A 57,671-nucleotide genomic window follows, 5' to 3' on the forward strand; every position below is an offset into this window, starting at 1 on the left:
CTGCGCCGCGCCCAGGGGCAGGCGGCCACGCTGCGCGAGATGCGCTACGTGGACGCCGACCGGCTGGCGGACCTCGACCACCGGATGGGCGAGGAGATCGCCGCGGCGGGCCGCCGGACGGTGGCCTTCCTCGAACAGGACGACGCGTTCGCCGGATACCACTCCGAGGTCGACCGGCTGGTGGCGGACGCCGAGGCGATCGACGCGGTCACGGCCGCGACGGCCGTCGGCGAGCGCATCGCCGAGCAGACCGAGGGCCTGCAGGTGGTCACCGAGGTCATCGGGTCGCTCGACATCGGCGACGCCCAGGTGCGCACGCGCATCCTGGAGCGGATCAGCGAGGTGATGGGCGGGATCAACCGGGCCCGCGCCACGCTGGAGTCGCGGCGCAAGGAGCTGCTGGCCCTGGAGGGCCGGGCCGAGTTCGCCGCCGAGTTCTCCCTGCTCGGGCAGGCCATCACGGGGGCGCTGGCCGCCGCCGACTCCCCGGACCGGTGCGACGAGCAGCTCGGCCGGATCATGCTCCAGCTGGAGAACCTGGAGTCGCGCTTCGCCGAGTTCGACGACTTCCTCGGGGAGCTGTCGGACAAGCGGGAGGACGTCTACGAGGCGTTCTCCACCCGCAAGCAGTCGCTGGTCGACGAGCGGTCCCGGCGGGCCGACCGGCTGGCGTCGTCGGCCGCGCGGGTGCTGGAGGGCGTGCACCGGCGGGTGTCGACGCTGTCGACGCTGGAGGACATCAACACCTACTTCGCCTCCGACGCGATGGTCACCCGGCTGCGCCGCACCGTCGAGGAGATGCGCGCGCTCGGCGACACCGTGCGCGCCGAGGAGCTGGACGGGCAGATCCTGGCCGCCCGGCAGGAGGCGGGCCGGGCGCTGCGGGACCGCGCCGACCTGTTCGAGGGCGGTGCGGGCGGGGAGACCATCCGCCTCGGTCGGCACCGGTTCGCGGTCAACACCCAGCCCGTCGACCTCACGCTCACCCCGCACCAGGGGGAGATGTCGGTGGCCGTCACCGGCACCGACTTCCGGGCGCCGGTCACCGACGAGGCGTTCCAGGAGACCCGGTACCTGTGGGACCGGATGCTGGTGTCGGAGAGCGAGCGGGTGTACCGGGCCGAGTACCTGGCCACCTCGATCCTGGCCGCCGCCGAGGAGGGCGCGGACGGTTCGAGCCTGCGGGCGCTGGTCGAGGCGGACGTGCAGTCCGAGAACGGGTCGCTCCTGGACATCGTGCGCGGGGTCGCCGAGACCCGGTACGACGAGGGCTACGAGCGGGGCGTGCACGACCACGACGCCGCCCGGATCCTGTCCGCGCTGCTGCGGCTGCGGACCGGTGCCGGACTGCTGCGCTATCCCGGGCCCGTGCGCGCGGTGGCCCAGCTGTTCTGGGCCTACGGGACCGACGAGGACCAGCGGGCGGCCTGGCGCACCCGCGCCGGGTCGCTGGCCCGCGCGCGTGAGGTGTTCGGGGCGCGCCGGTCGGCGGCCATCGACGGCCTGCGCGGGGAGCTGGCCCGGGGCGTGGACGCGTTCCTCACCGAGACCGGGCTGTACCAGGACACCGAACTGGACCTGGTGGGCGAGTACCTCTTCGAGGAGCTGGCCGCGGACGGCCCCTCCGAGCGCGGATTCGTGTCCGGCGCGGGGGCCAGGCTGCTCCTGGACCGGTTCCACCGGGCGCTGGGCAGCGCCCAGGAGACCACGCGCCGGGCCTTCGCCGAGGACCTGCGCCGGCTCGACGGCGACGTCGCGGCGCGGCACCAGCTGGTGTCGGCGTGGCTGGAGGCGTTCGCGAGCACCCTGGAGGAGGGCTCGTTCGACGCCGGGGACCTGCCCGAGGCGGCCGTGATCGAGCTGACCGGGCCCGAGGTGGAGCGGTACGAGTCCTCGGCGGCGGTGCACGAGAGGGTGACCGGGCTGCTGGGCTCGCACCCGCGGGTGCGCGAGCGGTCGCTGGACGTGCGCCTGGACGAGATCCTGCCGCGTACCCGCGCGTTCCGGCAGCGGGACGTGCCCGCCTACCGGGACTTCCAGCGGCGGCGCAACGAGCTGGTGGCCGCCGAGCGCGAACGGCTGCGGCTGGAGGAGTACAAGCCGAAGGTGATGAGCGGGTTCGTCCGCAACCGGCTGCTGGACGAGTCGTACCTGCCGCTGATCGGCGACAACCTGGCCAAGCAGCTGGGCGCGGCCGGCGACGACAAGCGCACGGACCAGAGCGGTCTGCTGCTGCTCATCTCCCCGCCCGGGTACGGCAAGACCACGCTGATGGAGTACGTGGCGAGCCGCCTGGGCCTGGTGTTCGTGAAGGTGAACGGACCGGCGCTGGGGCACGCGGTGACCTCGCTCGACCCGGCGGAGGCGCCGGACGCCACGTCGCGCCAGGAGGTCGAGAAGATCTCCTTCGCGCTGGAGATGGGCAGCAACACGATGCTGTACCTGGACGACATCCAGCACACCAACCCGGAGCTGCTGCAGAAGTTCATCTCGCTCTGTGACGGCCAGCGCCGGATGGAGGGCGTGTGGGAGGGCCGCACCCGCACCTACGACCTGCGGGGCAAGCGGTTCGCTGTGTGCATGGCCGGCAACCCCTACACCGAGCAGGGCAAGAAGTTCCGGATCCCGGACATGCTGGCCAACCGCGCCGACGTGTACAACCTGGGCGACGTGCTCTCCGGCAAGGAGGAGCTGTTCGCGCTCAGCTACATCGAGAACGCGCTCACCTCCAACCCGACCCTGTCGCCGCTGTCGTCGCGCGACCGCGAGGACGTGTACACGTTCGTGCGGATGGCGCGGGGCGACGACTCGGTCGGCACGGACGAGCTGAAGCACCCGTACTCGGCGACCGAGGTGGAGCGGATCCTGTCCGTCCTGCGCAAGCTGCTGCGGGTCCAGGAGGTGGTGCTGGCCAACAACCAGGCCTACATCGCCTCGGCCGCGCAGTCCGAGGACGCGCGCTCGGAGCCGCCGTTCCAGCTGCAGGGGTCGTACCGGAACATGAACCGGCTGGCGGAGAAGATCGTTCCGGTGATGAACGACGCCGAGGTGGAGGCCGCGATCGACGACCACTACCTGGGCGAGGCGCAGACCCTGACCTCGGGCGCGGAGGCCAACCTGCTCAAGCTCGCCGAGCTGCGCGGGGTGATGACGCCGGAGCAGAAGACCCGGTGGGAGGAGGTCAAGGCGGGCTTCCTGCGCGGACGCGCGCTGGGCGGCTCCGAGGACGACCCGATGACCCGGGCGATCGGGGCGATGGGCCTGCTCGCCGACCGGGTCGGCTCCATCGGCTCCGCCATCGACCGCGCCGCCGAACGGTAGCCGGACCGGGAGTCCGGGCCTCGGGGCCCGGGGGAACCGGTGGCCCCGGGGCTGCGAGAGTCCGGGGCCGGGCCCCGGACGTCGTGGGGCCGCCGTCCGGCGGCCCCACGCTCAGAGGCGGACGGGCTCGCGCCGGGGGTCCGTGACCATCTTCGGGTCGCGGTCGCGCAGGAGCGCCATGAGGGGGGCGACGGTGTCGGCCCGCTGGGCCTCCTCGCCCTCCTCCGCCAGGAGCCCGACGATCTGGAAGAACAGCACGAGCCCGTTGTCGGTGTCCAGGAACCGCAGGTCGACGTCGGGGACGATCGCGAGCGAGGTCATGTCGCCGTTGGCCGGGTCGCCGCCCAGCGGCGAGGGGGTGACGATCCAGTGGCCGACGTCCAGGTCGACTCCGTCGAGGAAGCGGTCGGCCAGGGCGTGCAGGACGCGCAGGATCCACGCCGGAACCGACCTGTCGTCGGCCTCCCGCGGGATCCGGCAGGTGAACTCGAAGCCGGCGCCGGAGACGGCGGCCTGCTCGCTGGTCTTCTCCCCCAGCTCGGTCAGGCCGAAGGTGACCAGCAGCCAGTGCCCGTCCAGCGGGTAGGCGAGGACACCGTCGAGGCCGCCCTTCTCGCCGTCCGCGGCGAACTGGACGGTCAGCGGTTCGACGCCGGGGTAGCGCTCGGCCCACCCCTCATAGATCCGGACGAGCCCGGGCAGCATCTCCAGCATGGTGTCGTGGCCCCCCACATCAGGTGTTCGTGCACGTCCGAGCATAGGAGCGCGCGGCGGGCGCCGGGGACGCCGATCCGCCCGGCGGCGCCGACGGCCTCAGATCTCGCAGGCCAGCCGCCATCCGCCCTCGTCGTAGACCCAGTACTCGCCCCCGCCGTCCAGTGACTCGTACTCGGCTCCGACCGGCAGTCCGGTCACCTCCCCCGCCGCCTCGGCCGCACGGAGCAGGTCCGCGGCCAGCCAGTACGCGTGGTGCGCCGCCTCGGACTCCCACCGCACGGGTTCGAGCGCGGTCCAGTAGTGGCCGTCGGGGTCGAACCGCGACGACCAGGCGTCCTCCCCGGGACACGCCCAGTCCAGCGGCCGGTGCACCGCCCCAGGGCCCAGACCCGCGTCGGCGAACTCACGCCGCCTGCCGCACACGGGGCAGGGGCCCGGGTCCAGGGGCGCGAAGCGGAACATCAGCCAGTGCAGGTCGATGATGCTGTGCTCCCGGACCCGGGGAAAGCCGGGACCGGCCTCCTCTCCCGGGTGGCCGCAGTCGGGGCAGCGGGGCTCCGGCGGCCGGCGCCCCGTCCCCGGGGTCCGGGCCCCGGGCCAGCCCGAGGGCCACAGGCCCGCGCAGCGCGGGCACAGGTACTGGCGGCGGCGCGGACCGGTGCGGCCGGGGACGGGCCGGGGCGCGGGTTCGCGCGGCGCCCGTTCGTGCTCGGCACGCCGGCGCTCGTCCTCCGCCTCCCGGGGGCCGCCGCGGTAGGGACCGGCGGCGGCGTCCCCCGGCACCCGCCTGACCATGGCTCCATCATCTCTCGCCGCCCCCGCGCAGGCCAGACCGCCAGGCCGCCGCCCCGGTGACCGGCCCCGGCCACGCGGGTCGTCCGAGGGTGCGCCCGGCCCGACCGCGGTGGGTGACCGGCGACGCCGGGTCGCGGAAACCGGGAGCGTTCCCACCCGCGGCCGGGGAAGTCCGATATACCTACACAGCAGGCTTTTTGTCTCTCCTGCGTGAGTTTGTGGACACAAGTCGCTCCCAGTGCTGGCGTCTCCTACTACTGGGTAGTAACATTGACTTGTTACTAGTCGGTAGATCCGCGTGTACAGACACCGCGGCCAGGGACACACAGCGGAGCTGTCCATGACGCATTACAAGAGCAACCTGCGCGACATCGAGTTCAACCTCTTCGAACTCTTCAACCGCCAGGACGTACTGGGCAAGGGCCCCTTCCAGGAGCTCGACGAGGAGACGGCACGGACCATCCTCGGCGAGGTCAACCGCCTGGCCACGGGCGTCGTCGCCGAGTCCTTCGAGGACGCCGACCGCAACCCGCCGGTCTTCGACCCCAAGACCAACACCGTCACCGTCCCCGAGAGCCTGAAGAAGTCCTACCAGGCCTACATGGACGCCGGCTGGTACAACCTCGACCTCCCCCCCGAGCTGGACGGCCTGGGCGCCCCCCGCTCCCTGGTGTGGTCCGCCGCCGAGCTCGTCCTCGGCTCGAACCCCGCCGTCCACATGTACTCCGCCGGCCCGGGCTTCGCGAGCATCCTGTACTCCGAGGGCAACGAGAAGCAGAAGGAGTTCGCCAAGCTCGCCATCGAGCGCGGCTGGGGCGCCACCATGGTCCTGACCGAGCCGGACGCCGGCTCGGACGTCGGCGCGGGCCGCACCAAGGCCACCGACCAGGGCGACGGCACCTGGCACATCGAGGGCGTGAAGCGCTTCATCACCTCGGCCGAGCACGACATGAGCGAGAACATCTTCCACCTGGTGCTGGCGCGCCCCGAGGGCGCCGGCCCCGGTACCAAGGGCCTCTCGCTCTACCTGGTCCCCAAGTACCTGGTCAACGAGGACGGTTCGCTCGGTGAGCGCAACGGCGCCTACGTGACCAACGTCGAGCACAAGATGGGCCTCAAGGCCTCCACCACGTGCGAGCTGACCTTCGGCGACAAGCACCCCGCCATCGGCTACCTCGTCGGCGACAAGCACGACGGCATCCGCCAGATGTTCCTCATCATCGAGTACGCGCGGATGATGGTCGGGACGAAGGCGATCGCCACCCTCTCCACCGGCTACCTCAACGCGCTGGAGTACGCCAAGGAGCGGGTCCAGGGCAACGACCTGGCCGGGGAGAAGGACTCCCCCAAGGTCACCATCACCCACCACCCGGACGTGCGCCGCAGCCTCATGACGCAGAAGGCCTACGTCGAGGCCATGCGCTCGCTGGTGCTCTACACCGCCACCCAGCAGGACGCGATCCAGATCGCCAAGGACGCCGGTGAGGACGTCACCGAGCTGGAGGCCATGAACGACCTCCTGCTGCCGATCGTCAAGGGCGTGGGCTCCGAGCGCTCCTACGCGCTGCTCGCCGAGTCCCTCCAGACCCTGGGCGGCTCCGGGTTCCTGCAGGAGTACCCGATCGAGCAGTACATCCGCGACGCCAAGATCGACACCCTCTACGAGGGCACCACCGCGATCCAGGCCCAGGACTTCTTCTTCCGCAAGATCGTCCGCAACGGCGGCGTGGCCCTGGGCAAGCTCGCCGGCGAGATCAAGGACTTCGCGCGCAGCGAGGCCGGCAACGGCCAGCTCAAGGAGGAGCGCGCGCTGCTCCTGGAGGCGGCCGAGAACGTCGAGGAGATGGTGGGCCTCATGGTCAACCACGCGATGGCCGCCGCCGAGGACAAGCGCGAGCTGTACAAGGTGGGCCTGAACTCCACGCGTCTGCTCTTCGCCTTCGGCGACGTCGTCCTCGCCTGGCTGCTGCTGCGCCAGGCCGAGGTCGCGCTGACCAAGGTCGACGGCGCCGACGCCGCGGACCGGGACTTCTACACCGGCAAGATCGCCGCCGCGCGCTTCTTCGCCGACCAGTTCCTGCCGCGCCTGGCCGCCGAGCTCAAGATCGCCCAGGGCGTGAACCTGGACATCATGGACGTCCCCGAGTCCGCCTTCTAGGGCCCACGCCCCAGAAGGACGACAGAGCGACGTGACGGGCGGGACGGCCTCCGGGCCGCCCGCCCGTTCGTGCTGCCCGGCTCACGCGGTACGCAGTCGCTCGACCGGCTGCCCGGGCACTCCCGGACCCGGCCCATGAGGTCGGGGTCAGGACTCGCCCTGTTCGGCGGACACCCGGACCCCCGTCAGGACTCCTAGGGGCCATCGCCCGCGGACAGCTGACGCATCATGCCCGCGGCGTCCGAGACGACCCAGTACTCCGCGAAGCGGCCGTCGACGGCCCGGAAGACGTCGCTGCCCACGAGCGAGGCCGGTGTACCGGGCGGGGCGTCCGCACCGGGGATCCCGCCCCGGTAGGAGCCGTGGAAGGTCCAGTAGGCGGCGACCATGCCGTCCCCGACCACCGGGCCCACGTCCAGGGTGGTGCGGACGTCGTCGAAGTACTCGTGCGAGCGCCGGACCTGTTCCACGGCCCCGGCGGGACCGTGGACGTCGAATCCCGGCCAGTGCCCGACGAAGTCCGGGGCGAGGATGTGGTCGGCGACGGCGAAGTCGCCCGCCCACACCTCGAAGAGCCAGCGGCGGTAGAGGGCCTCGATCTCGTGCATGTCCCCCGCCTACCCACTCCCCGGCGGACGGCACCCGTGCCGGTCCGCGCGGGCGGCGCGGGCGGCACAGGACGAACGGGACGGCCGCCTGCCGGGGCGGCTCAGGACGAAGGGGACCGCTGTCCGCGCGGGCGGCGCAGGATGAAGACGTACAGCACGGTGGTCGCGCACACCGTCGTCGCGCAGATGGGCACGAACGCGAGCTGGAACGCGGTCGGTCCCTCCGGGAGCGCTTGGAGGACGGCTCCGGCCAGCACCGTGCAGACCACGGCGGTCGTGAAGCCGGACATGTTGACCAGTCCGGAGGCCACGCCGGTACGGCTGGCCGGAATGCCGTCGCGCGCGAAGTCGAAGGACACGGTGGGCGCGAGGGTCTGGCCGATCGCGCTCGCCGCGAGCACCGCGACGCCCACCGCCAGGGGCGCGCCGCCCGGCCAGACCACCAGCAGCAGCCATCCCGCGCTCAGCGTGGTCCCCAGCGTGAGCGCGAGGCCGCCGCGCACGTTCGGGTTGCGGCCGATCAGCACACCGACGAACGGCGCCACCCACAGCCCGCCCGCGGCCAGCGCGGTCAGGGTCACCGCGGCCGTGCTCTCGGGCAGCCCCAGGCCGCCCACGAGGAAGGGGAAGCCCCACAGCACCATCATCATCGTGAAGGGCGCCATGACGGCGGCGTGGTGCGCCATGCCGATCCGCGGTCCGCGGGCCGCCAGGGCCTCTCTGAGCGCCGCCCACAAGGAGATGGGCGCGGCGATGGTGGCGTGCCCGGCGGCCCCGGCCGGGCGGTCGCGGACGACCAAGAGCACGAGCAGCGCCATCAGAGCGGTCACACCGGCCGTGGCCAGGAACGCCGCCTCCCAGCCGAACCCGCCCAGGGCCCACGCCAGCGGCGCCGCGCTGGCCACCTGTCCGGTGCCGCCGACCACGCCGGTGAGCCCGCTGATCAGGGCGTAGCGCGAGCGCGGGAACCACAGGGCGGCGAGGCGGATGACGTTGAGGAACACCAGGGCGTCGCCGAGACCGATGAGGAACCGTCCGGCGACCGCCAGTTCGACGACCGGCGCGAGGGCGAACATCCCGGCGCCGAGCGTCATCGCGGCCATGCCGATGCCGAGCGTGAAACGCGGGCCCAGGCGGTCGGCGAGCAGCCCCGCGGGCACCTGGAGGATCACGTAGACGAGGAGCTGGAGCATCGGCAGCAGGGAGAGCAGTGCCGGACCGACGTCGAAACGGGCCTGGGCCTCCAGCGCCGCGACACCGAGACCGTTGCGGTGCAGCATGGCCAGGAAGTAGCCGGCCACCGCCACGGCCCAGACGATCCAGGCGCGCGCTCCCCCGGTGGGTTCGGCGGTCCTCGCCCCCACCCTTGTCCTGTCACCGGATGTCTCGGGCTGCGTCTGCGTCACGCGCTGCTTCTCTCCTCGGGGGATGTCTCGTGGTGCTCCGTCCCCAAGTGTCCCCCAGTCGGACGAATGCCCCTTACACCGGGGTGAACGGCAGCGCAAAATCGCCCCGCGACCTCGGCCCTGGCAGAGGTCTGGACCATGCAAAGACCTCGTCGTTCCAGGTCAAGCGTTCGCAAGCTGCGCAAAGTCACCGTAAGTGACACCGGGCATGCCAAGGGTTCGCAAAACGGGTGATGCTGATGACAGCCCCCGGTGATCCAGAGACTGATTTTCCGTCGGAAATCCATCGAACGCGTGACCGAAAAGTATCCTCTGAGCTGGTGGTTCACGGTCCAACCCGATCGATACCCTTTCGTTAATTGTGATATGCGTCACATCTTCAAGTCTCGACTGCGAGGGGTGAGTTACTGCTAGCATCCGGAGCGCAAAGGATAACTACGAGGTAACGACATCGTTCGCGCCTCACCAATCTTTGCCGAGGACCCGCCTCCGGACCGCTCCGGCCGGGGGAGCCCCCTCGCACCGCGGCGTCGTGGCCGCAACAAGCGCACACGGTCAGTACCGCGGAAACCCTAGAGACCCACTGGAGACGACCTTGAGTCACTGGCGCCTGAACAACCCCCGGGCCACCCGGGCGAAGTCGGCTCTCGCCAGGCGAATCAAGCACAAGCCCCGCCACGCCTTCTGCGCGGAGCGTGCGATCACCGCCCTGCTGGGTGAGCTCGCCTCTCTCACACCCCGCCAGCTCTACTGGTCCGGGACCTCGGAGATGGCCGTGATGTCGGTTCGCCGTGACGTCAACGTCTGGTGCCGCGACGGACGCTTCTTCTGGAACGACCTCGTCCGCGGCGGGCAGACCGTCTCCCACCCGGCCAGCGACCCGGTCGGCGCGGCCGCCCTCCTCAACCCGTGCACGCGGGTGCCGGACCCGGTCTTCCAGCACCACCACCGCCCCATGGCGGGTCTCACCGCGGCCTGAGCGCACGGGCCCGCGCCGGGCCCGACCTCATCCCACACTCTTCTCCGCCCGGGTCCGACCTCCTGGTCGGATCCCACGCGCCACCGCCTGCCCCGTGCGTCCCTCCGGGACGCCGTCTTCCCGCGCCAGGCCCGCGCCCGCCTGTCGCACCTCGTCCGGCCGCCCCGACGGCCGACGCCCTCGCGGGAGCGGCATCGGCGGCGGGCACCCGCCCGCCCGGCGACACGCCGCCCTCCTCGCGCGGCACAGGGCCAGGGCGTCTTCGTACCCCCTCCCGCGCACACCACACCCCACGGGAGCCACGCCCCGGGGTGCGACACACCACATCCCCGCGTCTCGGCACGCGACACCGCACGGAGCCGACCACCACGGGCACGGCTCCGCGCCCCGGGCCCCGGCGCGTCACACCCTCGCGCGGGCAACGGCTCCGGGCGCGGCTCCGCGCCCCCGCCTCAGACGGTTTCCGCCGCCGCGGTATCGGACCAACACCTGCAGAGCCACGGATAACATCCGAAATCGTTCCCCAAGGGCGACCTTCAGGGGTTACGGTGAATTTTCGGATGCCCCGGCACCCCCCGCTCGTCGATGGGCTCCACGTCCTCATCCATCCCTGGCCGCAGAGGACCCATGCGCCCCTTGACTCCGGACGATCCCACACACCTCGGCGGGTTTCGGCTCACAGCCCACCTGGGTTCCGGTGCCCTGGGGCCGGTCTTCGCCGGTGTGCGCGAGGACGGCGTCGCGGCAGCCGTCCGGGCCGTCCGGGCGGAGGACGCGGCCGACCCCGCCTTCCACTCCCTCCTGGGCCGCGAGGCGGAGATCATCGCGCGGATCCGGAACCGCTTCGTCGTCCCCCTGCTCGGCCACGACCTGACCGCCGCGCACCCCTGGACGGCGAGCGCGTACGTCAGCGGCCCCTCCCTGCTCGACCTCGTGCACCGGACCGGGCCCCTGCCCGCCGGCGCCCTCGCCCACATCGCGCGCGGAATGGCCGAGGCCTTGGACCACGTCCACGCCGCGGGAACGATCCACCTCGGCCTCACCCCCGCGCACGTGCTCGTCGACGCGGCCGGGCCCGTACTCGTCGACACCGGCGTCCGGCGCGCGGCCGACGGCGCCCGGATCACCTCCCCCGGGGACTCCGTGTACTGGGCGCCCGAGCACCTGCCCGGCGACCGGTCCTCCACCGCCGACGACCTCTACTCCCTGGGCGCGGTACTGGCGTTCGCCGCGACCGGGCGCGCGCCGGCCGGCACCGGGCCCGCCGCCATCGTCGACGCGCTGCGCGCAGGGTTGGACGGGACCGCGTCCGCCCTCGCCGACGCCGTCGCCGCCTGCCTGGAGGTACGCCCCGAGCGGCGCCCCTCGGCGGCCGAACTCCTGCGGGCCCTCGGCGGCCCGCTCCCCCAGGACCCGGAGCCGTGGCTGCCGTCCCGCGCCCGCGCCCTGGTCGCACGGTTCGAGGAGGACTCCGCCGCGGCTCTGCGGACCGCCCGTTCCGGGCAGGGGCCCGGTCGGGGACCCGCCGACGACGCCGCCGCGGGCCCGTTCGAGCCCGCCTCGCCCGGCCCCCGCCCCGAGGGCCGCCGCGCCGACCGCTCCGGGGCCACCGCCGCCTCCGGTTGCCGGGAGCATCCCGGAATCGGCGTCGGGGCCGCGAACGGCTCCGCGACCCTGTCCCCGTCCCCCGCCAGGGCTGCCGCAGCGGCCCGGCGACGGCGTGTGGCGGTGCGGATCGCGGCCGCCGCCGGAGCCGCCGCCCTGTTCGTGACCACGGGCGTGGCCCTCACCGTCACCCTGTCCTCCGAGGACGTCCTGCCCGCGGACGTCCAGGCCCCCGACTGCTCCTCCCCCGTCGGCATCGACCCGGCGCTCGTCCCCGCCGAGGAGCCCCGGACCCGCTTCAGCCCCGACGTCCCCTTCCGGCTCTCCTTCTCCCCCAACGGCTCGGTGCTGGCCGTCTCCCAGGTCGGCGGGGTCGACCTCTGGGACTGGGACCGCTCCAGCCCGCTCGCCGCGATCCCCACCGACGGCTCCGTCGTGCCGCCCAGCCCCGTCACCTTCAGTCCCAACGGCTGCGTGCTCGTCCACGGCGGGCCCGAGGGCGCCGCCGTGACCGACCTGCCCACCGGCGAGGGGACCCTCGTGGGCGGCGGGTCGGTGCACTCGGTCGCGTTCAGCCCCGACGGCGGCACCCTCGCGGTCGGGGTCGAGGGCGACCCGGACCACCGCCTCCTCCACCTGATCGACCCCGACACCGGCGAGACCGTGTCCGCGCTGGCCGGTTCGGCGCGGCTCGGCGCCCTGCGCTACTCCGCCGACGGCGGCACCCTGGTCGGCAGCGAGGACAACGCCGGGTTCGCCGTCTGGCGGCTGGACCGCCCGGGCGAGGTGTCGCTGATCGGGGACGGCTCCGGCAACGAGGCGTTCGCCGTCCTGCCCGACGGCTCCGGCGTCCTGCTCGTCCAGTCCGACCGCGTGGTCCTGGTCGACCCGGAGACGGGCGGCGTCGAGCGCGAGTTCGTTCCGCCGTCCGGGGAGGGCGTCCTGGTGGACGTGGCCTACAGCCGCTCGACCGGCCGCGTGGTGGCCGCCCGGCTGGACGCCGCGATGGGCGCCGAATCCGTGGTCGCGTGGGATCTGCGCACCGCGGAACGGATAAGCCTCGCAGGCGAGCCGCCCGCCGTGTATCCGATGGCGGTCTCGCCGTCCGGCAACCACCTGGCCGGGCTCCGCGCGGGCTCCCACGACATCGCCGTCTACGACATGGACTTCTCCCTGGTCGGCGTCCTGGCGCAGTGACCGCGCCCGGGCCTCCAGGTCCGCCGGACCACCCACCGGTCGGGCCTCCGGGCAACCTCCAACCGACCGGGAGCCGGGCTCGGAGGTCGGAGCGGCGGGCCTCGGGACGGCCGGGCCTCCGGGGCTCCGCTCCTCGGGACGGCCGGGCCACCCACCGGTCAGGCCCCTGATCAGCCGGGCCTCCGGGCGCCCGGGCCTCCAGGGCGGCCGATTCGGGCCACGCTCTGGGGCCCGCGCGCGCGGACGGCTACATTTGGCGGGGGACGGATCCCCCTCTGCCCGCCGCCCCGCGCCCCGCCGAGTAAGGAACGCGTAGCAGCCGTGCAGCCACTCGCCTCCGACGACCCCCAGAGCATCGGCCCGCACCGCCTCCTGGCCCGCCTGGGCGCGGGAGGCATGGGCAAGGTCTACCTCGGGCGCACCCCCGACGGGCACCTGTGCGCTCTCAAGGTGGTCAAGGAGGACCTGGCCCACGACGCCCAGTTCCGGGCCCGCTTCGCCCGCGAGATCCGTGCCGCCCGGCGCGTGCGCGGCCCCTTCACCCCCGCCGTCGTGGACGCCGGCCCCGAGGCGCCCGCGCCGTGGATGGCCACCGAGTACGTGCCCGGACCCACCCTCAAGGAGGCCGTCCGGAACGGCGGCCCCTTCCCCGAGCCGTCCCTGCTCGTCCTCACGCTCGGCCTCGCCCGCGCCCTGGCCACCATCCACGCCGCCGGCCTCATGCACCGCGACCTCAAGCCGAGCAACATCCTGCTCTCGCCGCGCGGACCCCAGGTCATCGACTTCGGGATCGCCCGCGCCGTCGAGGGCACCGTGCTCACCCGCACGGGACAGACCTTCGGCACCCCCGCCTACAGCTCCCCGGAACAGGTCGTCGGGCAGAACGTCTCCCCGCGCAGCGACTTGTTCTCGATGGCGGGCGCCGTGGTGTTCGCGGCCGGCGGGGAGCCCCCGTTCGGATCCGGACCGCCCGTGCGGGTCCTCCGACGCGTGATGTCCGAACAGCCCGGCCTGGACGCGGTCCCCGAGGGCACGCTGCGCGACCTCCTCGCCCGCTGCTTCGCCAAGGACCCCGCCCACCGGCCCGAGGCCGAGGAGGTGCGTGCCGCGCTGGCCGGTCTGCCGCTGCCCTCGGCGGAGCACGGGTGGCTTCCCGCGCCCGTCACCGAACAGATCGACCGCCACGCGGGCCGCAGCCGCCGCGCGCAGGAGTCCGACCTCACGACCGCCGACATGAGCGCACCGGATGGTTTCGGCACCGGCTCGACCCCGCTGTGGTCGGGCGCGACCGTGCCGGGCGAGTCGACCGTGCCGGGCGGCTCCCCCGTGCCCGGTGAGGACACCGGGGCAGGCCAGGACACCGTGTCGGGCGGCTCCCCTGTCCCGGGCCGGGGCACCGGACCGAGCGAGACCCGCACCGCCCCCGGCGACGGAACCGGACCGAACGGGACCTCCACCGCCCCCGGCGCGGCCCCGCCCCGCCCGTGGTGGCGCCGCCGCGCCGCCGTCGTGACCGCGGCCGCCGCGGCCGCGCTGGTCATCGCGGGCGGCGGCGCCCTCCTCCTCACCGCCCTCCCCCTCGGCTCACCCGAGGCGCCGGGTACCGGGACCAGCCCCTCCCCCGACCCGTCCGACGGCACCGCCGCGGACGGGGAGGCCCTGTCCGTCGACCTCAGCGGATTCACCTTCGACCTGGGCTTCTCCGCCGACGGCGAGACCCTGTACGTGTACGGCACGGAGCTCTCGGCCTGGGACTGGCAGGAGGGCGTGCCGGTCGACGTCTTCGAGCCCTCCCCCCTCGGCGGCGCGATCGGACGGGACGGCCGCATCGTCGCCTCCTACGTCGACCACATCCGTGTCTGGGACGGCGACAGCGACGACGTCACCGCGCACTTCGGCTCCGCCCACGAGAACGGCGACCGCGGCTACTACCAGACATCCGCCATCACCGGCGACGGCACGAAGGTGGCCGCCACCGCGGCGGAGGACGGGCAGCCCGGCAACGACCACGTCGTCCAGGTGTGGGACGTGGAGCGCGGGGTCCCGGAGGTCGAGATCCCGCTGGAGGGCATCCTGTACGCGCTGGAGTTCTCCGCCGACGGCTCCCTGCTCGTGGGCCGCGAGGAGGCCTCCGACGGCTCGGAGCCGCTGGGCGTGTCGGTGTGGGACGCCCGGACCGGCGAGCGGCTCCACCACTTCACCGGCGGCTACGGCCGCCAGTTCGCCCTGGCCCCCGAGGGGCGGACGATGGCCGTGAGCGTGCCGGACGGCGACGGCGAGGGCCCCGCCGGATACGAGCTGGTCGACCTCGACACCGGCGAGGTGACCGTCCCCCTGGCGGACCTGGACGAGGACCACGCCGGTGTCATGGGGATCCGCTTCTCCGCCGACGGCCGCCGGGTCTACGCGCTCACCGGCGGCGGCGCCACCGAATTCGGCAGCGTGTGGGACGCGCGGACGGGCGCTCTCGTCGACGAGTCCGGCCCGCCGCTCTACGAACCGCTCGCCGAGCAGGACGACGGCGGGCACATCGCCACGATGACCTCGGACGCGCGCGTCCTGATCCTCGACGCCGACTTCGGCGTCGTCACCGAACTGCACTGAACGGGAGACGCCCCATGCAGCCTCTCGACCCCCGCGACCCGCGCCAGGCGGGTCCGTACCGGATCGTCGCCCTCCTCGGCGCCGGCGGCATGGGCCGCGTCTACCTCGGCCTGGACCCGGATGGGGCGCCCGCCGCCGTCAAGGTCGTGCGCGCCGAGTACGCCTACGACCCCGACTTCCGCGCGCGCTTCGCCGGCGAACTCGACCTGCTCTCGCGCGTCCACGGCGCCTACACCCCCCGCGTCCTGGGCGCGGACCCCTCCGGCCAGATGCCGTGGATGGCCACCGAGTACGTCATGGGGCCGTCCCTGCACGACCTCGTCCTGCGCACGGGGCCGCTCCCCGAGCAGGCCGTCCGGCATCTGGCGCGCGGTGTGGCCCAGGCGCTGGCGCACGTCCACTCCCTGGGCATGGTCCACCTCGACCTCAAGCCCGGCAACGTCATGGTGTCCGCGGCCGGCCCCCAGGTCATCGACTTCGGCATCGCCCGCGCCATGGAGGACGCCCAGCGCGGCGGCGAGGGCGCGCAGGACCCAGAGGACACGGACGGCACGGCGAGGGCGGTCATCGGTACGCCGGGGTACATGTCCCCCGAGCACGTGCGCCAGGAGGAGTGCGGACCGCCGAGCGACGTCTTCGCACTGGGCGGCGTCCTGGTGCACGCCCTCACCGGCGCCGGTCCGTTCGGCGACGGCCACCCCTCTGCGGTCATGTTCCGCATCACCACACAGGACCCGGTCCTGACCGGCGTTCCCGAGCCCCTGGTCGGCCTCGTCCGCGCCTGCCTGGACAAGGACCCCGGCCGCCGCCCCACCGCCGCCCAGGTCCTCCAGGCGCTCGGCGGCCCCGCCGCCCCCGCGCCCGCGGCCTCCGCCTGGCTGCCGCCGCCCGCCGCACGGGCGGTCGACGCCGCCGCCCGCGAGTACCAGGAGGCCATCGCCCAGGCGCCCGCCGCGCACGCGTCTCCCGGAAGACCCGGCGTACCCGTGACGCCGGGGGCCGCCGGAAGCAGGGGAACCCGGCGGCGCCTGCTGCTCGTCGGCGGCGCCGCCACCGCCCTGCTCCTGCTCGCCGGAGCGGGCACCTGGACGGCGGTCGCCCTGCGCGGCGGCCCGGGCGGCGGCGCCTCCGGAGCCGAGGCCTCGCCGGAGCCGGACGCCGCGTGCGACATCACCGCGGACATCGCACCCGAGCTGGCCGAGACCGCCCGGGACCGGCCGACACTGCCCTCGACCTCCGTCAACGCGCCGGAGTTCTCCGCCGACGGCCGGGTCCTGGCCGTGGCCGCCACCGAGGCCGTGGTGCTGTGGGACTGGGCGGAGGAGACCGAGCTCGCCCGCGTCGAGGTGGACTCGGAGGAGTTCATGGTCGCCCCCGCCCTGAGCCCGGACGGCTGCCGCCTGGGCTACCCCGACACCGACGGCGCGCACGTGTACCACCTGCCGACGGGCGAGCACACGGTCTACCGCGAGGGCTCCGACATCGAGGACATGGCCTTCTCCCCCGACGGCCGGTCCGTGGCCGTGTCCGGCGCCGCCGCCGGCCAGTCCGGAGAAATCCTGCTCCTGGACCTGGAGTCGGGCGAGATCATCCGGACCTACGAGGAGGTGACCGCGGCCCAGACCATCGCGTTGACCCCGGACGGCGAGCACCTGGCCGCCATCAACTTCGAGGGCCTGACGCGGGTCTGGGACGCGGAGAGCGGCGAGGTGCTGTTCGCGGCCGACGACGGCCACTACGGGTTCGGCGACAACCTGTTCCTGCCCACCGACGACGGGGACCTGCTGTACATGGCGGACGAGGGCCGCCGCATCGTCCACACGAACTACCTGACCGGGGAGGACGTACGCGTGCTCACCACGGAGGACGACCTGGAGGAGGGGTTCTCGGAGTTCGCGGTGAGCATGGCCGACGACCGGGTCTTCGCGCCCTACACCCCGGGCGAGTTCATCGTGACCGACGAGGACGCCTACGGCATGAAGGTGTTCGAGCTCTCCAGCGGAGAGGAGCTCACCGCCGACGGGGACGAGGGGTACATGAGCCTGGTCACCGCCCGCCCCGGCGGCGGGATGCTCGCCGGCTTCCCCTTGGACAACACCCCGCTCTGGCTGGTCGAGCCCGACCCCGTCCGGCTCACCGCGACCCTGGGCTGACCCCCGCCCGCCCCACACCACCCACCGAGGCCCATGTTCCCCCTGCACCCGCACGATCCGCCGTCCGTCGGCCCCTACCGCCTGCGCGCCCGGCTGGGCGAGGACGCCTGCGCGCGCGTCTACCTCGGCTCGGCCGCCGACCGGGATCCGGTGGCGGTCCGGGTCGTGCGGCCGGAGTACGCCACCGACCCCGACTTCCGCGCGGCCTTCGCGCACCTGGTCCAGGGCGCGAACGCGTCGGGCAGCGCGTACGTGTGCCGGGTGCGGGACGCCGACCTGCGCGGCGCGGTCCCCTGGGCGGCCGTGTCCCGTCCCCTCGGACCGACCCTGTCCGGCCTGATCGGTGCGCACGGCCCGCTGCCCGCGGACGCCCTGCACACGCTCGCCCTGGCCCTCGCCCAGGCGCTGGCCGACCTGCACGCCGCGCGTCGGGTGCACGGATCGCTGTGGCCGGACGGGGTCCTGGTGACGCGGGAGGGCGCTCTGCTCGCCGACGCCGGGCTGGACCGAGCGGCGGGCGGAGTCGAGGAGCGGGCGCCGCACCCGTCGTTCGCCGCGCCCGAGGGCGGCGCGTCCGCCGCCACGGACGTGTTCTCGTGGGCGGCGACCCTGTCGCAGGCGGCCGGCGGCGTCGAGGGGCCCGCCGGGCTTCCCCGCGTGCCGCTCCAGCTGCGCGGACTGGTCGACACCTGCCTCAAGCGCAGCCCCTCGCTGCGTCCCAGCGCGGCCGACCTGGTCCGCATGCTCGGCGGACCCGTCGAACCGCCGCCCTGGCCGCCCGCCGTGCCGCCCGCCGTGGAGGCGGTCGCCGCGGAGCAGCGGCGAATCCTGGAGTCGGCCGCCACCGACGGCGCTTCCACCGCTGACGGCGCGTCGGACACCGACGACGCGTCCGCCACCGAAGGGGAGGCGGGCGGGCGGCGGAGCCCGCGCGGGACGCGCGGCCTGCGGCTCCTGCCGCTGGCCGCCGGAGGGCTGGCGCTCGTGCTCGTCGCGGGGGCCGGGGCCTACTGGGCGTCCGCCCGCTCGGGTACGGACGGTTCCGAGGAGCCCGCCGGGCCGGACGGGATGATCACCGACGCGGGCTGCCTGGAGGACCGCGGCTACCCGGTCCCGGACGGGGAGGTGGACGGGGCGGCGGCCGAGGCCTCCGCGACGGCCTTCAGCCCCGACGGGGACGTCCTCGCGGTCGCCACCGACGAGTACGGGCTCATGGTGTGGGACTGGCGCACCGGCGAGGAGGTGGCGCGCCCGGCGGCACGGACCGACGCCCTGGTGCCTCCGGTGTTCGCGCCGATCGGGTGCATGGTCGCGGCTCCGGCCCCGGTCGAGTACCCCGGCGAGGAGGTCCCGGTCCAGGTCGCGCACACCTACGACCTGCCGTCGGGGACCACGACCGAGCACCTGGGCCCGCAGCGGGGGCCGGACACGCCCGAGGGCGGCTGGTCGACCGAGCCGCGAGCGGTGCGGGGCCTGGCGTTCAGCCCGGACGGGTCGCTGCTCGCGATCGGGCTGGAGGGGCCGCTCGGGGCGATCGAGGCGGACAACGTGGGCCTGCTCGACACCACCGGCGGCGGGGAGGAGGCCTCGATCACCGGCTCCGGAGCGTACGGCATGGCGTTCCCCGACGACGGCCGCCTCGTCAGCGCGACCTCCGACACGGTGACCGTGTGGGACGTCGGGACGGGCGAGGAGCTGCACCGGGTGCGCGGCACCACGAGGGCGTCCTTCGCGGCGATCCCCGGCACCGACGAGATCGTCTACGCCGCCGGCGACCGCCTCGTGCGGTGGGACTACGCCGAGCGGGAGCCGCTGGGCGAGTTCCCGATGCCCGAGCTCGCCGACGCCGGGCCCTCGACCGGGGTCGTCGCCGTGGACCCCGGGCGGTCCCGGCTCTTCGTCAGCGCGCGGGTGGTCGAGGACGACGAGTACGTCGACGCGAGCCGGGTGTGGGACCTGGACACGGGCGAGGAGGCCGTCGGCGGGGACGGGGAGCGGGTGCGGTTCAGGCACGTGTCCTTCCATCCCGACGGGGAGGTCCTGGCGATGGTCACCTCGGAGGGCAGGGTGGTCATCGCCGACGCGGAGACGCTGGAGGCCGGGGACCCGCTGTTCTGAGCACGGTTCCTCCCACGGGCGGGAGCGGCCGGGCACGCCCGGTGATCGGGAGTGGTGGGGAGCGGCCAGAGGACCCGGCGCGGGACCCGATCGGTGAACAGCCGGACCGGCCGGTGGCCGGTGGCCTGTGGCCTGTGGCCGGAAAGCGGCAGCGGGACCCGGTCGGCGAACGGCCGGGGCCTCCGTGCGGGGCCACGGCGGATGGTCGGGAGTGCTGGGGAACGGCCGGAGGACAGGGGTGCGGAACCCGGTCGGCGAACGGCTTCGGCCACCGGACCGCTCATGGCCGGTCGTGGCCGATCGTGGCCGGGCCCGCCGGGGACGGGATCGCGGCCGATAGCGTAGGGCGACCGAGCCACGTCTGACGAGGAGACCCGGGACCATGCTGAACTCCGTCACCCGACACGTCGGCGGGACGGGCGAGCCCGACCGCGCCCTCCGCAGCCCGGCGCTGGCCGCGCTCACCCGCCTGATCGAGACCGCGGGCGCGTCGGCCGGTTCCGCGTCCGCCTTCGGACCACCCGTCCGGTCCGGCGAGACCACGGTGATCCCGGTGGCGCGGGTCAGCCTCCTGGCCAGCATGGGCGGGGGGTCGAGCCGCGTCCCGCGCGGCGACGGGGCCGGCGGACTGGGCCTGGCCCGCGTCCGCCCCTCGGGGTACATCGTCCTCGACGGCTCGGGGACCTCCTTCCGCCCCATCCGCCAGCCCGCGGCGATGCTCGCCATCCCCCTCGCGGCGATCGCGGCCGTCGCGGCGACACGGATCGTCGGCGTGTCGGTGCGGGAGGCGCGCCGCCGCCGGAAGGTCGCGGCCCGCCAGGCCGCCGCCACCGCCGCCGTGACCGCCGCCGCGCCCGCTCACGCGGCCGGCTGTGCCGCGGAAGCGGTCACAGAGCCCGCGACGTAGCGCTGGGCTCGGGTCCGGCCGCCGCGGGCGTTGGCCGGGCGGGGCCCCGGCGGGGACGCCGCCGGATGATCCACTCGGCCACGACGATGTTGACCACCCAGCCCGCGCCCATGGCCAGCGCCCGGGTGGTCTCGGTGAACTCCCCGCCCAGCAGCATCAGCGGCAGGTGCGTGAACACCTGGGTCCCCGCGCCCTGACCGATGGCGTAGCCGCGGATGACCCAGGCGCGGTGCCGGGCGATGTCGCTGCGCCGCACCTCGACGTAGGCGAGGACCAGGGCCACGGCCATGGCCGAGCCGAACAGGATGCGCTGGGCGTACACGACGACGCCGTCCGGCGCGGGAACGTCGTAGGCGAACGTCATCCACAGGCCCGTCAGCGCCGAGACGATCCCGAGCGGGAGCATGATCCGGCCCGAGGCGCGGTGCCATCCGAGGTGGCGGCGGCGCAGGCCGGGCGAGAACTGGAAGGCGCCCACCACGCAGAAGACGGTCGCGCTGACGATGTGCAGCACCAGGGGAACGGGGTCGGTGAGGAACCGGGTGTTCTCGGGGGTGGGCGTCGCCCCGCCCGCGATCTCACCGAGGCGGACGGTTCCGGCGAGCGCCGGGACCGCGCTGAGCAGGATCAACGAGACCGGCACGAGCCAGTCCGCCCTGGAGGAGGACGTCACGGAAGGGCCCCTTCGTCGCTTCGACCGACCGCGGAGCGGCCGCTGGGGCGGGGTCACCGTGTCGTGCTCCCGCCGTCGTCTCCGATCGTGGCGGTGGAGGCGGGTCCGGTTCATCGGTCGACGGGCCCGAGCCGAATCGGCCGAAAGTACGGTACGCGGGCCGTCCCCGCGGTCGGCCGGTGGCCGAGTGCCCTCGTACCCGACGACGCGCGCCGGGCGCGGAGGCGGGTCCGGGGGCCGCTCCGCGTGCGACCGGCGGGCGCTCATCGGGGGCGGATCGGGCGCTCGCCGCCCGGCGGGGGCGGACCGGAGGCGCACGGGCGGGAGGAGCAGGGGCAGGGGCAGGTCCGCAGGTCCGCAGGGCCGCAGGTCCGCAGGTCCGCTCGGCGACAGCGCGGGGGCGGCTCAGCGTGCGGCGGAACCGCCGGGCCCGTTCCCGGGACCACGCCCGCTCCCACGCCCGTTCTCCCGCCCGTTCCCGGCCCGGACCCGGCGGGTCTCGTAGGCCCACATCGCGATCTCGACGCGGTTGCGGGCACCGAGCTTGGCCATGAGGCTGGCGATGTGCGTCTTGACCGTGCTGAGCGTGATGTGGAAGTCGTCGGAGATCTCGCGGTTGGTCCGGCCCCGGGCCACGGCGGCCAGCACCTGTTCCTCGCGGTCCGTGAGCGCCTCGACCGGTTGCACGGGTGCGGCCGGCGCCGAGTCGGCGAACGCCCCGAGCAGGCGCACGGTGACGTTCGGGGCGATGAGCGCGTCGCCGTCGGCGGCGGCGCGGACGGCCTGCGCGAGCAGCGCCGGTCCCGCGTCCTTGAGCAGGAACCCCCGCGCTCCCGCCCCCAGCGCCGCGTACACGTACTCGTCGAGGTCGAAGACCGTGATGACGACGACCGCCATCGGATCCGCCACGCCGGGTCCCGCCAGCTCCCGGGTGGCCTCGATGCCGTCCAGCACGGGCATCCGGATGTCGAACAGGCACACGTCGGGCCGCAAGCGCCGCGCTAGCTCCACCGCCCGCCGCCCGTCCGCGGCCTGCCCGACGACCTCGATGCCCGGCTGGGCGTCGAGGATCATCGTCAGCCCGGTACGGACGATCTCCTGGTCGTCGGCCACCACCACCCGGACGGTCACTCCCGGGCCCCGTTCCTGGGCAGCACGGCCGTCACCGTCCAGCCCCGGCCGGGGTCCGGAGCGGCCGTGCACGTGCCGCCGAGCAGGTCGGCGCGCTCGGCCATCCCGATCAGCCCGTAGCCCGGAGCCGACGTCGGCCGCAGCGGCCCCGTGTCGCCGTCGTCGCGCACGCACAGGCGCACCGACGTGTCGTCCGCTTCGACGCGCACGTCGATCCGGGTCGCGTCGCGGGCGTGCCGCCGGGCGTTGGTGACCGCCTCCTGGGCGAGCCGGTAGACCGCCGTCCCGAGCGACGGGGCCAGCCCGTCGACGTCGCCGGTGACCGCCACGTCCACCGCCGGACCGGGCCCCGCCGTCGCGGCGAGCGCGGCCAGGTCACCGATCCCGGGACTGGGCTCCAGGTCCGCCGGACGGCCCCTGCGCAGCACGCGGACCATGGCGCGCATCTCGGCGAGGGCGCGCGAGGCCTCGGACTCGACCACCGTGAGCGCCTCCACCGCCGCGCCCGGCCGCGACTCCGCCGTCGCCAGGCCCGCCTGTGCCCGGATCGCCACCGCTGACACGTGGTGGGCGACCGTGTCGTGCAGGTCGCGGGCCACGCTCTCCCGCTCCAGCATCCGGGCCTGTTCGAGTTCCCGGGCCCGGGACCCGGCCCGGTACCGCAGCGCCGTCCCCAGCGCCCCGGCCGCGCAGAGCACCGCCAGGCTCGGCGGCACGTCCGCGGCGGCGGTGTACCCCAGGGCGCTCCAGAGCACGGCCTTGCCCACGACCACCAGGGCCCCGGCCACGATCTCCCGCCCGGACGCCCAGCGGAACAGGGAGTACACCAGCACCAGCATGTACGCGATCGTGTACGTCTCGGTGGCCTCGCCGCCGGTGGCCAGCGGCACCAGGGCCGACACGGCGAACCCGGCCACGAGCACGGCCAGCGGGTGGGAGCGCCGCCACAGCAGCAGCGGCGCGAGCCCGGCGGTGACGGCCACCCCGAGCACCCGCCAGGGCATGTCCGGCCGCAGGACCCCCTCCAGCAGGGCCGCCGCCACGAGCACCGCCACGAGCGCCCAGTCCCACCATCCGCGCGCGGGCGGACGGGGCGGGCGCGGCTCGTCCCACACCGATCGAAGGAGGTCGTGCACCCCCTCAGCCTACGAGGCCGCGCCCCGCCCCGGATCGGCCCAAAGTACGAGAGCCCGGAGAGCCGGGAGAGCCGGCCTCAGCTCGCACCGGTCATCCTGGCCACGAAGTCGAACAGGCCCATCGCCCAGGCGAAGACCGCGCACATGGCGATGATGACGACGACCTCGGTCCAGTTGAGGACCCGCCGCAGGGACGCGCGGGGCACGTCGGCCAGGCGCACCCAGCTCAGGATCCCCGTCACCATCCCCGCGAGCAGGGCCGCCACCGGCAGCCACGGTGACAGGAACCCGTACTCGCCGATGACCGCCACACCCGCCGCGCCCAGACCGAGCACGCCCGCCAGACGCAGGGGGAGCACGTGCCGGATACGGTCGAAGAGGCGCGAGCGCAGCACGAGGAGAACGGCGAGCAGTCCGCACAGGATCAGGTCGGGAAGCCCCTGGGCCATGAACGCCAGCATCGCGGTCACCGCTCCGCCGCTCACCGCCACACCCATGACGATGCCCAGCAGCAACCGGTCGCTGTTGGAGTAGGTGTCCTCGAACCTGTCCGTGGAGACCTGGCCGGAACGGCCCACCTCGTAGTCCAGCCCGGACAGCCCGCCCATCACCATCGCCACGCGCGGGAGCGCGCCGACGCACAGTGTCAGCGCGATCCCCATGGCCCGGACGCCCTGGGTCGGCTCGACGAAGAGCCCGACCAGCACCAGCACACCGGCGGCCACGGCGACCACGCCGAGACCGGCGATGTAGGCCAGCCCGGTCTCGTGCATCGCCCAGCCGATGACGGCCACCAGCAGTGCTCCCGACATCGCGAACGCGCCGACGACGAGCGGGGCCGCACTGGTCACGAGGCCGGCCGCGAGCACCGCGGTCAGCCCGCCCCACACACAGGCCGTCGCGAACAGGACGTGGGCGACCGCGGGCAGCGGCCTGCGGGCCGCCAGCAGCATGACCGCGACGGTGAACATGGTGCCCACGGCGGCCACACCGAGGTGGCCCACGGACGGGCTGAGCCACATCATCAGCCCGAGCATGAGAAGGGGGCCGATTCCGGCCACGAGAAGTCCGAAGGAGAGCGTGGTGGTGTGGTTCCACGTCCACGTCGTCTCGTCGACCCGGTCCTCGACCGCGCCACGGACGTCGTCCACGAACTCGGGGCGGCTCGGGGCGGTGCGACGGTTCAGGAGCAGGACGTCGCCGTCGTAGATCCCGGCGCTCTCCAGCGGCTCCTCCGGAGGCACGGGTCCGCCGTCGACGGTGCTGAGCGTCCAGGCCGCGGGCTCGCTGCTCGCCTCCTCCGGCGCGCAGACCTCGATGATGCGGGGCATCAGGGCCGCCACCGGCACCGTGCCCGGCAGGGCCAGATCCGCCCAGCGCTGCGGCCCTGTGACGGTGACCCGGCAGTATCCACTCACGCCAATGGTTCCTTTGTCGTCGTTCGGGGGTTACGACCGCCCCGGCCTGCGGTCGCCGAGAATCAGGCGATGCGCCGTGTCCGCGAGGCTATCGCTACCGTGACAGGACGGGTACTGGCAGCCGTGGGCGAGCGGACCGCCCCGGGATCGCACTCATCGGGTTCCTCCGACCACTGCGTGGTGATGTGCGCCCCGAAGGCCGACTTCGACACCGATCACATGTTTCACGGTGGTTGCGAGGCTACCCTTGGTGTAGCCCAGCACCCAGACACCAGCCCCCCACCAGGTGGACCGGAAAGAGAGCACCGTGGCGACGAGAGCGGTTCCCCGACCAGCTCGGAGCACACCCCCATCACCAGGCGACAAACCCCTGGTGATCGCGACCCCGCCGCAGATGCCGGAGAACGCTCCCGCGGGCAGCTCCGGCGCGATGATCATCATGCCGATCATCACCGGCTCGGGCTCCCTCCTCATGTCCATCACGATGGGGCACCGGCCGCTCATGATGGTGGCGGGAGTGATGATCATGGCGGCGAGCGTGATCGTCGGCATCATCATGTTCGTCGCGCAGCACAACGGCCCCCGCAAGCGCATCCGCGAACAGCGGGAGCGCTACGTCGACTACCTCGACCAGCTGCGGGAGATCGTCCGCGAGGTCGCCGCCACCCAGCGCGCCGACAGCGCCTTCCGGCACCCCGCCCCGGACCTGCTCACGGAGCCGGCCCGGTCCCCGGCGCGCAGGTGGGAGCGCCGCGCCTCCGACCCCGACTTCCTCGACGTCCGCGTGGGATCGGGCGTCCGCCCCCTGGCCAGGCGCCTGGTGCTCAAGGTGGACACCTCCTCCCCCCTGATCGTCTACGACCCCGTCTGCCAGGGATCGGCCGACCAGCTCATCGAGCTGTACGCGGACGTGCCCGAGATGCCGTTGGTCGTCCCGTTGACCCGGCACAGCGTGATCTCGATCGTCGGCGACCGCGACGCCGGCCGCGGACTGGTGCGCGCGATGATCGCGCAGCTGGCGGTCTTCCACTCCCCGCACGACCTGCGCATCGGTGTGGTCCGCGACCACAAGGTCCGCACGCTGTGGGAGTGGCTCAAATGGCTCCCCCACAACGGCTTCGAGGACGCCAAGGACGGGCCGATGCCCGCCCGTTTCGTCTCGGGCAACACTGTCCAGGTCGCCGAACTGCTCGCCGACGAGATCGAACGGCGCACGGTCGACCTGCAGCGCCGCCGGGGCAAGCCCCCCGGCCCGGGAACGCAGCGGCTCGTCGTGGTCCTGGACGGCGAGCACCAGTCGACCCTGTCGGGTCTGCACGCCGAGCCGCCCGTCACCGACCTGGCGAGCCTCGGCATCCACGTCATCACACTGGTCGCGGACCGGCGTGAGGAGCCCGAGTCCGTGAGCCTGCGGCTCATGGTCCAGGCCGACGGAACGCTCACCGAGGACACGGAGAACCCCGGAGCCCGTGAGGACGCCGCCCACGCGCCCCTGTCCGGCACCGCGGACCGGGCGGGTGTCGCCCATCTGACGATGCTCGCGCGCCTGCTCGCCCCGTACGGCATCTCGGTCACCGACGGCGACGGCGCCATGCACGAGACCGTCGGTCTTCCGGAGATCCTGGGCGTGCCCGACGTCGCCGAACTGGACACACGCCGGACCTGGCGCAGGCGCAGCACGGGCGACTACCTGCGGGTGCCCATCGGTGTGGGCCCCAGCGGCAACACGGTGCTGCTGGACCTGAAGGAGTCGGCGTTCGGCGGCATGGGACCGCACGGCCTGGTGGTCGGAGCGACGGGTTCCGGCAAGTCGGAGATGCTGCGCACCATGGTGGCGTCCCTGGTGATCAACCACTCCCCCGAGCACCTGGCCCTGCTCCTGGTGGACTTCAAGGGCGGAGCGACCTTCGCCGACACCGACCGGCTCCCGCACAGCGCCGGGCTGATCACCAACCTGGCCGACGACGACTCGCTGGTCGTCCGGTTCCGCGAGGCGACCTTCGGCGAGCTGGTCCGGCGCCAGCAGCTCCTCAAGGAGGCGGGCAACCTGCCCAACCTGCACGCCTACGAGGCGGCGCGGGAGAGCAACCCCGCGCTGGAGCCGCTGCCGCACCTGCTCATCATCATCGACGAGTTCTCCGAACTGCTGACCGCCCACCCGGACTTCGCGGAGCTGTTCGTGGCGATCGGCCGCATCGGCCGGTCGATCGGTGTGCACCTGCTGCTGGCGACCCAGCGCCTGGAGTCGGGCAAGATCAAGGGCCTGGAGTCCCACCTGTCCTACCGGGTGGGTCTGCGCACGTTCTCCGAGGCCGAGAGCCGGGAGGCGATCGGCGTCGGCGACGCCTACCACCTGCCCCCCGAACCGGGTTCCGGCTACCTCAAGGTGGACACGTCCGTCTTCGAGCGCTTCAAGGCCGCCATGGTCTCCCAGCCCTACGTCCCGCCCGCCAAGGAGGAGAAGGAGGAGCACGAGCCGGTTCTGCCGCTGCTCTCCTTCAACGGCCTGGCCAAGGTGACGGGCGCGGACTCGCTCGCCGAGTCCCTCATGGGGGCGATCAAGGACAAGTCGCAGGAGAAGCAGAAGACGGAGAAGCGCACCACCCTCCAGGTCACCGTGGACCGGCTGGTGGCCTCGGGAGCCGACCCGGTGCGCCCGGTCTGGCTCCCCCCGCTCCCGGAGGCGCTGACCTTCGACTCCGTCCTGAACGATCTCGGGGAGGGCGGCGACGCCCTGGAGGGCCGGGGGACGGAGCCGCACCCGGCCGAGGCCAAGGCCGTCTTCGGACTCACCGACATCCCCCGCGAACAGCGCGTGGTACCCGCCGAGATGGACTTCACCGGCGGCGAGGGCAACGTCGTCATCCTGGGCGGCCCCCAGTCCGGCAAGTCCACCCTGCTGCGGACGATGATCACGAGCCTGGCGTGGCGGTACCCGCCCGGACGGGTCGCGGTGTACGCGATCGACTTCGGCGGCGGCGCGCTCCAGGCGATGGACGAACTCCCGCACGTGGCCGGCGTCGCCGGCCGGGCGGACCCGGAGCGCGTCCAGCGGATCCTCACCGACGTGGCGGGGCACCTGGACCGGCGCCAGCGCGTGTTCAGGAAGCACAAGCTGGACTCCCCGGCGGCACTGCGCCAGGCCCGGGCGGACGGCAGGGTGCCGTCCAGCGTCGTGGGCGACCTGTTCCTGATGATCGACGGGTGGTCGGCGGTCCGCGACGCCTTCGACGCGGCCGACGACTTCCTGATGGACATCGCGACGCGCGGGCCGTCCCTGGGCGTGCACACCATCCTCACCGGCGCGGCGTCGTCGCAGGTGAGATCCAGGTTGCAGGCCCTGTTCGGCGGCCGTTTCGAGCTGAGGCTGAGCGACCCGATGGACTCGGGCATCGGCCGCAAGATCGCCGAGGAAATCCCCAAGGACACCCCGGGCCGCGGTCTGTCCTCCAGCGAGAACCACACTCACGTGGCCCTGCCCAGGGTGGACGGCATCGCCGACGACGAGGACCTCACCAGCGGCATCCACGACCTCATCGCCCGGGTCAAGGAGCGCTGGCCGCAGGAGGCCGTCCAGGGCGTTCGGACCCTCCCGCTCAAGGTGGAGCTGGACGACCTCCTCAAGGGACGCAAGGGCGCCAAGGGCAGGTCCCGGGAGCTGGTCCTGGGCATGGGCGAGAGCTCGCTCGCCCCGGTCACCACCAACCTGTCGCGGGACCCGCACCTGGTGGTCTTCGGCGACCCGCAGTCCGGCAAGTCCACGCTGCTGCGCGGGCTGGTCAAGCAGATCGTCCAGCGCCCCGCCAAGGAGCTGGGGATCGTCATGGTCGACTTCCGGCGCTCCCACCTGGAGCTGGTACCGGAGGACCACCTGCTGGCCTACTGCACGACGGCGGAACAGACCAAGGCTGTCGCGGACAACCTGGCGGGTTCGCTCAAGCAGCGCCTTCCGGGGCCGGACGTGACGCCGAAGCAACTGCGGGAGCGCAGCTGGTGGCAGGGCCTGGACCTGTACATCGTCGTGGACGACATGGACATGATCGCCTCGCGCACCAACCCGCTCGCGCCGCTGGCCCCCTTCATTCCGCAGGGCGCCGACCTGGGGCTGCACGTCATCGCCGCGCGCCGCACGGGCGGTACCGCGCGGGCGATGTTCGAGCCGGTGCTCCAGTCGCTGAGCGACATGGCCACGCCGGGCATGCTGTTCTCCGGTGACCGCATGGAGGGGCGGCTGGCCAACGGGACGGCCTCCAAACCGCTCCCGCAGGGCCGCGCACAGCTGGCTCTGCGGGGCAAGCGCCCGGACCTGGTACAGGTCGGCTGGAGCCAGCCCCCGGGCTGAGGGACCCCGTATGACACCGTAGGAACCACGGCCCGGGACGCCCTGAGCGACGGTGGACGGGGCGGACACCGTTCAGGGACCGGGTTCCGGGAAGCACCCGCCAACAGTCGGTGTGGCCGCCGAACCCGGCGGCCACACCACTCGTCTCACTCCCGACGCCCCCTCCCCCGAAAGGCAGCCCACATGCGGCGTTCCCTCGCCCTCACCTCGGCCGTGTGCCTGCTGGCCGTGGCCGGATGCACGACCGGCTCGGCCGACCCCGACGGACCGGCGGAGACGGTCGAGGAGCTGACGGAAGAGGGGCTGACGGGACTGGCGCTCCTGCACCGCGGGTTCGAGGGCGGCGACCCGGAGACGGAACAGGTCCTGGTCTTCCACGACCCGGAGACCGGGCAGCCCGTCCACCGGATCGCTCTGCCGGAGGGCGCGGTCGACCCCATGGCACCGGACCTGCCGGTGCACGCCCAGTTCTCCGAGGACTGGCAGTACTTCGTGTACGCGGCCACCGACCCGTCCGCGATCCACATCGCCGCGCTCACCGATCCCGAGGACGCCGCCGCCGGGGAGGAGGAGGCAGAGGGCGAGGACGCGGAGGCGGTCTCGTACCAGCCCGTCGAAACGATCCCCGCCTCGCCCGACGAGGTCCTCTCCCGGCCGGTCGTGCACGGCGAGCGGCTGTGGTTCGTCTCGGACCTCACGCAGGACGGCCAACCGCCCCAGGTCATGTCGGTGCCGCTGGACGCGCCGGGCGGCACGCCCAACCAGGAGGGAACCCTCGCCCTGGGCGAGAAACAGCGGCCCAGCGACTGGGCCCTCACTCCGGACGGCTCGCTGCACATCCGCAACAGCGTTCCCACCACCCAGCTGAACGGTGCGGCCGGCGAGAGCCTCGTCGTGCGCGAGACCGACGGGAGCGTCGTCAACGCCACGCTCAACGTCGCCGGCACGCAATGGCAGACCTTCGGCGCCACGGAGGTCTGGGGCGACGGCACCGCCGTCCTGCGGCCCGACCCCGCCCTCCCCGAACAGGCCCAGGCGGGCGCCTACCTGGTGGCGATGGACGGGCAGAGCCACACCACGACCCGCCTCCTGGAGACCAGCGACGGACCGGTGCTCCAGTACGCCCCAGCCCCGGAGCGGGACGCCGTCCTGCTGCAGACGGAGGAGGCCTGGTTCCGCGTCGACCTGGAGGAGGGCGAGGCCACCGAGACGACGGAGCTGTTCCCGCGCTTCCACGACGCCTCCATGGACGGCTACCCCCTCGCCGTCCGCTGGGCCCAGGAGACCCCCGAAACCGACCCGGGCGAGGAAGCCTCCGAGAGTTCCTGACATCTGACCGGCGGGCCCGGCCCGCTCGACCGCCCCTCCCGGCCCCGGCGCGACAGTGCCCGCGACCCGGTCGTGACGTTGGCGTGAACGGATCGACGCCGACCTTCATCTCCCGATTCCCTACAATCCTCCCTACATGTGGAACTCTCGACGGCATCCCGTCGTCTCACACGTGACCTTGAACCCGTCCGTCCCCCGCGCCCCGTGGGGGCGGACGTCGTGCGTTCAGGCGGGTGTGCGCATCCGGACCGCGATCCCGAATGGAAGAGGAGTCCTCGGATGACCGAAGCAGGCGCCAACCCGATCGAGGCGATGGAAGGCGGTGAGTACGCCGAGACACTCGCCGCGGCGATGGCGGGCCTGGCCGACATGTTCGACCTCCTGATGGAGAACACCGAGTCCGCCGCCGGGCACGAGGACGTCATCGCGGGGTTCCGCAAGTACAAGGAGGAGTACGCACAGGACCTGATCGACGTGCAGGAGCACGGTCTGGGACTGGCGAACAACATCCAGGCCGGAGCGGGGCGAGTCGCCGAGAACGACCTGGAGAGCGCTGAGGAACTCCGCAGCCCCTGGGAATCCCACCGCGACATCAACTTCGACTGACTCCCGCGCGGCCCCTCCCCGTCCGTCCCCTCTCCCGCCACTGCCCCTGGGCGCCCCAACAGCTACCTCCTCCCCCGCTCCACCCACATCATGAGGAAAGTCCGTGGCATCCTTCTCCCTCGCGTTCTCCCCGCGCACCATCTCCTACACGTCCTCACCGATCACCGAGTGCGCGAGTGATCTGGAAGTCCTCAACGCCCGGCTCCTGGGACGGGCGGACGATCTCAGCGGGAGTTTCGACTCCGCCGCCACACAGTTCACCGACCTCATCGCCTGGGACATCAAGAGCCTGTCCGAGGAGGATCTGCAGATGTGGCGGGACGCCGCCGTGGCGGTGACATACGCGGCCTCCGTCGCCGAGATGTGGGCGGGACACGTCAGCGACTTCCACTCCGAGAGGGCCAGCCAGGTCTCGGACTGGAACACCACGCGCGGCGAGAAGGAGAACGCGGTCCCCGGCCCCTACCAGGACGACGTCATCACCGCGTCCTACCCCGAACGGGGCGGCATGTGGGTGACCGGCTGGGGCGCGGGCGACGAGAACAGGTGCCGGGACCTCTACGACGAGCTCAACTCGGTGCTCTCCGGCCTCAACGAGCGGGAGAACACCAACTGGACCACGTTCCAGAACCACGCCGCCGAGATCAAGGAGATGCTGGAGCAGGGCCCCACCAAGGCCAACGTCCAGAAGCTCATCAACGCGGGGAACGCGGACTGGTCCTTCTACAACCTCGACCCCGGCCGGTACACGATGTTGGTCGACGGCAGCGACCTGACGGCCGACAACGCCGAGGACTGGGCCGACGAGCTCAGCGGCTACTGGTCCGGCGACAAGCCCATCGACGATCGCTACCACGAGCTGATGCTCATGATGGCCATGGTCGGGACCAACGCCAAGCAGGCCCAGCAGAACGGCACCGACTTCCGTTCCGAGGAGATGGACTTCCTGGAGGCGTTCTACGACCGCCTCGAGAGCGAGAACACCACCGAGGACGGGTACGGCCTGGGCCTGTTGGCCATCCCCGCCGACATGGCCGAATCCGACATGACCGACGAGGAGCGCGAACACGCGCTCGGCGTCCTGGGCGACGGACTGCTCGCCCTCTCCGACCCGCGTCTCGGCGGCGGCTACGACAGCCTGCCCCAGAGCATCCGGTACGCGGTGGAGGGCCCCTACCTCAACCAGCACGACGACAAGCTCGTCAGCGCTCCCGCGGTCTACTGGGAGGACCTCAGCTCGCTCTCCGCGTTGTTCGCGCACACCGACGAGGGCCTGGAGGGCGGCTACGGCTTCTCGACCAACATGCAGCTGTCCATGGGGAACTTCCTCGACGGATGGGGCGACGAGCACGACCCCGACGGGGTCCTGCCCAGCTCGCAGGACATGGCCGCCCTCATCGACGTCGGCACCCGCAACAAGGACTCGAACTACTTCATGCTCACCGGCGAGCACCTGGATCCGGAGCCGGGCATCGAGTACGAGGACGACCTCCGCACGAGCGCGCTGGAGGGCGTGTTCACCTACGAGTGGCACGACGGCGGGGAGACGGCACGCCAGCTCACCGACTGGCTGGCCGAGGACATCCACAGCACCGACGAGCAGGAGGCGACGCGCGCAGGGGACGGCTTCGCCGGGTTCATGGAGACCATGACCGACGCCGACCTGCACGAGGCCCTCGTCAACACGGGCGTGGACGTCACCGAAGGGGACAACGAGTACTCGAATGCCTCGTTCACCCAGTTCAACGGAGGGTTGGCGGACAGCCTGGCCGACGTCTTCGACAGCCACATCTACAGCTTCGCCAACGGTGACATCTACGACGTCGACAACAACCCGATCGAGGGCATCGGCGAGTTCGAGCACGACACGGGGCTCATCCAGATGGGGCCGCAGGAACGGGCGATGTACATGCAGTACCTCCTGGGCAACGACGAGTCGGCCGGACGCGTCGTCAACTCCGTGGACATCTACCAGCAGATCGAGTCCGTCGCCTACCTGGAGAGCGGGGACGCCCCCAGCAGCGCGCGCGGCGCCGGCCAGTTGCAGGCCCTGCTGGAGCAGGCCCTGGAGATGGAGTCCCAGGACCGTACGGACGACCTCGACGAACAGATCGAGCGGGAGACGCAGATCGCCGAGTACGTCATCGGCGAGGCCGGCGGTCTGTCGGAGAAGATCCCGGTCATCGGTGCCGCCGTGTCCAAGGGCATGGAGCTGGGCCAGGACAGCATCGTGCAGGCCATCATCGACGGCGACTACGAGGTCTCCCCGCGCTTCCCCACCTACTCCACCGACGAGAACATCGAGCGCACCTTCAGCCTGGAGGCGTTCGACTTCGTCAACCAGAACGCCCCGGCGGAGCTGAACAACGTCAGCGACCCCGACGACCTGCGCACGCTCGTGGAGGGCGGCGCCCTGACGATCGAGAGGGATGGGCGGACGATCAGTGCCGAGGACATCGGCGACGGCTTCGTCTTCGACGACTCGGTCACGGTCAGCCTGGAGAAGAACGCCTCGGAGTGGGCGGCCAACACCATGTCGGAACTCGACTCCATGGACAGCGCCCTGCGCAACGTCCTGAAGAACGTCGACGTCCCCGCCGACGGCGAGTCGGCCGCCGCGAACTCCTATGTCGGTGAATTCGTGGAGGACTACACGAGCGCCTACGACACGACCCGCGACTACTTCAACTAGCAGGCGACCCGCTGTCGGCGGGCTCCGGCCCAGGCCGGAGCCCGCCGATGGGCCGTGCCCCTGCCCGAGACACCATGGAGTACCCGTTGTCCCACCGTGAGCGCCGAGCGACCGCCCTGCTGACGGCCGCCGTGTCCTCCTGCCTGGCCCTGTCCGCGTGCACCTCCGAGGAGGGCGGTGCGCCGGCGGAGACGCCCGGCGCCGCGGAGAGCGCGTCACCCGAGGTCGTCCCCCGTACCTGGGTCGAGCGGGAGGTGCGGGTGCGCACACTCGACCGCATGATGACCGAGGGGGATCCGCAGGAGGTCATGGACAACACCGGGGACCTCGGGGAACGGCTCCTGGAGACCCGCATCGTCCAGGAGGGCGACGACGGGTACGTCGTCGAGCTGGACAAGGACGAGTGGGATCCCGACGCGGTCACCTTCACCACCCGCCTCGACGCGGCACTGGCCGAGGCCATGTCGGCCAACGAGGTCACCTGGTGTGAGGAGACCGTCCCGGGCGACGAGTTCGTGCGGTCCTACCTGGACGAGTACTGGGAGGCGTTCGACTCGGAGGAGGAGTACGTGGAGAGCATCGAAGCGTACGTCGACTGCCGGTCATGACCAGCGCCGCAAGAAGGGCACAAACGCCCACTCCGACTACGGCTCACCGGTCGAATCAGACCGATGGTTCGCCGAGAGACCGACTCTCTCCTCCGCGCCGGTGGTCCAGGACATGACCATGTCAGGACAATCGTAGGCATCGTGGCGGCTCGGCGCCACGATCCCACAGGCGTATGGGGACTCCCATCTCGTCGACGGGGCCAAGGCTCCACACGCGGCAGGCGTCGAAGGGCCCCTCAGCGCTGTCTTCTTCGGCCGACAGCCCTGTAGAGGCGTTCGGCGGCGGCGAGCACGATTGCGGGATCGAGGGCGACGGTCAGCGTCCGCAGTGCGATCTTTCTCATTGGATACTTCACCATGTAGAAATTAGATTCAACATCAGCATCCTACGAGGCCGGCGAGTTAACCGGGACACCTCCACGGCACTGTCATCCGACTCGGCATCGAAGTCGATGTGGTGGACCCCGCCTCTCTCTACAGGCAGCCCGACGCGTTCCTGAACCTACGACGGCGTAGCAACGTCCGCTCCGGCAATGTGGACCCGTGCCCGTTCGCACATCCAAGTGCCCGCAGGCAACGAGCCGCCCCGGTTCGTGTCCGTGTCAGTGTCCGTCGACGACGGCTTTCCAGCTCTCCAGTCCCCTGACCAGTGCGAGACACGCGAACCTTCGTTGACCACGGACACGTGTCCACCCACGTAATGGAAGGCACACGCCTGATGGTCTTCCCATGTGCACTCGACCGGATGTGGCCAAACGGGAGACCGGGTGCCGCTGGAAACAGTACGGCGTTCTATAGTGTCGTCGACTTCCGGTGATCAGGTCACTACCCCACCTCCGCTGATCTCGTGTGCGTATCCCTGCGTAGCCACGAGAAGGCGGAGGGAGGCGCGGCACCCGCGGTTGTGCATTCACCGTATGTTCAATGCACGGCCGAGCGTCGACCCGCCGATCGTCGGCTGGCCGTGTCCAGCGGGTCCGTCTGTCACTTCGGACAACCCGTCAGGCGGAGGTCAGCGTTGTACCGTTATGCCCGAGTAACCGAGGTCTGTTGGTTCACGGTTGATGAGAAAGAGATGGTGAGGAGATCATGGCAGTAGGTATGAACCCGTCCGAGGCTCATGCGGGAGGGGACGCCTCCCTTACCGCGGCAACTCGGCTCCATGACCTCCCCACTGACTGGTCCGAAGCCGTGCAGACCATCTCGGAGGCCATGAGCCATCCGCCGGGGGTGACCGGATGGACCTCTTTCGGCTCCGCTTACGAGGAGCACATGCAGGATGTCAAGAGCCATGCTGACACTCTCGCTGAGAACATTCAGGCCGCGGCGTCGGAAGGTGCGCGGACCGACGATGCCGCGGCCGGTGATTACCGAGGAATCTCGAGCGCACCAATCCTCTCACGTGCCGTGAACGATAATTTCTGATCATTCCCCTAAGACAGATCCCTGACCCCACATTGCACCGCGATCCCCATTATGGAAGGACGGTTTGATGCCCGAGGGTAGCTATCAGCTCTCGTACAACGAGTGCATAGTCAGCGTGCCGGTGCTACAGAACCAGGTTCACGTGTTCGACGAGATGTACTCGAATATCTGCGGGCGCTCCGCCAGCTACAACGCCGTAGCAAACACGACCGCAACGGAGTTTTCCGCTCTCATCCATGAAGACATCAAGGCGGCGGCGGACGAGAACGAGGACGCCTGGGGCAGCGCCGTGATGGCAGCCTTCCATGCGGTAGGCGTGATCAAGAGCTACACCACGGCGGTCCAGGCCTACAAGAGCCGTATCGATGAACTCGAAGAGGAACTGGCCACCGAAGTGGCCTCAGCCGAGAATGACTCCGACAAGGAAGCATTGGTCGAGGAGTACAACGGCATGGCCCGAACGGCCTGGCAGACCCTGGAAACCGAAGCTGAGAACGTTTCCGACATGCTGGCGGACGGCCCGACACCCGAGCACATACGCGCCCTGACAGAAGCGGGATACCTCGGCGACGTCCCAGGAGGGCTCGGATGGGTCGTCACGGGGGAAGACGAATTCTTCGCGGTTCCGCCAGGGATGGACGGCTCCGACATCGGTGAGACGTTCCAGTTGGCGGCTGATGGCGATGAAGCCGCCCTCGAACGACTCGACGAAAGCCTCGCTCTGATGAACGCGTTCATGGCCTACGTCGCGCGCAAGCAGGAGGACGGAAGCCAGCTCACCGATCGCGAGCTGGAGATCCTCATGGCCTTGAACGCGCACATGGACGACGCTGACCCCTCGGAATCGAGCGGCGTGGGCGAGTCGTCGTACGAAAACCCTGTGACTGAGCAGGGTGAGTACTTCAATTCGATCGAAGCCATCCGGGAAAGTGAGCACCTATCGGAAGAACAGCGAGAACGTCTGTTGTCCATGATCGGTGGTTCTGTCCTGGCTGCTTCTGACGAACGAATGGGCGGCAACTACGAAAACCTGCCTGAAGCGATCCAAAATGTGGTTGAGGGACCGAGAGCCCATAGTCCCACATCATGGGCGAGCGGTGGATATTCACCCGACTGGGCAGGCGAGTTCGAATTACTCACAGAGATTTTTGCAGGGGCTAACCAGAACACCAAGGAAGAGACTGGTCACCCTCTCCAAGGTGGAACAGAGTTGTCGGCTATTACGATCGGAACGATCGCTGGAGCCACCGAGAGCACGCACACAGGTGGAGTCGATGAAGAGGTTCTCCGGACCATGTTGGATATTGCCACTCAGAATAGGGACGCCAACTTCACGATCCTGACTGGTGAGTATCCCAGCGGAGAACATTATCAGCATCCCGTGGAGTTCGTCGGACCCGGAAGCCAATCCGGAACTGATGAGGCAGCATTGGTCGCGGCTCTCCTCAGCCACGACTGGGACCACGGCGGCGAAACTGTCAGGGGACTGACGGACTGGATCGCCGAAGACGGCGACTCAAGCAACGATACGATTAAGGAGCGTGCCGACCGAGCATTTGAAGGGTTGATCGGTGTCATCACCGACCCCGAATCTCAGGAAACACTCGCGAGCACCGGTTACGATGTAGAGGGCGAAGGCCCGGACGGGGAAGACTTTACATGGAGAAATGCACCAATGGGACTTCTGAATCCCGAAATCTCCGATAGCTTTGCCGGAATATTCGAAACCTACATTGATGAATTTGCCGACACGAGTATCATGGATGGCGGCCAAAGCATCAACAGCAGCATTGAGACCAATTACAATTCGACACAAGGATTGGTAATTGACCTCAATGATCGCGCAGAATTTACAAGCTTGATTTCCGGCGACGGAGAGGCGATGGGCCGCATGTTCGAAGCCGCCCAAAATTACGCACAGGATAGAATTTACGAACACTTTACGAGCCCAGATGCGGCAGAAACACTGGATCCAGCCAGAGCAGCCGGACTTTTGTGGAACTCGGTAGGCTTTGGCATGGCTGATGCAGTAGAAACTCGTTTTGACAGCCACAATGAAGCAATCATCAAACAGAACCAATCTATGGGATATGCCGTCGACATGATGGCAGCAGGCATCCCTGACGCGCGCGTTGGGGAGCCGATCAAGCTTTTTCTCAAGGAAATGTTCAATGAAGAAACTTTGAACCCTGATGGTGGAATTACAACCCCGTCTCCCGGTCAGATGAGCGACAATATTTCGTCCACACTTGACGCCACCCTCAGAGATGCCAGTATCGAGGCCTTCTATGATTCAACCAGGGAAGATAGAAATGGCGAAGGCATGCCACAGGTTCCTGAAGAAATGATTGACGAAAACGAAGACTTCATTAGGGATTGGAGTGGCTGGGGCCTAGGCGATGGCGAAAGTCGTGATCTCAGGGACTCTACGTGGGGAGATCTCTCAGAACAGGAGACCCCGATGTCTTCGGAAGGATCAGACATGGCCACACACTTCGGCCATTTCATGGAAGCAATGAATCTTGCCATGCGTGCATCAGGATGAACGGCATCACGAGAATGAACAAGAAAAGTGTGATTCTCGCAGTACTGATTTTTCCCTTGCTGTCCTCATGTTCTGTATTTCCTGATACCTGGGGAGAGCCAGAGGTTGATCATGTCACCCTCTCCGAACCCGCCTCATCCCTCGATGTCCCTACGAACGCGAACTCCGTTGGTTGGACCTGGGACGCACCAGACCAAACAAGTGTCACGCACGTGAGTCCCATTCCCTATGGATTTTCGGTATCCGTCTCCGACGGCGTCATTGGAGTGAACGGAGACACCGGCGATGAACTCTGGAGGTACAGGCGTCCCGGTGAAAATGCAACAGGCACGAGTGTAACTCCAAACGGAGAAACTGTAGTTGTATCTTACAGTGCTGGCGAGGAGGAAACCGAGGACAACGCGGACCCCCCTCTCCTGCATGAGATCGTACTCATCGACTCTTCAAGCGGAGATATCAAGGGAACTCGTGTGACAGAGTTCGTCGACATGGGAATCGTCGCGAACCAAGTCACTTCGTTTGCGTCAGTGAGCGAACAGATAGGAATTCTCTCCGACGATTCCCGGATCATCTACCGAGACAACGAGCGCAACGGAACCGATGTCGTCTCCCTTGACCTGGAAAATGGTGAGGAACTTTGGAGAATATCTCCGACCCAGAGCGATGGGAACGCGGACAGGATTTTCGTTCCCAGGAATGCTGTGGTCTCACGTGACGTTCTGATCCTATCCAGTACGTTCATGGATAGGAGTGTCATATCCGGACCCGATGCGGGGGAGCGCCAGGACCACATGATCTCCCTGATGGGGATCGATGTGGCGACCGGGACTGAAATATGGCGACATGAACTCGAAGTGAACGCTCCAATAGAGACTCTCCCGTTCAAACTTGACGTCGAACAGAGTTCAGGCATGCTGACAGCAGTGGCCAGAAGCAACAACTACCACGGTGAATGGATTCTGGATCCAACGAACGGAGAAGTTCTCACGGATGCAACGTTTTTCACCGAGCAGAGTGACACAGTGGTCGGGATCATGGAGGAAGCTATCGTGAGCGTGCGAGAAGTTTCCGATGGGGACGAGTACGAGTACTCATATTCCAATCTTTCTGGTGAAATCCAAAAGTCGATAAACGTGGAGGCGCCTCTGGAACGCTGGCAGGAGAGCTTCATTCTGACTCTGGAAGATTCAATTACGTGGCTGGATGTCAATGAGACAGGTCCCTCATCCTGGAACCAAGCACAACTAGTTGTCACTGATTGGGAGAACGGGGAAACGCGTGTGGTAGACCTGGGCATTGAAGTTCAGCGGCGCCCGAACGATGACGGATCATTGGGAACTTTTGCACCGACCCCCACTCCCGTTAACATGACTCTCGGCCCCGGCGCCCTTGTGATCACAGAAGACTTGATGGCAGAAAATGGAGAACCCCGTCGCATTGTGGGTCTTGTTCCCTAGGGCTCCGACCGTCGATCGAGATCTTGCGGGTGGGGGCTGTCGCAGGAACGGGGGTGCGGTCGCCCCTGGAGTACATCGGGAACCAAGTCAAAACCGTCATCCGCGCCTGCTGGCCCGAAGCGGCCATCGATCACACCAACCAGCAACAGCACGAGGTGTCGGTGACGATGGACTCCCTGCGGCCGGTGGTCTTCTCGCCCGCTTCACAGCCCTGGGTCCCTGGCGGGACCGGTTCCTTCGGGGCTTCCTGCGAAGACCATCCGGCTACATGTGTTGTCGGCTGGCCAGTACCGCAGTCGACGTCACCATCCCTCGATCGTCGGACGCGCGTCCCCGTCGCCACAAGCGGCGTGCCAAAAAACCCGACCAGGTACCGGATACCGATCATGTGCTGAATTCCTGCACACTTACCATGCGCCCGCATGAGGTCGAAGTGCCTCGTCAACGCCACTCGGCGCGTCATAAGCGACCGCTCACGGGGTGCGATGGCGGGGCCAGGTACGTCACCACCCGCCTGTAACCTCCCCCAGGGTACGGAGGGGAGAGTAGCGCACAGAGAGATGCCACTCACTGACGACCTGTGATGCTCATGGGCGCCCGAAGGTTCGCAGGACACACGGAGCGTATTCTCACACCGCGAGCCACATCACGACCCGTGCATGCGCATTGACCGGTACGTCACACCCTTACTAGTGTTTTTGTTCCCGTGCCTCCCGTGTTCGCATGTGCCCCCGGTCGAACACCCTGACCTTGGGGGACGGGTCATTTTCGTGTTCAGCACCGACTCCCCGGAAGGGTCCAGATGTCCCAGCACGCTGGTCTTGAGAATGTCAACAGTCTGTCGACGGGCGGTGAGCAGCTCGGGCAGGAGTCCGACGGGCTCCGCACGCAGATGAACCAGCTCATCGACGACATGAGCAACGACGCCGACTCCCTCCAGGGCCAGGCCCTCAACGACTTCCGCGCGGCACGGAACTCGTTGACCGAGCGCTTCGACGAGCTCATGACCTGGTGCAGCCAGAACGGCATCAAGCTGAACGAGGGCCAGTCGCAGTTCAACATCACCGACAGCGACTCCAGCGACGACTTCTCGCAGGCCGGCAGCGACCTCGGCGGCCTGTCCCGCCCGGTCAACGCCTAGCCCCCTCCCCCTCCTCTCAGAAAGGCGTTCCCCATGTCCAGCAATCTCGACGTCTACGGCGACGTCAGCGGTCTGCAGAACCTGGCCGCCGACCAGCAGGCGCACCTCGGTCGGTTCGCCGCGATCATGAGCCAGATCGACGAGCAGTCCCAGACCACGGTCAGCCAGTGGGAGGGTTCCGGCAGCGAGGCCTTCCAGGCCAAGGCGCAGGAGTTCGACACCCACTTCTCCGAGGTCAACGCGGCGTTCTCGAAGATGATCAACGCGACCAGCGACACCGCGGACAACTACAGCAAGCTGACCAAGTACCTGGACAGCCTGTTTTAGTAGACTGAGCACTGATGTCCACCCCACCCCCGTCCTCGCCGGGCACGCCGGCGCCCCCGGACCCGGATCCGCAGCTTCCCGAGGCGTTCCACTACACGCCCGACGAGGAGAAGTACGTCCTCGAAGCGGACGCGCTCCGGCACCGGCAGCTCCGTTCGGCTCTCCTGTACGGTTCCAGCCGGTACTGGCGCCGACGCCAGCGTGTGTGGCCGTCCGTGATCGGCGGCGCCATCCTCATCGCGCTGATCTGCGGTGTGATCGCCCTGATCGGTGCCTTCGGCCGCCAACAGGAGGTCAACGAGGAGCGGGGGTGGGGAACCAGAGTCGGCCAGGAGATGATCGAGATCCCCGAACTCGACTCTCCGACGCAGTCCGGCCGCCTGTGACGCGCCACGCCACCCGCGGCCGGGTCTGATCCACCCCACCACGTCCACGAACAGCACCATGGGGGTCGCTCACGCATGTCCGGCTCCAACCGCACCGCGAACTGGGCTCCCGGGTACGACACGACCGGGGTCCTTCGTCAGGGCGGTCGTGCGCGCATCGTCCGTGCGACCCGGTCCACCAGCGGCGCCGACGTCGTACTGAAGGTCCTGCCCGCGGAGCAGGGGCGCGCCGAACTCGGCCGGTTGCGCGACCTCAGCGGAGTCCCCGGCGTGGTCTCGCTGCTCGACGCCGGGCAGACGTCCGACGGCGAGATGTTCGTGGTCCTGCCGTTCTACCCGGACGGCTCCTTCGGTGACATGCTCGCGAAGAAGGGCCCCGCCCCCATCCAGGAGGCGGCGGCCGTGGCACGGAGTGTGTCGGCGGCCCTGGGAGCGATGCACGGACGCGGGCTGCTGCACAACGACGTCTGCCCGGGGAACATCCTCCGGGCGGGACGGACCCCCGTCCTGACCGGCTTCGGCTCGGTCCACCGGTCCGGCGAGGCGCTTCCGCCGCCGGGCCCGAGCCGCGAGTCCTTCCTGCACGCGCCTCCGGAGGCACTGCGCGGAGAGCCGCGCACCCCCGCCTCGGACGTCTACCAGCTCGCGTCCACGATCTGGACGATGCTCGTCGGCTCGACACCGTTCGCGAACACGGACGGAACCCCGTTCGACGCCCGGACGTACGCCCAGCGGGCTCTCGCCGAGCAGCCCCGCCCCGTCCCCCGTCAGGACATCTCGCGCAAGCTCCGGGGCGTACTGACCCGTGCCCTGGCCAAGGCGCCCGAAGAGCGCTTTCCCAACGCGGCCGCCTTCGCCACCGCCTTCGAGCAGGCCCGCACGTCCCGTCCCGTGGCCACCCTGTCGGCGGAGACCGGCGGCCAGGTGCCCTCGACGGGGCCACAGGCACCGCCGACCGGAGGCCAAGCACCCTCCACCGGTCCGCGGACCCCACCGACCAGCCAGTTCCCGACCACCGGTCCGCAGACCCGGCCAACGGGGCCTCAGGCTCCGCCGGCTCACGCGCAGCCCTCGCCCACAGGGCCCCAGAGCCGACCGGCCGGGTCCCAGGTCCCGCCAGCCCCTCCGCAGGCCCCGGCGGCCGGGTCCCAGGTCCCGCCGGCCGCTCGTCAGGCCCCGGCGGCGGCCGCGCAGGCGCCGCCGACCACCGGGTGGTTCCCGCCCTCCGGGCCGCAGCAGTCCATGGAGGGTGTCCAGCATCCGCCGTCGGGCCCGCAGGTTCCGCAGAGCGGGCCCCAGCCACCGCCGCCCGCCTGGCAGCAGGAACAACACCCTCAGGCTCCCCCGGCGACGCCCCCGAACCTGCCTCCCGCGCCCTACGCTCTCCCCGTGGAGCCGCAGCCCCCGCTGCGCGACGCTCGTCCGCCCACGGCGCGGTTGGACAGCGCCCGGGAACTCCGCGGCACGCAGAACCCGCCCGTCCCGGACGACCAGGCGGGCAGCAGGCTGCCCGCCACGGACGCCGGGGGCACCGCCGAGCTGATGATGGCCAAGCTGCGCGGGGAGGAGGTCTCCCCACTCCGCGCCTGGGCCCGGCTGGAGGGCTGGAGCGGCACCGCCGAGTCCGCCGTCCTCCCTACCGACGAGGCCCCGGACGAGCAGGACGACGCTCCCGAATGGGCCCCTCTCCACGAGCCCGAACGGGGTCAGCCGCGCTGGCGCAAGCACATGCACATCGCCGTGACGGCGTGCGGCATCCTCGTGGTCACCAGTGTCGCGAGCGCCTTCGCCGCGAGCGGTTCACAGCCGACGGCCGTCGAGGCGGCGGAGGCAGCGGAGGCGGCCGAGCCCGACACGAATGCCGACGACGGGGCGGACGAAGAGGCGGACACACCCGACGAGGTCGTCGAGCCCTCGGTCCCGCCCGAGGTTCCCCCCGCCGGCAACCTCGTGCTGGAGGACACCCTCAGTGCCGTCAACCTGACCTGGACCGACAACAGCGGCGGCACCGCGTCGTACTTCGTGCTCGGCGGCCCCAGCGGACACGCTCCGACGACCCTCGCGCGGACGGGCCCCGGCGCCGTGACGGCACAGATCATGACGGACAACACGCAGATCGAGTACTGCTTCACGGTGGTCGCGGTCGAGGGTTCCTCGGCCGCCACCGACGAGGTCTGCACGACCCGCGCCGCCGACCGAGCGGAACAGGAGCGCCTCGCCGAGGAAGAGGCGGCCGAGGAGGAAGCCGAGGAAGAAGAGGACGAGGACCCCAGTCCGCCCCCGTCCCCGCGCCCGTCTGACTAGAGATCGTCCGGCGGAAGCGCCGGATTCATCCGTTGGACCGCCGAACAGCCCGGCAAGCCGCCGTCGAAGCGGATCCGTGCCTGTCCGGAACCGGCCAACCGAGAAACCAGGCCGATCATCGGCTCGGGCGCTCGCCTCTGCCTCCCAACGACAGTCGGCTCCGCGCAGTCGGCCACGTCGGCGACCGAGCACGCGGGTGCGTCACTCCCGAGCCAGCGAGCCGTCAGTCCGTCGTCACGCTCGACGAACATCCAGTGTTCGGCGGTGACGTTGGCCGACACTCCCCGCACGTTCGCGGATGAGCGGTCCTCCTCTGCCAACGAGAGTCCTGAACCGGCTGTTCTGTGGCGAGGCAGAGAAGAGCACGATACGAGCAGGAGGTCGGCCGACAGAGCAGCGGCGAAACCGCGACTCACGAATGCTCTCCTTGTTCACGTTCCCAGAGATCAGAGCGCCCGTGCGCGCACATCATGGCTTCCTGACAACTCATGATCCCGACGGAACATTATGCACTCTCGTGGTACTCTACGCTCAACCCGGCCCAGAGAATGGTGGCGAACTCCGTGATCGACGACGATCTGCTTTTCGTTGGAGGACCGGTTTTCGATGGCCACGACCTGATTCCGAACGCAAATGCCGTCGCGGTGAGAAAGGGGAGGATCGAGGCGGTCGGAACCTCTTCCGACCTTTCCTCGTATGCACGCGGGTCAACCAGGGTCGTCGACCTCGGGGGGCGTTTGCTGTGCCCAGGCCTCCAGGACGCCCACGTCCATCCGCTCGCGGGTGGGATCATCGACACCTGGTGCGACCTGCGTGAGGCCGCTGACCCGGAACGGACTCTCGAGCTGGTACGCGCATACGCCCTCCGCGACCCGCAAGCCCCTTGGGTGGTCGGGTTCGGCTGGACCTCAAGCATCTTCCCGGGAGGGCTGCCGACCGCGAAGCTCCTGGACACGGCTGTGCCGGACCGCCCCGTGTACCTGCTCGGCGCGGACATGCACGATGCCTGGGTGAACAGCGCCGCTCTCGACGTGGCGGGTATCGGCACCGACACCCCGGACCCCCGGCACGGTCGCATCGCACGGGACGGCCGGGGGCGCCCTACCGGAACACTCCATGAAACCGCCGTCGACCTGATCTCCGGTCATCTTCCTCCGTTGACAGCGGAGCGGGTCGAAGACGCGCTACTGACAGCGCAGAAGCGACTGCACGAATATGGCATAACGGCCTGGCAGGACGCGCTCGTCGGCCCTTACATGGGACTCCCGGATCCCTTTCCCGCGTATCTGGAACTGGCTCGGAAGAAAAAGCTCACCGGAAGGGTCTCCCTAGCCCTGTGGTGGGATCCGGGAAGGGGAGTCGGGCAACTCGACGAACTCCTTCACCGGAGGGATCTGGCGCGGAAATCCGGGTTGCGCGCCGAAACGGTCAAGATCATGCAGGACGGCATCTGTGAGAACGGATGGGCTGCCCTCATCTCCCCCTACACGAACGGTTGGTCCCCCGGAAGCGGCAGGCTCGAATCCCGGGAACTCGTCCGGGCGGTCTCAGCGCTGGAGAGGGAAGGGTTCTCCGTACATTTCCATGCGGTGGGCGACCTGGCGGCACGGGAGTGTCTGGACGCGGTCCGTGAGGCCCGGGCGACGACACCAGGGCCACACGATCGGCCCCGACACCAGATCGCCCACTTGCAGCTGGTCGCACCCGACGACCTGCCCCGATTCACCGAACTCGGGATCACCGCGGTCGTCCAACCGCTCTGGGCCGCGGAGACACCGGCCACCCGCGAGGTGTTCGGCCCCTTGATCGGCGAGGAGCGCATCGAACGCCAGTACCCGTTCGGCAGCCTGCTGGCGTATGGGACCCGACTCGCGGCGGGGAGCGACTGGCCGGTCAGCAGCCAGAACCCCCTCTGGGGCATGTACGTCGCCGTCACCCGCCTGCCTTCGGTGCCCAGCGCCCCCTGGTTGCGTCCCGAGGACGCCCAGCGCGCCCTCAATCCCGCTGAGCGGCTGTCCGTGATCGATGCCCTGCGCGCCTATACCTCGGGGGCGGGGCACGTCACAGGGACCGCAGCGACCCTGGCCCCTGGTTCCCCCGCTGACCTGGCGGTCCTGAGCCACGACGTCGTCACCCTCGGCCCACAGGCCCTGGAGGCCGCCCGGGCGGATCTGACTCTCGTCGGCGGCCACCTCGTACACGACCCCCACCAGGAGCTGGCATGAGCGACCTCACACAAGCCCGTCTCAACCGCTGGTGGTGCGACCGCCCCACCATCCGCACCATGGACGAGGCTCGGGAGTTCGTCGACGACGTCGGTTTCGCCGTGCTGTTCGGCGGTAACCGCCCCACCTATCCCTGCCTGCGGGAGATCTCCCGGGACGACGGGGCCCGCATGCTGCCCGCCGGGTGGGGAGAGGACCTGGAGAGGCTGTGGACGTGGAAGGACACCCTGACCGTCCAGGGCCGTGCCTGGCTCGGCCGCTACCTGGGAGGTCGGCAGACCCTGCTCAGCCCGGACCTACTCGCCGACCTGTACGAGTACCCCGGCGCACCAGACGACTTCACCCGCTGCACCCACCTCGGCCCGAACGCTCGCCGGTTGGCCGAACTGCTGCTCCTGGAAGGACCGACGGACACCCGCACCGCCCGTGCCGTGCTCGGGCTCAAGTCCAGGGAGTTCGACAAGGTGGCCGCCGAACTCTGCCGCTCGCTCCTCATCACCTACTACGGGGTCACCTCCGGCGGGCCCGGCTGGCCCGCCTCGGTGGTCGAGCTGACCGCACGGGCGTTCGACGTGCCGGGGCCACGGCCGCGGGCGGAACGAGACGCGTCGGCCGCCGCCCGTTTCACGGACACCATGGTCGAGGCCACCCCACGGCAGCTCCAACGTGCCTTCCGCTGGGACCGGGAACGGGCGGAGGACGCCCTGGAACGAGCTCTCACGGCCTCACCCTGACGGTCGTGCCTCCAGCATCGTCGACCTGGGACCCTGCCGGGTCCCGACCAGGGCGAACCCACCTTCCGCGAACAGCTCCTCCCAGTCCTGGAGCGTCCGCTCCCTGCCCCCGAGCAGCACGAGCATGTGCAGGTCCAGCAGCAGGGCCGCGTCGGGCTCCCCGGTGTCGCGTAGGACCTGCTCGACCACGAGGAGGCGTCCGTCCGAAGCCATCGCCCTGCGGCAGGACCGCAGGATCCGGACGGCGCTCTCGTCGTCCCAGTCGTGCAGGATCTGCGACAGCACGTAGACGTCCGCTCCCTGGGGGACTTCGGTGAAGAAGTCGCCACCGACCCGGTCGATGCTCCCGGTACACGCTCCGGCCACGACATGGGGAAGGTCGAACACGGTGCAGGACAGGTGGGCGTGTTCGGTGAGCAGCCGGCGCAGCAGCGTTCCGTCGCCACCACCCACGTCCACGACCGACCGCGCCCGCGACCACTCCCATTCCAGTAGTGGAACCAGGCGCAGCTCCACCAGGCCCGCCTGTGCGGAGTCGAAGCGCTCGGCCGCCTCAGGGGTGCGGGACAACCAGGTGAAGTAGGGGGCACCGAACACCGATGCGAACGCGGGCCGCCCCGTGCGCAGCGATTCCTCCGCCGACCCCCAGACGGTGTAGGCCTCACCGGCCATCAGATCGGTGAAGTACCGCAGGGACCCTGGGGTGTCACCGAGCAGAAGCTCCCCCATCGGTGACAGGGCGTAGACACCCGCCCCCCGGTCGACGAGGACTCCCTCGGCCGCCAGCACCCGCAGGAAGCGGCTGAGGGCGTCGGGATCGGTACCGCTCAGTCCCGCGAGTTCGTCGACGCCGCGGGGACCGTACGCCAACAGGTCGGGCACCCCGACGCGTGTGACGGCGCACAGGGCCTGGGAGACGATGAACCCCATGATCTTGTGCCGCAGCGCGTTGTTGAGTTCGGCCGCCGTGTCCGTACCCGTGGCTGCCGCCTCCGCGCCCGTGTCCGTTGTCGTTTCCGTGTTCATTGCACGTCCCTTGCCAGAGCGGGGTCGACCAGTACGGGGAAGAGCGGCTGTTCGGCGGTGACACGCAGATAGTCGGCTCCTGCCGTCCCGCCGGTGCCGCGTACCCGCCCGATGATCTTCAGCGTCACGCCCCAGTGGCTCCGCTTCATGGTGCGCCAGGCGGAGTCGAGTTCGTGCATCGCCTCCCGGACGGGCGCCACGGCCTCCGCGCCGAGGGACCGCTCCAACCGCAGGAAACCCGTCTGCAGGGTCATCCCGTCCCGGGTCTCCGGTGAAAGCGGATCCCCCTCCCTGGCTCGTGGCGCGCTCAGGTCCTCCACCTGCCGATAGGGCCGGGACTGTACCGCGCTGCGTCCGTGCGTGTGCGCGCGGATGACCGCGAACGCCTCGCGCGGCATGGTCGTCAGCACCCTGTACAGGACCCGGGTGGCCGCCACTCTCTGAGTGCCCTCCCGCAGGACCGTGTGGGCCCGCACGGTGTCGCCGCCCTCCAGCGCGATGGCCGCCTGGGCCACCCGGTCGGCCACCTGCCGGTAGAGGCCCTCGAAGATCTGGATGCAGCGCACGAACATCTGCTCGTCGTGCAGCCGGGTGGTGGGCAGCAGGGTGATGTCCACGGCGTCCCGCACCAGGGAGGGGACCTGCTCGGCTATGGCGGCGGCGTACCGGTACGCGTCGTGGGCCGTCTGCTCCGAGCTGCTCTCCAACAGTCCCGACAGACCGTCGAACAGGTGGGTCGCCAGAGGGAAGTCAGGGGCCAGGTCGCGCACCAGCGCCAGAACACGGACTGTGGAGCGTAGCCGCGCGGACTGGGTCGCGGAGGGTTCGGCCGCGGCCGCCTCGGCCTCCAGGAGAACGAGGTCCGAGGCCGCGGCCACGATGGTCCCGTCCACGAGCTGCTCTGAGAGCAGGCAGCCGTCGGAGGCCGACGCCGCGGTGAGAACCGCGTTGCCGATGTAGGAGTCGTAGTCCCCGTCCTCCTGGTCCATGGTCATGGGCAGCCACTCGCGCAGGGGACCCGCTCCGGGCCAGGCATGGTCGAGGGCGGCGCGCAGATGGGACCGGAGCTCACCGTCCGCTCGGGACCGCCCCACGGAACGCAGGTGGGCGATGGTCTCCGCGTAGGGGAACGGACTCAGCCGTCCCCGCTGCTGGGCCTCGGACCATTCCAGTACGGACCTCCTGGCCTCGAGCAGTGCCCTGGTGCCGGCCGCGGGCCCCAGGACTCGGAGGCTCGCTCCACCGACGCCCGCCCGTTCGGCGCCGATGATCTCCGTCTCCGCTCGGAGGTCGACCGGCGTGCTCACAGCGCCCCCACGACACTCGTCAGAGAGCGCGCCGGGGTTCCCCGGTGGATGACGCTGGTCCGGGTCTCGCACGGGCCGAGCGCACGCAGCACCTCGTGCACGATCCGCTCCGGATCGCACGTGGTTCCGCAGGTGAACGCGTCAACGAAGAGGGAGCACCGTTCCGGGTAGGTGTGGACGGACACGTGCGACTCCGACAGGACGAAGACCGCGGTCACTCCCAGCGGCTCGAACTTCTTGGACTGGGTTCCGCACAGAGTCGCCCCCGAAGCCTCGATCCCGCGGAGCACTGCTTTCAGGACGTGGTCGTCGTTCTCGATCAGTTCCGGGGCCACCGCGCTGATGTCGCACAGGACATGTGTTCCGGTGAAGTCGAAATCGTTCACTCTGTCTCCCATTCCATGGCCCGGGACGCCCAGTCGGCACACGCGTGCAGGTTGTCCTGGAGTCGTCGGTTGTTCTCGCCCTGGGTCACGAGGCTCATCACGGTGTCGGTACTCGCCGCCGCCCCGCCGAAGCGCTGCGGGGGCGAGGCGTTGAGCGACAGGTCGAGGACGTGGTCCGGCTGTTCCTCCAGGAGCGACAGCAGAGTGCCCTTCCGTGGCGGCACCAGGAGGAATCCGAAGCGCTGGGACGACCACCGCGGCAGTGCCGCCCGTTGGGAGAGGCCGCACTGGGCCCGGTACCACTCACGCACGCAGTTCATTCCGGTCGCGTGTTCCAGCACGTCCAGGATCCGTCCTCCCCCGGTGCGCGCGGCCGTCTCACAGAAGTACAGGTCGTCGGTACCGGAGCGGTGGAACACCTCCAGGTGGAACGGCGTGGTGTCCGTTGGGGACAGCGCCTCGGACACGTCCTGGGCGAAGGAGGCCAGGCGCTGTGCGAGGGGGTCCTCGGAGTCGAGTTGGGCGCTGCCGAGGCTCTCGCCGTCCTGCCAGGACAGGCAGGTGTTGAGATAGCGCGAGGCCACCGACCAGATGACGCGGCCCTGGTGGGCGAACCCGTCGACGTGGTAGACGGTGCCGGGGACGAACTCCTCCACAAGGACGTCGTCCGCGGGCCTGCCGGCGAGTTCGTCACGCAGGGACGACGCGTCGCGCACCACGGCCACGCCCCGGGATCCGTATCCCAGCCGCGGTTTGACCACCAGTGGCCAGCCGAACCGTGCCGCGAACTCCACAGCGCTCTCCATGGTCCGCGGAACCATGTAACCGGGTGTGCGCACCACGTCGGACACGGCGTCCTTCATCCTCAGCTTGTCCCGGAAGAGCAGAGCCTGGTCCGCACCCATTCCGGGCACGTTCCACCGGTCACGCACCCGGGCGACCCTGAGGGTGTCGTCCTCGGTACCGCACACGATCCGCTCCACCCGCCGGGTGCGGCACAGCTCGTCCAGGTGGTCGACGACGGCGTCGTTGTCCGGGTAGTCGTCGACCGCGATGACGTGGTCGAACACCGCGCGGTAACCGTCGGCGGACTCGGTCGAGGTGACCAGGACGACGCGGTCGGCGACCTCCGGGAGCCACTCGTGCAGCGGGGTGACGGAGACGGGAACGCGGTGGGCGATCGCGATGATCCCCGCTTCCTGTCCGCTACTCATGACGCACCGCCGTTTCCGGTTCGGAGGTCTCCGAGCCCGAGGGCTCGTCCCCGTCTGCGGGCCCACTGTTCTCCGCGACGGCCGCCTGCCGGCGCACCAGCAGGGGGAAGCACAGGAAGATGAACAGGCCCATGAACAGGAAGTAGCTCGAGGCGTTCGTGTCCAGGAGCCATCCGCCGACCACCGGACCGACGAAGAAGCCCAGGTGGCGCAGCTCGGACAGACCGAAGTAGGTGCCCTTGCGCTCGTCCACGGCCAGTTCGTGCACCGCGATGTCGGGCAGCGGCAGCAGGACCGCCTCACCCAGGGTCCAGAACACGATGCCGACATAGAGCAGGGAGAGGTGCAGGGGAGCGGCGGCGAACAGGACGAAGGCCAGAGCGAACGAGGCACAGCCCACGAGGACCAGGGGGCCCCGCGCCAGTTTCTCCGAGATCCAGATGATGACGGGCTGCATCACCAGGGCCAGCACCGCGTTGCAGATGAGCAGGGCTGCGAAGTAGTACTCGGTCCGATCGCTGTACTGCTCCCTCATGTACAGCGGGATGATCGACTCGACCTGGGAGAAGACCAGGAACACCACCGCGCCGGCCGCCACCGCGGACAGCAGTGCCCGGTCGCGCAGGGCGGCACCGACGTGGCCGCGGGAGGAGCGGCGCTCGGCCGCCGGCCCTTCGAGCGAGGCCAGTTCCCGTCCGCGTATCACGATCACGGCCAGGTACAGGGCGAAGAGTCCGGCCGGAACCAGGAAGAACGCCAGCGGGCTGGCGCTGTAGAGCACTCCGCCCACCGCGGGCCCGATGATCGCGCCCAGGCACAGAGTGATGTAGCGGATCCGGAAGATGCGCCCGTCGCCGGTGTCCGCCAGGGACAGGAGCTTCTTCATCCCCGGTTCGACCAGGGTCCGGGCCGCTCCGAGCGCCAGCAGAAGCGCGATGATCGCGGTCGGGACCTGCACGAACGCGAGCAGGCAGTAGACCGTCACGTTGGCGGCCAGACCCAGACACATCAGGCGCATGGCGCTGAAACGGTCCACGAGCATGCCGCCGAACAGGCCGCCGACTGCCGCGACCAGCGCGATCCCGCCGACCACCGCGCCGATGAGCGGGGTGGTGAGGGCGGTGCGGTCGGCCAGGTACAGAGAGGCGAACGGCAGGACCGCGAAGAACGCCATCGAGTTCAGCAGGGCACCCAGGACCAGGGTGCGCTCGTCCCTGCTGAGGCTCCACAGGGAACGTTGCGGGCTCGTCACGCACCCACCCCGTCCAGGAGGGGGAGCATGCGGTTGTCGCCGTCGGTCAGTCCGCGCGTGCGCCGTTTCAGGGCGACGAAGTCGTCCAGGATGCGCTGGTCGGATTCAGGGGAGAGGTAGTACATCATGTTGACATACCAGACCCAGCCGAGTTCGGTGACGCGGTACTCGTCGTCGTCCTCGACGATCATTCTCTCGGCTACCAGGCGGTCGAGCTTGTGGGGGATCTCCTTGGGCACCCGGTCCCAGAGGATCCGCTTCTTCTCGAGGTAGCCGAAGTACGGCAGGTGGAACACCACACCGCGCTCGTAGGGGACGTCGTCGGCGATGCTCAGGTTGATCTTGACGTCTCCGTCATCGAGTAGGCGCTTGACGTAGGTGGCCCGGTTCTCGTCGTTCATGACGGTGTACTTGCCGAGTTGGGAGATGCCACTGTTGCCGAAACCGATCAGCTCGTCGTCATGGTGCGACCAGGTGTGGGTGTTGTACAGGTTGGTGTAGTCGCGGGAGATGAAGTGGGGCCCGGGCTCCTGCCCCTCCGGGAGCCGGAGGAATCCGTGCCCGTTGTGCTGCTGGAATCCCGCGGCGCGCATGTACTGGTTGAGATAGATGGTCATGGCCATCTTGTGGGTGAAGGACAGCGGCTCCAGGCCCTTTTCCGCGTAACCCCGGTGCAGCGGCGCCTGCGTCACGATGTTGGTGATCGGGTAGAGCTCGATCGTTTCGGTTCCCATGCCGACGGCCTTCTCGATGTCCCGGGAGAACGCCTCGAAGGACTGGCCGTGCATGCCGTAGATCATGTCGAAGCTGGTGTAGTCGAAGTAGCGCCGGAACAGTTCGACGGCCTCGTACTCCTGCTCCACCGTGGCGGTCACGTTGAAGAGTTCCCGATAGACCGGGTCCAGGGTCTGGAGACCGAATCTGACCTTGTTCACCCCGATGTCGCGCATGGCCGCGCACTTGTCTTCGTCGACGCTTTTGACCTCGGTCTCGAAGGTGAACTCCCTGAGTTCCGAGAGGTCGAAGTTGTCGTGGATGGCGCGGCCGATCCGCCTGATCTGGTCAGCGGTCAGGGTCGAGGGCGTTCCACCCCCGAAGAAGATGGCACGGATGGGCAGGTCCGTCAGGGAGGTGTAGCGGCCCTTGGTCTCGATCTCGCGCAGCAGCGCCCGCACGTAGGTCTCGATCTGCTCGTCTCCGCTGCTGCCCAGCCCGCGGTTGAGCGTGCAGAACGTACAGATGGTGTCGCAGAACGGGATGTGGAAGTACAGTGCCCTGCTGCGCACTCCGTCGGAGCCCACGGAGCTGTAGAAGTCGTGATGGGTGACCGTGTCCAGCTCCTGGCCCTTCATGGGGTAGAGCCAGTTGTAGACGGGCAGCTGCTGGTCGAACTTCATCAGGGACGGGCCGGGAATCAGGTTGATCATGCGAGCTCCGGTGTGACGAGAGAGCGGATGTGGGACATGCGCCGACTGAGCGTTGCGTGGTCGGGAGCACTGACGAGGACGAAACCGAGGAGGGTTCCCAGGTCCCGGGTGAGGGGAGCGTGGTCCCCGGGCGAGAGGTTGGGGAAGACACCGTCCACGCCGGGGGTTCGCGCCAGCTCCTCCAGGCCGTGGAGCGCGACCAGCGTGGCGGCCCGGTCGTCGTTGCGCAGACAGCAGATGCCGAGTGCGCGGTCGACGCCGAGGTCGCGGTGCAGGAGGCCGGTGTCCTCGCCCATGTAGGCGGCGAGGGTGTCGGCGTAGGGGCGGATGCTGCTGTTGCGCTCCCAGTGGTCGACCATGTGAGCGCCGGGGAGGCGGGTGGCGACCTCGATCAGGAAAGTGCCGTCCGGACCGGCCTTGACCTCGATGTGTGCCGGACCCAGCCGCACTTCGTAGGCGTCCAGGACCCGCAGGGCGAGCGCGGCGGCGTCCGCCGCGACGGGATCGTGGGCGGGCATCCGGACCACGTTCCAGTAGGGCTGGTCGTAGTCGCCCTCCGAGGGCTGGCGGTATTCCCAGACGTCGAGAACCCGGTGCCTGCCGTCGAAGGAGAAGGTGTTCACGGCCATCTCCCGTCCTCGAACGTAACGTTCGACGAGCCAGGAGCGGACAGGACTCCCGAAGGTGTCGGTTCCGCCGAGAGAGGGCAGAGCATCCGCCTCCGCCGCGTCGGAGACCAGCACGACCCCCTCTGAGCCGGCACCCGTCGCGGGCTTGACGATCGCCGGAAAGCCGATGGAGTCCAGACTGGCCCGCACCGCCGGCCCGTCGACCACCGCGAACTCGGGCACCGGGACGCCCTTGGCCATGGCGTGGGCACGCATGACCGCCTTGTCCCGCCGAGCCGGAGCGGTCTCCAGGGGGTTGCCCGGAACCCCGAGGCTCCGGCCGAGCTCGTCCGCGACGACGACGGAGGGTTCGGTCGTCGGAACCACCGCTCGCACCGGCGCTTGCAGTTGGGAGCGGGCGGACGGTGAGTCGGCGGCGTACAGGGAGACGTCGTCTCCTTCGGTGTAGTCCTCCTGGAAGGACGTGAGCAGGTCCGGATCCAGGGTGTAGAGGGAGATGACACGGACACCGCGCTCGCGGCAGGCCTGCTTGAACCCGCGCCCGGTCATCAACGGGTTGACCAGCACGACGTCCTCTAGGCCGGGAGAAGCCTCGACGGCCAGGGGCGCTGACGGCACGGGTCACCCCTCGCCGGAGGTCTTCGTGTGAAAGCGGAGCTCCTCCTGGACGGTCTTGAGCCGGCTCTCCAGTTCAACGGAGCTGTCGGCCCTGACGATGACCACGCCGACCCTGTCCATCGAAGAGCGCAGGGGGTTGACCGTGCCGCCCGGCTCGACGTCGATCTCGACCTTGACCACGCCCTCGCGAGCGGAGACCGCCTCGGCCCCCTCCACCTTCACCACCTCGCCGGGTTCGGGGGTCGGGAACCAGATCGCCGCCGTGCCGCCGGACACACGCGGCTCGGGTACCTCCTCGCCGCACGCGACGGCGATCACCGCGTCGTACAGGTCGACTCCGGTCGCGGCCTGGACGCCGTCGAGGATGTAGTCGCCGGGTGTGCGTACCGCGACCTCCATGACGCGGGGCCCCTCAGGCTCGCTTCGGAACTCCAGGTGGAGGATCCCGCTGCCCATGCCCAGAGCGTCGACGACCTCGGCCAACAGGTCGCCTGTGTCCTGCTCCACGGGCATCCGGTGCTCGGTCTCCACGGCCAGTGGAGGGCTGGTGGTGGTCTTGGCGGTCACGCTGGAGAAGACCACCCGTCCCCGGTCCGTCACCGCCTCGATACTGAACTCGGGGCCGGACAGGTACTCCTCGACCAGCACGGGTTCGTCGGTGGTCCGTTCCGCGAACCAGTCACGCAGGCCGGCCTCGTCGCCGACGATCCTCACCCCCGCGCTCCCCGAACCGGATACGGGTTTGGCCACCACCGGCCAGGCGCCGTCCACCCAGGCGAGCGCACCTTCGACGTCGCGCGCCACGTGGTGGCGGGGCTGGGGGACGCCCCGCCGGGCGAAGAGCTCCCTCTGGGCGACCTTGTTCCGTGACGTCAGGGCCGCGCGTACGCCGGGTCCGGGCAGGCCGAGCTCCTCGGCGATCATCGAGGCGGCCACGACGTGGGGCTCGGAGAAGGCGATCACGCCCCGCACGGGTCCATCCCCCAGGGCGGAGGAAGCGGCTGAGAGCCAGGCCTCGTGGTCGCGGCCCGCGACCGGATAGGTGGTGTCCGAGGAGGTGAGGGCCGCCTGGGTCTCCGGCCAGGTAAAGGCCTCGGGAGAGTCGAGGATCGCGACGTCCAGATTTCGTTCGTGTGCCCTTCGCAGATAGGGACGCCCCATCCAACCGCATCCGACCATAAGAAGACGTGGCACGTTCGACCTCCGTGCTGATGGCGTGAAGAGATTCCCTGGGAACCGGGATGGGCAAGAGCTTCACCCATCCCACCGACATTCTCAATAGCCTCGACGAAGACACGAACAAGCCTCTTGACGCCTCCGTCCGGACTCCGATAGGGCTCCGGCCCGGGAGCCCGCCCACCCATCGTCTACGCAGGCAGAACGCCCCCACTCAGCGCGAACCGCTTCGGTGGACTTTCTCCGGGTTCAGAAATCAACACGAAAACGGAGCCGACGGCTTCACAACGAAAAGAGAATCCCCTGATCGAAAATTCATCTTTCAATGTTGTTCTGTCCGCTTGCGGACAGCCGCCATGTCCACATTCGGCCACCGCGCTTCACACATTGAGTAGTCATTGACGTCAATCTGGTGACGGCCTTTCGGTCGACGACTTTCCGAAGGACCGCACCCCCTGAAGTTCTGCTCTCTTTCCAGTGTCACGCCACGGCGGATGGCTCGGTATGACCGGGGATGTGTGCGGATTCCAGTCAGGCGGCCGCCGCTTTGCGGTGCTGCTGGGCGAGCCACTGGCGGGTGACGCGGCGCAGGTCGGCGAGGTCGTCGGGGTCCGGGGCGAGGAGGTCGCCTGCGGGGGCTGAGGCGGTCCAGCGGCGCAGGCGGTCCCGGGCGTCGGCCTGGGCGCGGTCGCGCTCGTCCTCGAAGGCGCGGTAGTAGCCGCGCACGAGGGCGACGTCGTCGGCCGGGACGGGCGCGCGGGGTGGAGTCAGGGGCACGGCGGGGCGTGGGCCCCGGGCCGTCGGCGGGGCCGGGAGGGGCGCGTAGCGGCGGACGCGGGTGGAGCGTCGACGACGCAGGACGGCGGCGCTGTGACGGCCGCGCGGCGGGGTGAGGAGGGCTTCGAGGAAGCCCAGGGCACGGTTGAGGACGGCATGGATAGAATGAGCCATGTCGGCAATTTCCTTGTGTTAAAAGGTTACGGTTTGCTGGCCACGGCCCCGGGCGTACATGATCGCCGCGGGGCCTCCGCTTGTGGAGGTTTGGGAAAAAGACTAGGGCGCCGGGGGAGAAGGCGGCGACAATACCGGAGAGTAATATCCTACGGGGCGCTGTTGTCGCAGGTAGGGCCTGGGGAAAGAAAATTCGGAACCTGGAGTTCCCGGAATTGATTTGTCCGGGTTGGCGGCTTTTCTGGAGGCAAGAAGAACGGCTGACCGGGAGGACCGGTCAGCCGCGGTGAGGGCGGGACGGGATCAGTCGCGAGACCGCTTCACGCCGTCCAGGAACGTCGTCCAGGCGTCGGCGGGGTACTCGATGTGGCCCAGGGGGCGGTTCTGGGTGTCGCGAACCTGCACGCTCATCCCTTCCGAAACCTCCACGCAGCGGCCCTCGGCGGAGCTGTAGCTGCTGGTGTGCCACGTGCGCCGACCGTGGTCGTGTCTACTCATCGATACTCTTCCTGATCGTCCTGACCAGCTCCACGGTGGCGTCCAGCGACAGGGCGTCGGCCTGGAGGAAACCGAAGATGGTCATGCGCTGCTGTACCTTCTCCAGATCATCCATGAGCATCTCTCCGCCCGCGTACTCG

The 57,671-nt window shown here is 70.0% G+C and carries 42 protein-coding genes (2 of these 42 cut by a window edge); 22 read left to right on the plus strand and 20 right to left on the minus strand.

The features are described 5' to 3' along the window. A protein-coding gene (locus tag ADL05_RS23430; protein ID WP_053619162.1) for a DNA repair ATPase crosses the window boundary here: on the plus strand, positions 1–3,321 show its 3' portion. The gene continues 1,704 nt to the left of window position 1, outside the view; 3,321 of the gene's 5,025 nt are visible here — the last part of the coding sequence; its start codon lies beyond the left edge, outside the window; its stop codon occupies positions 3,319–3,321. A gap of 111 nt (positions 3,322–3,432) precedes the next feature. On the opposite strand, the gene ADL05_RS23435 is transcribed toward ADL05_RS23430, so the two are convergent. Further along, on the minus strand, positions 3,433–4,035 hold the full coding sequence (locus tag ADL05_RS23435; RefSeq protein ID WP_053619311.1) for a suppressor of fused domain protein: 603 nt from the start codon (positions 4,033–4,035) through the stop codon (positions 3,433–3,435). A gap of 99 nt (positions 4,036–4,134) precedes the next feature. After that, entirely contained in the window at positions 4,135–4,833 is a 699-nt protein-coding gene (locus tag ADL05_RS23440) for a hypothetical protein (RefSeq protein WP_053619163.1), read from the minus strand. A 340-nt stretch (positions 4,834–5,173) separates the two neighbouring features. Between ADL05_RS23440 and ADL05_RS23445 the strand changes: the two genes are divergently transcribed. Beyond that, a complete protein-coding gene (locus ADL05_RS23445; RefSeq protein WP_053619164.1) occupies positions 5,174–6,991 on the plus strand; it encodes an acyl-CoA dehydrogenase in 1,818 nt (605 codons plus the stop codon). A gap of 194 nt (positions 6,992–7,185) precedes the next feature. On the opposite strand, the gene ADL05_RS23450 is transcribed toward ADL05_RS23445, so the two are convergent. Together ADL05_RS23450 and ADL05_RS23455 are read right to left on the minus strand one after the other, a co-directional pair. Beyond that, positions 7,186–7,599 carry an ester cyclase gene (locus ADL05_RS23450; RefSeq protein WP_053619165.1) on the minus strand — a complete coding sequence of 138 codons (414 nt, stop codon included), beginning with the start codon at positions 7,597–7,599 and terminating at the stop codon, positions 7,186–7,188. A gap of 101 nt (positions 7,600–7,700) precedes the next feature. Next, positions 7,701–8,963 (minus strand): MFS transporter, encoded by a 1,263-nt coding sequence (locus ADL05_RS23455; RefSeq protein ID WP_255351864.1) that lies wholly within the window; start codon positions 8,961–8,963, stop codon positions 7,701–7,703. Between the two features lie 637 nt (positions 8,964–9,600). Between ADL05_RS23455 and ADL05_RS23460 the strand changes: the two genes are divergently transcribed. From ADL05_RS23460 to ADL05_RS23485, 6 genes are all read left to right on the plus strand, one after another. After that, positions 9,601–9,984: a hypothetical protein gene (locus ADL05_RS23460; protein WP_053619167.1), complete on the plus strand. Its 384-nt coding sequence runs from the start codon at positions 9,601–9,603 to the stop codon at positions 9,982–9,984. Between the two features lie 627 nt (positions 9,985–10,611). After that, positions 10,612–12,786 (plus strand): protein kinase family protein, encoded by a 2,175-nt coding sequence (locus tag ADL05_RS23465; protein ID WP_197285907.1) that lies wholly within the window; start codon positions 10,612–10,614, stop codon positions 12,784–12,786. Between the two features lie 321 nt (positions 12,787–13,107). Next, positions 13,108–15,390 (plus strand): WD40 repeat domain-containing serine/threonine protein kinase, encoded by a 2,283-nt coding sequence (locus ADL05_RS31255; protein ID WP_053619169.1) that lies wholly within the window; start codon positions 13,108–13,110, stop codon positions 15,388–15,390. 14 nt (positions 15,391–15,404) lie between these two features. Then, on the plus strand, positions 15,405–17,543 hold the full coding sequence (locus ADL05_RS23475) for a WD40 repeat domain-containing serine/threonine protein kinase (RefSeq protein ID WP_053619170.1): 2,139 nt from the start codon (positions 15,405–15,407) through the stop codon (positions 17,541–17,543). A 33-nt stretch (positions 17,544–17,576) separates the two neighbouring features. Continuing rightward, positions 17,577–19,661 (plus strand): hypothetical protein, encoded by a 2,085-nt coding sequence (locus ADL05_RS23480; protein ID WP_053619171.1) that lies wholly within the window; start codon positions 17,577–17,579, stop codon positions 19,659–19,661. Positions 19,662–20,043: 382 nt separating this feature from the next. After that, positions 20,044–20,568: a hypothetical protein gene (locus ADL05_RS23485; RefSeq protein WP_053619172.1), complete on the plus strand. Its 525-nt coding sequence runs from the start codon at positions 20,044–20,046 to the stop codon at positions 20,566–20,568. Here the strand turns inward: ADL05_RS23485 and ADL05_RS23490 are convergent. The 4 genes from ADL05_RS23490 to eccD all read right to left on the minus strand — a co-directional run bounded on the left by ADL05_RS23490 (position 20,549) and on the right by eccD (position 24,926). Further along, a complete protein-coding gene (locus tag ADL05_RS23490; RefSeq protein ID WP_053619173.1) occupies positions 20,549–21,241 on the minus strand; it encodes a DUF2306 domain-containing protein in 693 nt (230 codons plus the stop codon). The genes ADL05_RS23485 and ADL05_RS23490 overlap by 20 nt on opposite strands. Positions 21,242–21,646: 405 nt before the next feature. Then, positions 21,647–22,372, minus strand: coding sequence for a response regulator transcription factor (locus tag ADL05_RS23495; RefSeq protein ID WP_053619174.1), 726 nt, complete (start codon positions 22,370–22,372; stop codon positions 21,647–21,649). After that, positions 22,369–23,508: a sensor histidine kinase gene (locus tag ADL05_RS23500; RefSeq protein WP_053619175.1), complete on the minus strand. Its 1,140-nt coding sequence runs from the start codon at positions 23,506–23,508 to the stop codon at positions 22,369–22,371. The genes ADL05_RS23495 and ADL05_RS23500 overlap by 4 nt, the downstream gene beginning before the upstream one ends. 77 nt (positions 23,509–23,585) lie before the next feature. After that, positions 23,586–24,926 (minus strand): type VII secretion integral membrane protein EccD, encoded by a 1,341-nt coding sequence (eccD, locus tag ADL05_RS23505; RefSeq protein ID WP_053619176.1) that lies wholly within the window; start codon positions 24,924–24,926, stop codon positions 23,586–23,588. 430 nt (positions 24,927–25,356) lie between these two features. Here eccD and eccCa point away from each other — a divergent pair, with 430 nt between their 5' ends. The 12 genes from eccCa (at position 25,357) to ADL05_RS23560 (ending at position 44,088) form a co-directional block, all read left to right on the plus strand. Further along, complete coding sequence (eccCa, locus tag ADL05_RS23510) at positions 25,357–29,268, plus strand: type VII secretion protein EccCa (protein WP_053619312.1); 3,912 nt, start codon at positions 25,357–25,359, stop codon at positions 29,266–29,268. A 183-nt stretch (positions 29,269–29,451) separates the two neighbouring features. Next, positions 29,452–30,597: a hypothetical protein gene (locus tag ADL05_RS23515; RefSeq protein ID WP_053619177.1), complete on the plus strand. Its 1,146-nt coding sequence runs from the start codon at positions 29,452–29,454 to the stop codon at positions 30,595–30,597. 279 nt (positions 30,598–30,876) lie between these two features. Next, complete coding sequence (locus ADL05_RS23520; protein ID WP_053619178.1) at positions 30,877–31,203, plus strand: hypothetical protein; 327 nt, start codon at positions 30,877–30,879, stop codon at positions 31,201–31,203. A gap of 103 nt (positions 31,204–31,306) precedes the next feature. Beyond that, complete coding sequence (locus tag ADL05_RS23525) at positions 31,307–33,895, plus strand: hypothetical protein (RefSeq protein WP_053619179.1); 2,589 nt, start codon at positions 31,307–31,309, stop codon at positions 33,893–33,895. Positions 33,896–33,981: 86 nt separating this feature from the next. Beyond that, entirely contained in the window at positions 33,982–34,503 is a 522-nt protein-coding gene (locus ADL05_RS23530) for a hypothetical protein (RefSeq protein ID WP_156365992.1), read from the plus strand. A 1,191-nt stretch (positions 34,504–35,694) separates the two neighbouring features. After that, positions 35,695–35,928 carry a hypothetical protein gene (locus ADL05_RS23535; protein WP_231640883.1) on the plus strand — a complete coding sequence of 78 codons (234 nt, stop codon included), beginning with the start codon at positions 35,695–35,697 and terminating at the stop codon, positions 35,926–35,928. Positions 35,929–35,995: 67 nt separating this feature from the next. Further along, positions 35,996–38,473 (plus strand): hypothetical protein, encoded by a 2,478-nt coding sequence (locus tag ADL05_RS23540; protein WP_156365993.1) that lies wholly within the window; start codon positions 35,996–35,998, stop codon positions 38,471–38,473. A gap of 212 nt (positions 38,474–38,685) precedes the next feature. Further along, a complete protein-coding gene (locus tag ADL05_RS30745) occupies positions 38,686–39,930 on the plus strand; it encodes a PQQ-binding-like beta-propeller repeat protein (RefSeq protein WP_156365994.1) in 1,245 nt (414 codons plus the stop codon). An 802-nt stretch (positions 39,931–40,732) separates the two neighbouring features. After that, complete coding sequence (locus ADL05_RS23545; RefSeq protein ID WP_053619183.1) at positions 40,733–41,071, plus strand: hypothetical protein; 339 nt, start codon at positions 40,733–40,735, stop codon at positions 41,069–41,071. Between the two features lie 33 nt (positions 41,072–41,104). After that, positions 41,105–41,398: a WXG100 family type VII secretion target gene (locus ADL05_RS23550; protein ID WP_053619184.1), complete on the plus strand. Its 294-nt coding sequence runs from the start codon at positions 41,105–41,107 to the stop codon at positions 41,396–41,398. Positions 41,399–41,412: 14 nt separating this feature from the next. Beyond that, positions 41,413–41,784, plus strand: a complete 372-nt coding sequence (locus ADL05_RS23555; RefSeq protein WP_053619185.1) for a hypothetical protein — start codon at positions 41,413–41,415, stop codon at positions 41,782–41,784. A gap of 75 nt (positions 41,785–41,859) precedes the next feature. Then, positions 41,860–44,088, plus strand: coding sequence for a serine/threonine protein kinase (locus tag ADL05_RS23560; protein WP_053619186.1), 2,229 nt, complete (start codon positions 41,860–41,862; stop codon positions 44,086–44,088). Here ADL05_RS23560 and ADL05_RS23565 read toward each other — a convergent pair. Continuing rightward, the gene (locus ADL05_RS23565) at positions 44,085–44,369 is read right to left on the minus strand and encodes a hypothetical protein (protein ID WP_053619187.1); all 285 of its coding nucleotides are present in this window, start codon (positions 44,367–44,369) and stop codon (positions 44,085–44,087) included. The two genes, ADL05_RS23560 and ADL05_RS23565, sit on opposite strands and share 4 nt — an antisense overlap. A gap of 282 nt (positions 44,370–44,651) precedes the next feature. Here ADL05_RS23565 and ADL05_RS23570 point away from each other — a divergent pair, with 282 nt between their 5' ends. Continuing rightward, entirely contained in the window at positions 44,652–46,313 is a 1,662-nt protein-coding gene (locus ADL05_RS23570; RefSeq protein WP_197285908.1) for an amidohydrolase, read from the plus strand. Continuing rightward, on the plus strand, positions 46,310–47,047 hold the full coding sequence (locus ADL05_RS23575) for a hypothetical protein (RefSeq protein ID WP_053619189.1): 738 nt from the start codon (positions 46,310–46,312) through the stop codon (positions 47,045–47,047). The genes ADL05_RS23570 and ADL05_RS23575 overlap by 4 nt, the downstream gene beginning before the upstream one ends. Here ADL05_RS23575 and ADL05_RS23580 read toward each other — a convergent pair. The 11 genes from ADL05_RS23580 to ADL05_RS23630 form a co-directional block, all read right to left on the minus strand. Beyond that, positions 47,039–48,073 (minus strand): methyltransferase, encoded by a 1,035-nt coding sequence (locus ADL05_RS23580; RefSeq protein WP_197285909.1) that lies wholly within the window; start codon positions 48,071–48,073, stop codon positions 47,039–47,041. The genes ADL05_RS23575 and ADL05_RS23580 overlap by 9 nt on opposite strands. Then, entirely contained in the window at positions 48,070–49,380 is a 1,311-nt protein-coding gene (locus tag ADL05_RS23585; protein WP_053619190.1) for a hypothetical protein, read from the minus strand. Before ADL05_RS23585 ends, ADL05_RS23580 begins: the two co-directional genes overlap by 4 nt. After that, complete coding sequence (gene speD, locus ADL05_RS23590; RefSeq protein ID WP_053619191.1) at positions 49,377–49,766, minus strand: adenosylmethionine decarboxylase; 390 nt, start codon at positions 49,764–49,766, stop codon at positions 49,377–49,379. The genes ADL05_RS23585 and speD overlap by 4 nt, the downstream gene beginning before the upstream one ends. Then, positions 49,763–50,980 carry an acetyl-CoA carboxylase biotin carboxylase subunit family protein gene (locus tag ADL05_RS23595; protein ID WP_053619192.1) on the minus strand — a complete coding sequence of 406 codons (1,218 nt, stop codon included), beginning with the start codon at positions 50,978–50,980 and terminating at the stop codon, positions 49,763–49,765. Before ADL05_RS23595 ends, speD begins: the two co-directional genes overlap by 4 nt. Continuing rightward, the gene (locus ADL05_RS23600) at positions 50,973–52,232 is read right to left on the minus strand and encodes an MFS transporter (RefSeq protein WP_053619193.1); all 1,260 of its coding nucleotides are present in this window, start codon (positions 52,230–52,232) and stop codon (positions 50,973–50,975) included. The genes ADL05_RS23595 and ADL05_RS23600 overlap by 8 nt, the downstream gene beginning before the upstream one ends. Next, positions 52,229–53,659, minus strand: a complete 1,431-nt coding sequence (locus ADL05_RS23605) for a coproporphyrinogen-III oxidase family protein (RefSeq protein ID WP_053619194.1) — start codon at positions 53,657–53,659, stop codon at positions 52,229–52,231. Before ADL05_RS23605 ends, ADL05_RS23600 begins: the two co-directional genes overlap by 4 nt. Next, on the minus strand, positions 53,656–54,906 hold the full coding sequence (locus ADL05_RS23610; protein WP_156365995.1) for an ATP-grasp domain-containing protein: 1,251 nt from the start codon (positions 54,904–54,906) through the stop codon (positions 53,656–53,658). The genes ADL05_RS23605 and ADL05_RS23610 overlap by 4 nt, the downstream gene beginning before the upstream one ends. A 3-nt stretch (positions 54,907–54,909) precedes the next feature. Continuing rightward, on the minus strand, positions 54,910–56,067 hold the full coding sequence (locus tag ADL05_RS23615) for an ATP-grasp domain-containing protein (protein WP_053619196.1): 1,158 nt from the start codon (positions 56,065–56,067) through the stop codon (positions 54,910–54,912). Between the two features lie 546 nt (positions 56,068–56,613). Next, the gene (locus tag ADL05_RS23620; RefSeq protein ID WP_053619197.1) at positions 56,614–57,033 is read right to left on the minus strand and encodes a hypothetical protein; all 420 of its coding nucleotides are present in this window, start codon (positions 57,031–57,033) and stop codon (positions 56,614–56,616) included. A 303-nt stretch (positions 57,034–57,336) separates the two neighbouring features. Continuing rightward, a complete protein-coding gene (locus ADL05_RS23625; protein WP_053619198.1) occupies positions 57,337–57,531 on the minus strand; it encodes a DUF397 domain-containing protein in 195 nt (64 codons plus the stop codon). Then, positions 57,524–57,671, minus strand: the final stretch of a protein-coding gene (locus ADL05_RS23630) for a helix-turn-helix transcriptional regulator (RefSeq protein ID WP_082376811.1). The gene runs 674 nt beyond the window's last position; 148 of the gene's 822 nt are visible here — the last part of the coding sequence; the start codon falls outside the window, past its right edge — the gene reads right to left on this strand; it ends in the stop codon at positions 57,524–57,526. The genes ADL05_RS23625 and ADL05_RS23630 overlap by 8 nt, the downstream gene beginning before the upstream one ends.

The sequence above is a fragment of the Nocardiopsis sp. NRRL B-16309 genome (genome assembly GCF_001279585.1).
Lineage (GTDB): Bacteria > Actinomycetota > Actinomycetes > Streptosporangiales > Streptosporangiaceae > Nocardiopsis.

Bases quoted from the DNA above. Each gene is read 5' to 3' on its own strand.
- ADL05_RS23475 (WP_053619170.1), top strand. From the start codon at position 15,405: ATGCAGCCTCTCGACCCCCGCGACCCGCGCCAGGCGGGTCCGTACCGG.
- ADL05_RS23435 (WP_053619311.1), bottom strand. From the start codon at position 4,035: ATGCTGGAGATGCTGCCCGGGCTCGTCCGGATCTATGAGGGGTGGGCC.
- ADL05_RS23465 (WP_197285907.1), top strand. From the start codon at position 10,612: ATGCGCCCCTTGACTCCGGACGATCCCACACACCTCGGCGGGTTTCGG.
- ADL05_RS23450 (WP_053619165.1), bottom strand. From the start codon at position 7,599: ATGCACGAGATCGAGGCCCTCTACCGCCGCTGGCTCTTCGAGGTGTGG.
- ADL05_RS23445 (WP_053619164.1), top strand. From the start codon at position 5,174: ATGACGCATTACAAGAGCAACCTGCGCGACATCGAGTTCAACCTCTTC.
- ADL05_RS23605 (WP_053619194.1), bottom strand. From the start codon at position 53,659: ATGATCAACCTGATTCCCGGCCCGTCCCTGATGAAGTTCGACCAGCAG.
- ADL05_RS23555 (WP_053619185.1), top strand. From the start codon at position 41,413: ATGTCCACCCCACCCCCGTCCTCGCCGGGCACGCCGGCGCCCCCGGAC.
- ADL05_RS23620 (WP_053619197.1), bottom strand. From the start codon at position 57,033: ATGGCTCATTCTATCCATGCCGTCCTCAACCGTGCCCTGGGCTTCCTC.
- ADL05_RS23580 (WP_197285909.1), bottom strand. From the start codon at position 48,073: ATGAACACGGAAACGACAACGGACACGGGCGCGGAGGCGGCAGCCACG.
- ADL05_RS23520 (WP_053619178.1), top strand. From the start codon at position 30,877: ATGACCGAAGCAGGCGCCAACCCGATCGAGGCGATGGAAGGCGGTGAG.
- ADL05_RS23550 (WP_053619184.1), top strand. From the start codon at position 41,105: ATGTCCAGCAATCTCGACGTCTACGGCGACGTCAGCGGTCTGCAGAAC.
- ADL05_RS23515 (WP_053619177.1), top strand. From the start codon at position 29,452: ATGCGGCGTTCCCTCGCCCTCACCTCGGCCGTGTGCCTGCTGGCCGTG.
- ADL05_RS23595 (WP_053619192.1), bottom strand. From the start codon at position 50,980: ATGAGTAGCGGACAGGAAGCGGGGATCATCGCGATCGCCCACCGCGTT.
- ADL05_RS23480 (WP_053619171.1), top strand. From the start codon at position 17,577: ATGTTCCCCCTGCACCCGCACGATCCGCCGTCCGTCGGCCCCTACCGC.
- ADL05_RS23440 (WP_053619163.1), bottom strand. From the start codon at position 4,833: ATGGTCAGGCGGGTGCCGGGGGACGCCGCCGCCGGTCCCTACCGCGGC.
- eccCa (WP_053619312.1), top strand. From the start codon at position 25,357: ATGATCATCATGCCGATCATCACCGGCTCGGGCTCCCTCCTCATGTCC.
- ADL05_RS23615 (WP_053619196.1), bottom strand. From the start codon at position 56,067: ATGGGGCGTCCCTATCTGCGAAGGGCACACGAACGAAATCTGGACGTC.
- ADL05_RS23485 (WP_053619172.1), top strand. From the start codon at position 20,044: ATGCTGAACTCCGTCACCCGACACGTCGGCGGGACGGGCGAGCCCGAC.
- ADL05_RS23625 (WP_053619198.1), bottom strand. From the start codon at position 57,531: ATGAGTAGACACGACCACGGTCGGCGCACGTGGCACACCAGCAGCTAC.
- ADL05_RS23540 (WP_156365993.1), top strand. From the start codon at position 35,996: ATGCCCGAGGGTAGCTATCAGCTCTCGTACAACGAGTGCATAGTCAGC.
- ADL05_RS23575 (WP_053619189.1), top strand. From the start codon at position 46,310: ATGAGCGACCTCACACAAGCCCGTCTCAACCGCTGGTGGTGCGACCGC.
- ADL05_RS23560 (WP_053619186.1), top strand. From the start codon at position 41,860: ATGTCCGGCTCCAACCGCACCGCGAACTGGGCTCCCGGGTACGACACG.
- ADL05_RS23545 (WP_053619183.1), top strand. From the start codon at position 40,733: ATGTCCCAGCACGCTGGTCTTGAGAATGTCAACAGTCTGTCGACGGGC.